The organism is Pelomonas cellulosilytica, assembly GCF_021353265.1.
GTDB lineage: Bacteria > Pseudomonadota > Gammaproteobacteria > Burkholderiales > Burkholderiaceae_C > Pelomonas > Pelomonas cellulosilytica.
Window position 1 is genome coordinate 169,872 of record NZ_JAJTWU010000006.1, and the last position, 57,172, is coordinate 227,043.

A 57,172-nucleotide genomic window follows, 5' to 3' on the forward strand; every position below is an offset into this window, starting at 1 on the left:
TCGCGTTCGGCCACCGGGCTGAGCATGCCTGCCGCGACCAGGGCGGCTGGCCCCGGCGCGTCCGGCCCCGTGGCCGGGTCGATGACGGTCACGCGGTGACCTGACCTGGCCAGTTGCCACGCCAGCAGCCGGCCGATGACGCCGGCGCCGGCAATCGCGACGTTGCGCATCACGCCTCGGCGATCGGGATGTAGAAGGCGCCGCCGGCCGCCTTGAACTCGGCGGACTTCTGCGCCATCCCCTCGGCCACCACGTCAGCGGCCTCCAGGCCGTTCCTCACGGCATAGTCGCGCACGTCCTGCGTGATCTTCATCGAACAGAACTTCGGCCCGCACATGGAGCAGAAATGCGCCTCTTTGGCCGAGTCCTTGGGCAGCGTCTCGTCGTGATAGTCCCGCGCGGTGTCGGGGTCGAGGCCCAATGCGAACTGGTCGTTCCAGCGGAACTCGAAGCGGGCCTTGCTCATCGCGTCGTCCCGCGCGCGGGCGCCCGGATGGCCCTTGGCGATGTCGGCCGCGTGGGCGGCGATCTTGTAGGCGATGAGCCCCTGCTTCACGTCGTCGCGGTCCGGCAGTCCCAGGTGCTCCTTCGGCGTCACGTAGCAGAGCATGGCGGTGCCCATCCAGCCGATCATGGCCGCGCCGATGGCCGAGGCGATGTGGTCATAGCCGGGCGCGATGTCGATGGTCAACGGACCGAGCGTGTAGAACGGCGCCTCGTGGCAGTGCTTCAACTGCTCGGCCATGTTGGCCTGGATCAGGTGCATGGGCACGTGGCCGGGGCCTTCGATCATCGTCTGAACGTCGTGCTTCCAGGCCACCTTCGTCAGCTCGCCCAGAGTGCGCAGCTCGGCGAACTGGGCCTCGTCGTTGGCGTCGGCGCCGCTGCCGGGGCGCAGGGCGTCGCCCAGCGAGAAGGTGACGTCGTAGGCCTTCATGATTTCGCAGATCTCTTCGAAGTGCGTGTACAGGAAGTTCTCGCGGTGATGCGTGATGCACCACTTGGCCAGTATGGAGCCGCCGCGCGACACGATGCCCGTGCGGCGCCTGGTCGTCATAGGGATGAACGGCAGCCGCAGGCCGGCGTGGATGGTGAAGTAGTCGACGCCCTGCTCCGCCTGCTCGATCAGCGTGTCGCGGAAGATGGCCCAGGTCAGGTCCTCGGCGACGCCGCCCACCTTCTCGAGCGCCTGGTAGATCGGCACGGTGCCGATGGGCACGGGCGAGTTGCGGACGATCCAGTCTCGCGTCGTGTGGATGTTGCGACCGGTCGAGAGGTCCATCACCGTGTCCGCCCCCCAGCGGATGCTCCACACCAGTTTCTCGACCTCCTCCTCGATGCTGGACGTGACGGCCGAGTTGCCGATGTTGGCGTTGACCTTGACGAGGAAGTTGCGGCCGATGATGGTCGGCTCCAGCTCCGTGTGGTTGATGTTGGCGGGAATGACGGCGCGACCGCGCGCCACCTCCTGGCGCACGAACTCGGGCGTGATGACGTCGGGGATGGCGGCGCCCAGCGCGTCGCCGCGCAGCCGGGCCTCGCGCTCGGCGTCGCCGAGGTAGGCCTGCATCCATTCGCGCCTGCCGTTCTCGCGCAGCGCGACGAACTCCATCTCCGGCGTGACGATGCCCCGGCGGGCGTAGTGCAGCTGGCTGATGTTGCCGCCCGCCAGCGCACGGCGCGGCGGGCGCTGCAGCGCGGCGGCCTCGGCACGAAGCCGGGCGATGCGCTCGCTGTCATCCCTGCCGCCGTCGTCCAACGCGACGCGGGTGCGGCCCGCGTAGGTCTCGCTGTCGGCGCGGTCGGCTATCCAGCTGGACCGCAGGGGCGGCAGGCCGCGACGCACGTCGATCGCCGCGGCGGGGTCGGTGTAAGGGCCGGAGGTGTCGTGCACGACGACGGCCTCGCCGTTGCTCAGCGCGATCTCGCGCATCGGTACGCGCACGTCGGGGCGGCTGCCGGTAACGTAGGTCTTGCGGGACGCTGGGAACGGCTCCCGCGTCAACGACAGGCGCTCATCGAGCGAGGCGTGGGATTCGAGGGCATTCACGGCGGCGGTCTCCTGGAGCGGTGGTCGGGTTGCTCCGTGGCCGCCTACGGATGCACGGGCGAGGTCAGCCCTCGCCAGCACGCCCTCATGGCATGCGCTCTCCTTACGCCGGTATTAGCCGGTTCAAGTTCACGGGTTCGGTCTTCAATGACCGTCTCAGCGTCGGGGCCTCGCTTGTCAGCCAGGCCCGGGCACCCCGGAGCGGGCGCGATTGTGCTTGCCATTGCCGCTGCTTGGCAAGCCCGGCCGGCCATCGCCTACAGTGCGCGCCGCGAGGGGCGGTTCCCCCCGCGGGATCACGGAAGCGCATGACGGTGATGACGGCAGTACGGCGGTGGATGCGATGGAGTGGCGCGGCAGCGCTGGCGGCGCTGGCGGGCTGCTCCAGCCACCGCCCCTGGATCAACCAGCCGCTACCGCCCGCCGCCGCGGTGTCACAGCAGGCGCGCGGCGCGGAACGGCACCGCCTGCCGCCCGCAGCGACGCAGCCGGTCACGATGGCGGTCACGTTGTCCGGCGGCGGGGCGCGGGCCGCGGCCTTTGGGCTGGGCGTGCTGCGCGAACTCAAGGCCACGACGCTGACGCTCGACGGTCAGACCTCGTCGTTGTTGGACCATGTCGCCCTGGTCAGCGGCGTGTCGGGCGGCAGCATCCTGGCGGCTCATTTCGCGGCCTTCGGCGATGCCACGCTGGACCGCTTCGAACCCGACTTCCTGATGGTGCCCTTCGAGAGCCGCCTCATCCGCGAGGCGCTGTGGCCGGAGCGCCTGTACAAGCTGACCTCGCCCTGGTATGGGCGCACGCAGATCCTCGCGCAGCGCTTCGACGAATTGTTCGAGGGTCGCACCTTCGCCGACGTGCTCAAGCGCCCCGGTGCACCCGAGCTGATGATCACGGCGACAGACCTGACCACCGGCGCGCCGTTCGACTTCACCGCCGAACAATTCCAGCTGATCTGCTCGGACCTCGGCGCCACGCCGCTGTCGTTCGCGGTGGCGGCGTCGTCGGCCGTGCCGCTGCTGCTGTCGCCCGTGACGGTGCGCAATCACGCCGACGCCTGCGAGCATGCATTGCCGGCGGCCACCCCGGCCGCGCAGGACTACCGCGCCCGCATGCTGCAAAACAGCGTCGAAAGCTACCGCAATGCCCGCGATCGGCCCTACATCCACCTCGTGGATGGCGGTGTGACGGACAACCTCGGCGTGCGGCTCATGCTGGACCGGCTGGTGGCCACGGGCTCGATGACCGCCAGCTTCGCCGATGCCAAGCCCGGCACCATCCGCCGACTCATCCTCGTGACGGTGAACTCCGAGCGCGGGCTGTCCGAGCGGGTGGACAACAGCGACCGCATTCCCACGACGACGCAGGTGCTGGAGTCGCTGATCTTCGGTGCCGGCTCTCGGGAGACCCAAATCACGCTGGCGATGCTCACCGACGACCAGCGACGCTGGCGCGAGGAGATCCAGCGCATGCGCGGCCAGCCGGGCAGCCCATTCGCGGCGGACGCAGAGATCCACACCATCAACGTCAGCCTGCACGACGTGCCGGACGACAAAATCCGCCATTCGCTGCTGCGCGTGCCGACGGCGTTCACGATCGAGGCGCATGACGTTGTCGAGCTGCAGCGCGCTGGCGCCGCGGCGCTGCGGGCGTCTCCGGCCTTCGTGCAGCTCAAGCAGTCGCTTGAGCGGCTCGGCGCCGGCCACTGAGGCCGGGCGAGCGGGTTCGCGGTCATGTCAGGATGCACCCCGAGGAGCCGGATCCATTGAGTCAGACCACCCCGATGCAGGCCGCCCGGCCCGCCAAGATTCATGACCGCCTGAGACTGCAGGTCGGCGCCATACTGGCCTTCTGCCTGGCGCTGCTGACCCTGGCGGCGCTGCCGGTGCTGCTGGCCATCGCGGTGTGGCTGCCGCCGGCGCTGTTGGGCGCCGCGGCAGTGCTGGCGCTGCCGGCGGCGTGGTGGGCGCGGCGTCGCCCACGGCGCGGCGTCTGGCCCTGGGTGAGAGTCACCTTGCTCACCTACGGCCTGGCCAGCGTGGCCACGGCGGCGCCGATCTACTACCTCGCGGTGGTCACCTGGCTGAAGCCGCCGATCCAGCCGCAGGTCGTGCTGAGCAACGGCGATCGCACGCTGACCTTCCAGGGCATGATGCATGTCGGCACCGACGCCTTCTTCCGCTCAATCGTCTTCGACGCCGGCAAGGCGCTGATGGAGGGCTCGGTCATCTATTACGAGGGCGTGCTGCCGGACGAGCGCGCGGACGCCTGGCTCAGCGAGTACCTCGGCACCGGCGAGGACCTGGCCCGCGCCTATGAGCAACTGGCCTCGACCTGCGGCCTGGTCTTCCAGGCCAGCTACTTCGAGCCGCTGGAGATCGACAGGCGGCTGCATCCCGAGCGGCATGTGGCTGCGGACGTGTCCTCGCAGGCGTTGCGTCAGGAGTTCGACCGGCTGCTGGCGACGGACATGAGCTTCGTCGAGGCGATGCAGGATCGCGAGGCGACGCGCAGTGTGCCGTCCATCGGCAACCAGCGGCTTGCCGCCTTCGTGGCCTGGCAGCGGCGCGGCGACGAGCGGCAGCAGGCCGTCGCCGGCACGGTCTGCCGGGGCCTGCTGACGCTGCTGCTGCGCCCGCGCAGCGCCAAGGCCCGCCCGCGCGACCCGTTCGACGCGGTGACCATTGACTTCCGCAACCGCCAGCTCGTACAGCGCCTGCTGGCCGACCCGCACGACAAGATCTTCCTGACCTATGGTTCAGACCACCTGCCGGGCGTCTATGCGCTGCTGAAGCAGGCCGACCCGCGCTGGCGCGTCGAGTCCGTCAAGTGGATGCGCAGCGTTGCCCCACCGGAGCACCTGAACGGCAAGCTGGACCTGGAGCCCTGAGCCGCCGGCCATCAAAAAGGGCCGGCTGCTCGCGCGGCCGGCCCGAAAGCGCTGAAGCGCTCGAGGGAAATCAGTCCTTGTCCGCCGGCATCGCGCCGGGCATGCCATGCAGCGGCAGCGCCGTGCCAGCACCCTGCGCTGCGGCAGGCCTGGCCGCCGGCTTCTTGTCGCGCACCAGATAGCTGTAGAGCACCGGCACGACGACCAGCGTCAGCAGCGTCGACGTGATGACGCCACCGATGATGGCGCGGCCCATTGGCGCCTGGATCTCGCCGCCGTCGTTCAGCGCGATGGCCATCGGCAGCATGCCGAACACCATGGCGGCCGTGGTCATGATGATGGGCCGCATGCGGATGAGGCCGGCCTCACGCAGCGCATCGGCCACCGTCGCACCGGCCTTGCGGGCGTGGTTGGCGAAATCCACCAGGAGAATCGCATTCTTCGTCACCAGGCCCATCAGCATGACGAGGCCGATCATCGAGAACACGTTCAACGTCGAGCGCCACAGCAGCAGCGCCAGCATGACGCCGATCAGCGCCAGCGGCAGGCTGGCCATGATGGCGATGGGCTGCAGGAAGCTGCCGAACTGGCTGGCCAGCACGATGTAGATGAAGATGACCGCCAGGCCCATGGCCGCCAGCAGGCCGTTGAAGGCCTCGGCCTGCTGCTTGCCGGCGCCGTCCACCTTGAAGCTGGTGCCGGGTGGCAGCTGTGTCGCCTTGATGAGCTTTTGCACCTCGGCATTCACATCGCCGCTGGGGCGCCCCTGCACACCGGCAAACACGGCTTCGCGGCGCTGCAGGTTCTCGCGGCGGATGACCTCCGGGTTGAACACCGGCTCGATGGTGGCGACCTGATCCAGCGTGATCGGTGCGCCATCCTTGGAGAAGGCCACGGGCAGCTTGCTCATCTGCTCGATGCGCTCACGCTGGTCGCGCGGCAGGCGCAGCAGCACCTCGACCTGGTTGCCGTCCGGCGTCGTCCAGTAAGTGGCGATCTCGCCGTTGACGTAGGCGCGCAGGGACGACGCGATCTGCGGCGCGGTCAGGCCCAGCTCGCGGATGGCCGAATCCTTCAGCCGCACGGCAAACGCCGGCAGGCCGGGCTTGACGGTCGTGTCGACGTCGACCGCGCCGGGAATCTTCTTGATCTTCTCGACGAGGTCCTTGGCGGTTTGCGTCAGCACTTCGGGATCGGTGCCGAGGATGGTGATCCAGATCGGCCGGTCGAAGCCGACGCTGACCTCGATGCCGGGGATCTTGGCGATGTCGGCCCGAATGGCGTCCTCGATCTCCTTCTGCGTGCGCTTGCGCTCGCTGCGGTCCACTAGCGATATGTTCAGCGACGCCTGGTTGCGGCCCGTGGCCAGACCCTCACCGGAGCTGCCCACGACCGTGGAGACGGTCTTGATCTCCGGATAGCCCTTCAGGATCTGCTCGACCTGGGCCACCTTTGCGCTGCCGCGCTCAATGCTGCTGGCCACCGGCATACGCAGGTTGACCTGTGTGAAGCTGTTGTCCGTCTGCGGCATGAACTCGCTGCCCACCATGGGCGCCAGCATCAGCGCCACGACGAAGCTGGCGAAGGCGCCCCACATGACGAGGCCGCGTGGCGTCAGCGTCGCAAAGCGCAGCCGGCGCGGGGACGTCGTGTCACGGCGCCCATGCGCGTCGAACGGGCGACCATAGGCCGGGATGGGCGGCACGAAGACGCGGTAGCGACGGCCCGAGAAGGCCCAGCCGATGAGGCGGGCGTAGCCGTTGTGCAAGCGGTCCATCGCCCAGTCGGTGCCGCGGATCAAATGGCCGACGACCGGCCAGTAGCGGATGCGCGCATTCGGCGGGTCATGCCAGACGGAGGACAGCATCGGGTCCAGCGTGAAGCTAACGAACAGGCTCACCAGCACCGCCACGGCGACCGTGATGCCGAACGGATAGAAGAACTTGCCGATGATGCCGCCCATGAAGGCCACCGGCACGAACACGGCGCAGATAGCGAAGGTCGTCGCCATGACGGCCAGGCCGATCTCATTGGTGCCGTCGGCCGCGGCCTGGTGGTGGTTCTTGCCCATGCCGACGTGACGCACGATGTTCTCGCGCACGACGATGGCGTCGTCGATGAGCAGGCCGATGCACAGGCTCAGCGCCATCATCGTCATGAAGTTCAGCGTGAAGCCGAAGGCATGCACAGCGATGAAGCTGGAGATGACGGCGATGGGCAGCGTCAGGCCCGTGATGATCGTGGAGCGCCAGCTGTGCAGGAACAGGAAGACGATGGCCACCGTCAGCAGCGCGCCTTCGATCAACGTGTGGCGAAGGCCGTCCAGCGAGCCCTTGACGAAGTCGCTGTTGGCATAGATCAGGCGCAGCTCCACGTCCTTGGGCAGCACCTGGCGCAGCTCCTCCATGGCCTCCTTGACGGCGTCGCCGGTGGCGACGATGTTGGCGTCCTGCTGCTTGAAGATGTTGAAGCTGACGGCGGGCTGGCCGTTGATGCGGGCGATGCTTTCCACCTCGCGTTCGCGCTCGACCAGCGTGCCCAGGTCGTTCAGCGTCAGCGCCAGGTTGCCGCGACGCGCGACGACCATCTGCCCGAAGGCCTTGGGGTCCTTCACGCGGCCTTCCACGCGCAGGATGGCGTCGGCCGTCTGGTCGGACAACAGGCCGACCGGCTGGTCGCTGTTGGCGTCGTTCAGCGCCTTCGCGATCTCGGCCGGCGTCACGCCGTAGGCGCGCAGCCGCATCGGGTCGAGGTCGATGCGCACCTCGCGGGTCGTCATGCCGCCCACGTCCACCTTGGCCACGCCCTCCACACGCGCCAGGCGTTTGGAGACAATGAGGTCGGCCATCATCGACAGCTCGCGCGGGCCGCGCGTGCCGCTCAGCAGCGCCATGACGACGACCGGCTGCGCGTTGTCGTTCTGGAAGCGCGACACCGACGGCGGCTTCACGTCCTTGGGGAAGGCGGCCTGCGCCGCGGCGACGCGGTCGCGCAGGTCCTGCATCGCGCGGCTCATGTCGGTGTTCAGGCCGAACTCGACGCTGGCCTGCACGCGGCCCTCGAAGCTGCGTGACTGGATGCGCTCGATGCCCGCGATGCTGTTGAGCGCCTCTTCCAGCGGCTTGGCCACTTCACGCTCGACGGCCTCGGGCGAGGCACCGGGGTAGCGGATGTCGATGCCGGCGCCGGGGAAGGCGATATCGGGCATTTGCTCGACGCCCAGGCGCGCATAGGAGAACAGGCCCAGCACGCACAGGGCCACCATGACCATCGTCGCGAAGACGGGGTTCTGGATGGAAACGCGGGTCATCCACATGGCGTGCCCCTCACTGCTGGACCGGCGCCGATGCGGCGCTGGCCACCCTGGCGGACTTGGCCGCCACCACCTGCGCCGGATCGCCCTCGCGCAGGTTGTCGAAGCGCGCGGCCAGCACCTGCGCCTCGGGTTTGAGCCCGCTGAGCACCTCTACGCGACCCTGGCTGGCGTCGCTGCGGCCGGTCGTCACGATGCGGCGCGCGAGGGCGCCGTTCTCGATCATCCAGACCTGCTCCTGGCCGGAGTTCCGGCTGATGGCGGCGATCGGCACGGTCAGGCGCTGCGTCTCATCCGGCAGCACAACCTTGGCGACGGCGTACTGGCCGGCACGGTAGAGCTCTTTGGGGTTGTCCAGCACCAGCGTGACGCCGATGGAGCGCGTCCCGGGCTCGGCGGCGGGCGCGATGCGCGAGATGTGCGCCTCGACGGGCTCATCCACGCCCTCCACCTTCACCTGCACCGGCATGCCGGGATGCAGGCGACTCACCTCATGCGTTCCCACCAGCCCGGCCAGCTCCAGCTTTGCGAGGTCGACGATGTTCAGGATCTGCTGCTCGGCGGCCAGCTTTTCGCCGGGTACCGCATATCGCTTGGCGACGATGCCATTGATGGGTGACACCAGCGCCGCCTGGCGCATCGTCACCTGCGTGGTGTCGAGCTGCGCCTGAGCGGCCCGCCAGTTGGCGCGTGCGGCTTCAAGGGCAGCGCGGGAGGTGTCCAGCGCCGTCTGCGCAATGAAGTTGTTGGCCGCCAGGCCTTCATTGGCCTTGTAGGTGCGTTCGGCCTGCTCCATCTGGGCGCGCAAGGCCTCCGCGCTGGCATGGCGCTCGGCGATGCGGTAGCGCAGCTCTTCGAGGTCCACCTGGCCCAGCGCCTGGCCGGCTTTCACACGGCTGCCTTCGCCGACGGCCAGCGTCAGCAGCGTGCCGTTGGACTTGGCACGGACGACCACTGTGCCTGGCGCCACCAGCGGGCCGCTGAACTCGATGGTGGCCGGCATGGCCGTGACAACGGGCTTGACGACCTCGCTGGCGACGAACTCCAGCGCCGGTTTGGCCTTCTCCTCACCGGGCTTCTTGGGGCCGTCACCCTTGCTGGCCATGACGGCCACGCCGGCGCCACCCACCAGCAGCACGACGGCCGCGATGCCACCCAACTTGACGGACTTGCGCATGACTCCCCCAGGACTCGTTCTGAAACTGACCGGCGCAGTCTAGAAATGCAAGGGGGCAGGATGCATCCTCAGAGTGACGAAACGCGGATTGCGGGGGCTGAGATGCACAGGCCCGAGATCAGGCCGGCGGGCCTCCACTGCGCGACGGGTTGACGGCGCGTGCCGCAGTCGTCAGCGACGCCGGCGCCGGAAGTACCGCGCGATGCCGCTGCGGAGGATGCTGATCCAGTTACCGAGGTCCAGTGGTGCGAGACAGGCCAGCAGATCGCCCTGGGCGTAGCCCGGGTTCCGCGCCAAGAAGAAGCGGATGTGCGGGTCCTGCAGCTCCCGCGGCGTGAAGGGCGTCTGCAGGCTGTTTAGCAGCTTGGTGCCGCCGGTGCGGAAGACGCCGTCGACCGCATCCCACAGTTGCGGCAGGACCACCCGCGCGAACCGGTCGCGCAGCCGCTCCATGGCCGCTGGCGTGGAGAGCTCGGGCCGGGGCCAATAGCTGCACAGGCCGCGTGCCAACACGAGGTAGGCCTGGTGCGTCGATGCGCCGAGGAACCAGTAGATCCGCTTGAACGGATGGCGCAGTCGCGCGCGCAGAAAGCAGATCAGGCCGACCCGTTGAAGCACGTTGCGGCCACGGATGTCTTCGCGCAGCAGCACGTCGCCCGTGTAGATCATGACGACATCCCGGCCTTCGAATGACACGACCCGCGTATCGATGCTCGCCGTGCCCACGAGCGTCTGCCGGCCCTTGTCGGTGTACACGAGAGCGACATGCGACTTGGCACGCAGCATCTCTTCGAAGAAGCCGCGAGAAGTCCTGGCGTAGGCGGCCGTGAAGGCCCAGATCTGATCCCAGCGCTGGGCCGAGAGCTGATGGACCGGCTGAATCGTCAAATGCAAGGCGGTGGCTTCCCAGGGACCGGCGCGACCTGCGCGCCCGGCTTGCGCAGCAGGCAGGTGTTACCGATGCCCGGGGATGGGCGCGACGGGCAGCGCCACATCGCCGCATTGCGCGCGGTGGCGCAGCGCATGGTCCATCAGCACCAGCGCCAGCATGGCCTCGGCAATGGGTGTGGCGCGGATGCCGACGCAGGGGTCGTGGCGGCCGAAGGTTTCCACGCTGGTCGGGTTGCCCGCGCGGTCGACGCTGGCCTTGGGGCTGCGGATCGAACTGGTGGGCTTGATGGCGATCTCGGCCACGATGTCCTGGCCGGTGGAGATGCCGCCCAGTACGCCGCCGGCGTTGTTGCTGGCAAAGCCCGTCGGCGTCAGTTCGTCGCCGTGCTCGCTGCCCTTCTGCGCCACGGCATCGAAGCCGGCACCGATCTCCACGCCCTTGACGGCGTTGATGCCCATCAGCGCATAGGCGATGTCGGCATCCAGCTTGTCGAACAGCGGCTCGCCAAGGCCCACCGGCACGTTCGTGGCTTCGACGCGGATGCGCGCGCCGACGGAGTCGCCTGACTTGCGCAAGGCGTCCATGTAGGCTTCGAGCGCGTCGATACTGCTGGCATTGGCCGCGAAGAAGGGGTTGGCGCCGACGTGTTGCCAACCCTCGAACGGGATTTCGACCTCGCCCAGCTGCGTCATGCAGCCGCGGAACTCGGTGCCGAACTTCTCGCGCAGCCACTTGCGGGCCACAGCACCGGCACCGACCATCGGCGCCGTCAGCCGCGCCGAGGAACGGCCGCCGCCGCGCGGATCACGCACGCCATACTTGCGCCAGTAGGTGTAGTCGGCGTGGCCCGGGCGGAAGGTGTCGAGGATGTTGCCGTAGTCCTTGCTGCGCTGATCCGTGTTCTCGATCAGCAGGCAGATCGGCGTGCCGGTCGTGACGCCCTCGTAGACGCCGGACAGGATGCGGACCGCGTCGGGCTCGTTGCGCTGCGTGACGTGGCGGCTGGTGCCCGGGCGGCGGCGGTCCAGCTCGGGCTGGATGTCGGCCTCGCTGAGGGTGAGGCCCGGGGGGCAGCCGTCGATGACGCAGCCGATGGCCGGGCCATGGCTTTCGCCGAAGTTAGTGACGCGGAAGAGTTCGCCGAAGGTGCTGCCGGACATGGGAGTAACCCAGGAAGAACCGCCGTTGCCCCCAGGGCGCGCGGCGATACATGGAACCAGGGCCGCAACCAGCAGGCAGCCGGCGCGGGCAGCACGGCAGTTTAGCGGGTGGCCTCGAGACGAAACACGGACACCGCATCCACCAGTCGCGAAGCCTGGCGCTGCAGGCTGGTTGCGGCGGCCGCCGTCTGCTCCACCAGCGCAGCGTTCTGCTGGGTGGCTTGGTCCATGTCCTGGACAGCCGCGCCCACCTGGTCGATGCCCAGGCGTTGCTGCTGGGCGGCGACGCTGATCTCCGACATCGCCGTCTCGACACGCTGGATAGCCCCGCGCAGATCGACCATGACGGTGCCAGCCTCCTGCACAAGACCGACGCCTTCACCCACCTGCGACACGCTGGCATTGATGAGCTGGCTGATCTGCTTGGCCGCTTCGGCGCTGCGCTGCGCCAGGCTTCGCACTTCGGCGGCCACCACGGCGAAGCCGCGGCCCTGCTCACCGGCGCGCGCCGCTTCCACCGCTGCATTGAGCGCCAGCAGGTTGGTTTGGAACGCCAGGCCGTTGATCATGCCGGTGATCTCGGCGATGCGGCTGGAGCCTTCGCGGATCTCGCCCATCTTGTCCACGGCACGCCGGACGGTCTCGCCGCCCTGCTGCGCGATGCGGCCCGCATCCAGCGCCAGGCGCTCAGCCTCGTGCGCGGAGTCGGCGCTCTGGTGCACGGTGGAGCCTAGCTCTTCCATGGCGGAAGCGGTCTCCTCCAGCGCGCTGGCCTGGCGCTCGGTGCGCTGGCTCAGGTCCAGATTGCCCTGGGCGATCTCGCTCGACGCGCACGCCACCTGGTCAGCGCCGTCGCGCACACCGGCGATGACCCGGCTCAGCTGCTCGCGCATCAACGCCAGATGGGCCACGAGGCTGCTGTCATCACCGGAGCGGCGCTCGACGTGCGCCATCAGGTCGCCGGCCGCAATGCGCGCGACGAACTGCTGCGCCTCCGCAGGCTCGGCACCCAGCGCGCGCGTGATGCGCCGCGTCACCCACCAGGCGGCCAGCCCGGCAAGCGCGAGGCTGATGACGACCATGCCGGTCAGCCAGCGGGCCTGGCCTGTGACGAGCGCCGCGCCTGCCTCGGCGCGATCCCGGGCGGAGGCTTCGCGCATCTCGCCCAGCTGCACCATGAGCTTGCGCACCTTGACGTGCAGCGGGTCTGTCGCCTTGTTGAGTTCGTCGAAGGCGGCCGCGTTGTCACCGGCGGATGCCGCCTTCTGCAACCGGGTCACCGACTCGGTGTATTGCTGCCAGAGGGTGTCGAATTCGGCGAGCAATTGCTCGTGCGCGGGCCCGACGGGGTGGGCGCGCTCGAAGCTCACGGCCTTCAGCACCTCGTCGGCGCTCTTGCGGTTGAGCTCCAGCGTCTCCGCACGCGACGCTTCGTCGGCTTTCAGGATGAACGGGTAGGAGCGGCGGAAATGCGTCGCGGCCTGCCAGGACGCGGTGCGCAACAGCGCCAGGGGCACCACTTCCTCCTTGTACATGTTCGTCTGCATGGTGCTCAGCTCACGCAACCTCGTGAGGCTGAACACGCCGATGCCGGCCATGAGTACCGCGGCAATGCCGAACGCCAGCATCAGTTGATGGGCGATCTTCCAAGGCCTCGCCGGCCCTGAGATGTTTGTCATTGGTCGCTCCTTAGCGCCTTCATGCGGCCTGCAAGAAGAAGCATCGATCCGCCCGTCCCAACCCGGCCGGCCATCGGCCAGCCGGTTGAGCATCACGTCACGAACGACGCCATCCCAGCCGCGGGCATGTTGCCCCGTTGAAATATCAGCGCTATTATATTGATATTTCAGCAGTCCCAACAACCACCGCCTCCGAAACGTCATATATGCACGCCTTGCCCGGCGACAGGGCTGCACCTCAAACGTGCAGCTGCCGTGCAGGTTTGAAAAGAATCGCATGCAAAGCCCCGTTCGACGGGCGCGCCCCACCGGTTAGCTGGTCGGTTACGCCGCCTTCGTGAACAACTTGACGCGCACCGTCTTGATGCGCGCGCCGGGCATGGCAACCGCGCAACACCCCATTCATCCCACAGATCCGCGCACCGCGCGGACCTGAGCAGCGCCCTCGCCCCGTCGCCGTACCTGGCGCGGGACGTCCACCCTTACCTGAACCCGAGGAACCACCCATGAGGACTCTCACCTCCTTCACGCGCCGCCCTGCGGCCACCGCCGCAGCGGCCCTGGCCGCCACCCTCATGCTGGCACTCCCGGCGGCCCAGGCTGCCGATGCCGGCGCACTCAGCTACAAGGTCTACGGCTTCGTCAATGCGGAGATCGAATCCGTCGAGGCCAAGGGTGGCACGACGCCTTATCGGCAACGCGGCCGTGTGACGGACGGCAACTCCCGCCTGGGCGTCTACAGCAGCTTCGCCGTCGATGCGGAGCTCAAGGCCGTGCTGCAGCTCGAAGCCAGCCTGAACAACTTCGACCAGGGCGGCATCGGCGACAACGGCTCCACGTCCACGCTGACCTCGCGCAACAGCTATGTCGGCCTGGAGCATGTCCGCTTCGGCCGCCTGCTTGTAGGCAACTACGACTCCGCGTACCGCAGCCTCGTCGGCTCGGGCGGCGCGCTCGGTGGCAACCTCGGCCTGAGTGTCCAGGGGCTGGACCTGTGGAACAACACGTCCGCCCAGGTCAGCGGCAACGCCTACAGCGTGTTCAGCCGTGGCGAGGCCCGCTACAAGAACTCGGTCCACTACTTCTCCCCGGTGTGGAACGGCCTGCAGGCGGCGGCCTCCTACGGCTTCGACGAGTCACGCAACGGCGGGCTGAATCGCGGCCGCTTCTCTCTAGCTGCCAAGTACAGCCTGGGCCCGCTGCAGATCGGCGTGGGTCTGGACCAGCAGCAAAGCACCGGCGTCGACATCGACAAGGGCTTGCAGGGCTGGGGCTTCCGCACGACCGGCCAGGACGGCGCCAACACGCGCTTTGCCAAGATCGTCGCGCTTTATGACCTGCCAACCGGCACGACGCTGGGCCTGGGCGTGGAACAGGCCCGCTACGGCTTCCAGCAGTTCGTGCCGCCGGGCCCGGGCAATATCTACCCGACGCTGAACACCGGCCGCATGAACCAGACCGGCACGATGGCGTCCATCGCCCAACGCGTTGGCGAGCGCACGACGCTGATGGCTTCGGTCGGCACGCTCGGCCGCCTGAGCAATGCCGCCGTGGGCGCGCCGGATGACTACCGCGCCTCGCAGGCCTCGGTCGGCGCCAAGTTGCGCCTGAACGACCTGCTGACCGTCTACGCCTACGGCACCCGCATCCGCAACCACTCGCAGCAAGGCGTGAACCTCGGCCAGGCCCCGCTGTACAGCGCGAACGCCGGCAGCGCCGACGCCTACCTGTCGCCCGGCGACAGCCCGCGCGCCTTCGGCGTGGGCCTGATCGCCAGCTTCTGATCGCCTCTGAAGTCGACCTTCACCTTTTCATTGAGACAAGACATGCATTCCCACAAGACCCTGGGCCAGCTCGCCGGGCTGAGCCTGGCCACGCTGAGCCTGGTACTCAGCGCCTGCGGCGGCGGCGGTGACAACCCCACCACGGCCGTCAGCTACGACACCGCCAAGCCTTTCCAGGTCGGCACCACGTCCTTCGATCCGGACCTGCCGGCGGAGCCCACGCTGCCCACCAGCGCGCAGGTTTGCGCAACGCTGGAAGCCAGCGACAAGTACGTCAAGCGTCCTGACGGTGCCTTGCCGCCGGAAGCCGACCCGTCCGTCAGCGGCAACCGCGTGGCCATCACGCCGGCCGTTGCGAACCCCGACCAGGCCCGCATCCAGGCCGCGCTGGACGCCTGCGGCGCCGGCGTGGACAGCGAGGTCGGCGCGGCAATCGCCAGTGCAGACGCCGCCGCGACGGCCGACCAGAAGGCCGCCGCCGTGGCTAACAAGAACATCTCCGGCGTCAGCGGCGAGGAGCTCGCCAAGCCCAAGTACAAGGCCAGCAAGTTCGCCGTGCGGCTGGTGGTCAGCAGCACCGGCGCGGGCAACGCCTTCATCTCCGGCCCGCTGACGCTGCCCTCCGGCGTCACTCTGTGGATCGACAAGGGCGTCACGCTGTTCGCCAGCCGCGACGTCATGCTCTACAACGGCGGTGCCACGACCTATTGCGGTAACACGCAAGTCGGCGCCAAGGCCGGCAGCTCGGGCAACTGCAAGCCGCTGATCGGCGGCAGCAACCTCGTGAACTCCGCGGTCATGGGCGATGGTGCCATCGACAGCCGCGCCTACGCCGAGATTGTCACGAGCAATCGGTTCTACCCGATGATGAAGGTCGACCTGACCTGCTCCAACACGTACGCGGCCTACGCGACGAGCACCTTTGCGGCCGACGGCACGCCCTGCGACAACGGCGGCACCGTGGTGGACTCGAAGTCCACCGTGCGCAACATGACCTGGTGGGATCTGGCCTACCTGGGCAACATGGTGGAGAACGGCACGACCGGCGCGGCGTCGCAGTCCAACTTCCGCATGATGGTCTTCAACTACGCGAAGAACCTGACGCTCTACCGCATCACGCTGAACAACAGCGCCAACTTCCATGTCGTGCCCTCGGGCATCGACGGGTTCACGGTCTGGGGCGTCAAGGTGCAGACGCCATCGCGCGCGGCCTTCGCCAACCCGGCCGGCAACGGCAACCCGCTCTACACCGGCGAAACCTTCAACGAAGACAACGTCAAGAACACCGACGCCTTCGACCCGGGCTCCGCCGGCGGCCTCGCCAGCAACAAGCTGACCACTGGCAGCACGACGACCTCCGCTGCCGCGATGTCGTTCGACGGCTACCTGAAGAACGTCGTGTTCGCGTACAACTTCATCTCCACCGGGGATGACGACATCGCGATCAAGGGCAGCCAGAACCCCAGCCCCAAGGGCTCTGGGCTGATCGGCGTGGACGGCGACCGCGATGCGCGCAGCGACCGCAAGTACGGCTTCATCATTGCGCACAACCACATCTACTGGGGCCACGGCATCTCGGTGGGCAGCGAGACCAATGCCGGCGTCGCCAACATCCACGTCTACGACAACAGCTTCGACGGGGCCGAGGAAGCGCTGCGCATCAAGTCCGACTACGCACGCGGCGGCGAGGTCTACAACGTGACCTACACGAACATCTGTGCACGCAACACGCTCAACGCGCTGCTGTTCACGCCGTACTACAGCACCAAGGCGTTGCCGAGTTCGGGCCCGCTGATCCCGAACTTCCACGACATCACGATCAACAACATGCTGATCGAAGGTTCGAGCAAGCTGCGCTTCGAAGGCTTCCAGGCCAACACCGGCGGCCTCAGCAACCCGGCCAATCCGCTGGTCATGGCGCTGAACAACGTCATCGCGGCCAAGCCCGACGCGATGAGCGTGACGGCGTCGGACGCCAAGCTGACCCTCAAGGGCACCAACCTGCCGCTGGTCTCCGATGCCGACCGCCGCATCGAGGTCACCGGCCAGGCCACGCAAGCCGTCGATGCCAGCAAGGTCATCGACTGCAGCAAGGCCTACGTGGACTTCCCAACGCTGACCAGCCCGGGCGGCACCAGCTGGTAAGCCCCGGCCCCTGGGGCAACTCCGCGGCCTGCGCCACGGGGCGACCCGGATAATTCCGCGATCTGGCGGCCCGCCTTCTTTCGGGGACGGGCCGCCTTCACTTTCGCCCATCAAAGTGACGATTCCACGCAAACCCGAGACCGCCGAGCCAGGTGCAGCCAGCGCTTCCCAGCGCGTCTACCTCGACCTGCGGCGGCGCATTCTCGAATTGGAGATGCCGCCCGGATCGCGCGTGGTGGAGCTGGAAATAGCCGCCCTGCACGGCGTGAGCCGCACGCCGGTGCACGAGGCGGTTCAGCGGCTGGCGGACGAAGGCCTGATCGACATCGTCCAGCGGGTGGGCACCTTCGTGTCGCGCATCCCGGTGGACGAGCTCGAGGAAGCGTTGCTCGTGCGCTCCGCGCTCGAAGTGGCCATCGTCGAGAAGGTGGTGGCGCGCATCGACAGCCACAAGCTGGCCTTGCTGGACGACGTGCTCGAACGCGAGCGCCGCTGCCTGCTGGCGGGCGACAGCCAGTCCTTCCATGAGGCCGACGACGCCTTCCACGCGACGCTGGCCGACATTGCCGGACTCCCCGGCGTGTGGCGCAACATCCTGCAGGTGAAGATGCAGATCGACCGCGTGAGGCGGCTGACGGCGCCGATCGAAGGCCGCATGGCCAGCACGCTGGAAGGGCACGCCGAAGTGCTGCAGGCGCTGAACCTAGGCGACGCGGAACTCGCCAAGCAGGCCATGCGCAGGCACCTAGACCGTCTGATGCCGGCCATCGGCATCACACGGGCCTTCAGGCCTGACTATTTCGTCAACCGCGCGCTGCCAGCGGCGGGCGTCGCCTGAACCCCGCCGCACGCAGCGCTGGCGGCCGGCATCACTACGACGCGGATGGCTGTTCCGCGCCCTCTTCCAGCGGCCAGTCACGGATGTAGGCCTTGAGCATGCGGTTCTCGAAGTCTTGGCTGTCCACCACGGCCTTGGCGACGTCGTAGAAGGAGATCACCCCCATCAGCGTGCGGCCGTTGAGCACCGGCATGTAGCGCGCGTGCCGGCCGAGCATCATGCGGCGCACTTCGTCGATCTCGGTCTCGGGCGTGCAGGTCAGCGGCGCGTCGTCCATGACGGTGCGGACGATGGTCGTGCCGACCGAGCCGCCATTCTTGACGACGGCCTGGATAACTTCGCGGAAGGTCAGCATGCCCACCAGGTCGCCATGCTCCATGACGACGAGCGAGCCAATGTCGCGCTCGGCCATCACGTCCAGCGACTCCTTCAGCGGCTCGTCGGGTGAGACCGTGAACAGTGTGCCGCCTTTGACACGCAGGATATCGACGACTTTCATGGGGGGCCTCCGTGGAACTGACGCCCAGGCAACATAGCACACAAAGCCCCGGCCACCACACGACGGAAACACCATACCGCGGCCCGGCACGCCGGCGCGCGACTTGAAGTCGCTGGGTGGTGCCGTGGCGCCGGTCAGTTGCGCCAGGCGATCCCGACCGCAGCCGAGTAGCCAGAGAGGTTCTGCGTCAGCGGGCTGTCAGCGGCCGGCCCGAGCAAGCGGCTGGCGCCCACCGAGCCATAGGCCAACCAATGCTTGGTGATGGGCCTGATGAAGCCGATACCTGCATGCACGTCGCGCAGCCCGGCGCCGGGCTCGTAGGCCGGCTTGCCGCTGGCCTCCACAGCGGATTCCGGCACGCCGAAGTAGCTGCGCAGGTTCTGCGCATTGCCAGCCGAGACGCCGAAGCCGGTGGTCCACTCCAGTGTGGGGCTGCGGTAGAAGCGCCAGCCGACGTCGGCCCCGAGCGTCATGCCGCCGCGCCGGCCGATGAGGTCCTGCGACAGCGAGCCGTTCAGCGTCAGGTCACGGGTCAGGCTGTAGCTGGCGTACAGCCGCGCCCGCAGCGTGCGCTTGACGTCCGGAAGACCGCGCGTCGTGCCAGCGTCGCCGCTCTTGCGGCCGCTGTCGACCCGCAGCGCGATGCCGGCGCGGACCTTCTCGTTGTCGACGAACTGCGTGCTTGCGCCGCCGGCCGACTCTTCCTGGCCGAACCCCAGTAGGCCGCCGGCACCCGAAGTGCTGATGCGCACGCGGCCGAAGCGCACGGCCCACAGCGGCTTGAGCTTGTTCTGCCGCGCGCCCGAGCCGTCGTACTCGGGCTGGGACACCACACCCACCCCCAGCAGGTACCGGACGGGGGGCGTCTCGGCCGCCGGCGGCTCCGCCTGAGCGGCAGCGGTACAGGCCAGGGCCAGGGTGGAAAGCAGGCGCGCGGGTCTCATGCAGTGAGCCTACCAGCGCCGGCGCGGCGGCCAACATCACCCCCGGCGCCGCCCCGGGCATGCCCGCGATGTCAGCTTCCCTTCAGCACACGGCCCAGTTCGCCCAGCATGTCGTCCACCATCTCGTTCAGCCCGAAGCGCGGCTCCCAACCCCAGTCCGCCTGGGCGGCGCGGTCGTCGATGCGCTGCGGCCAGCTCGCGGCGATGGCCTGGCGGAAGTCAGGCTGGCAGTCCATCGTGAACTGCGGCAGCCGGCGACGGATGCTGGCGGCGATCTCCTCGGGCGTGAAGCTGACGCCGGCCAGGTTGTAGCTACCGCGCTGCCGGATGGCACCGGCCGGCGCGTTCATCAGCTCGATCGTCGCGCGCAGCGCATCGGGCATGTACATCATCGGCAGCGCCTGCCCGGCTTCGAGGAAGCAGGTATAGCGGCCGTCCTTGATTGCGGCGTGGAAGATCTCGACGGCGTAGTCCGTCGTGCCGCCGCCAGGCGGCGTCTTCCAGCTGATGAGGCCGGGGTAGCGCAGGCTGCGCACGTCCACGCCGTGCTTGGCGTGGTACCAGGCGCACCAGCGCTCGCCAGCCAGCTTGGAGATGCCGTAGACCGTCGTCGGGTCCATGACGGTCGTCTGGGGCGTGTCGACGGCCGGCGTGTTCGGGCCGAAGGCGGCGATGGAACTGGGCCAGAACACCTTGTCCAGCTTCTCGTGCCGGGCCAGCTCCAGCACGTTGAGCAGGCCCTTCATGTTCAGGTCCCATGCCCACATCGGGTGCTTCTCGCCGTTGGCGGACAGCGCGGCGGCCAAGTGGTAGATCTGCGTGACCTTGTGGCGCTTGACGATGGTTGTCAGCGCGCCGGCATCGGTCACGTCCAGCATCTCGTGGGCAAGCGTCGGCACGCGGCCCTGGGGGCTGAGGTCGCTGGTGATGACGGCATCGCTGCCGTGCAGGCGGGCGAGTTCGGTGGCCAGCTCGGTGCCGATCTGACCGTTGGCGCCGATGATGAGAATCTTCATTGAATGATCCCCAGTTCGCGACCGGCCTGCGTGAAGGCAGCCACGGCCTTCTCGAGGTGCTCGCGCTCGTGCACCGCCGAAATCTGCACGCGGATGCGCGCCTGGCCCTTGGGCACGACAGGGAAGAAAAAGCCCACCGCGTAGATGCCCAGCTCCAGGATGCGCTGGCTGAGCTGCTGCGCCTTCACGGCGTCGTAGACCATGATGGGCACGATAGGGTGGGTGCCCGGCTTGATCTCGAAGCCGGCGGCCTGGATGGCTTCGCGGAAATACGCAGTGTTGGCCTCGAGCTTGTCGCGCAGGGCCGTCGAGCCTTCCAGCAGATCCAGCACCGCGATGGACGCGCCGGCGATGGCAGGCGCGAGCGTGTTGCTGAACAGGTAGGGCCGCGAGCGCTGGCGCAGCAGTTCCACGACCTCCTTGCGTGCGGCCGTGAAGCCGCCGGAAGCGCCGCCCAGCGCCTTGCCGAAGGTGCCCGTGACAATGTCGATCTTGCCGAACACGCCGCGGTGCTCGGCCGTGCCGCGGCCGGTCTTGCCCATGAAGCCGCTGGCATGGCATTCATCGATGCCCAGCAGTGCGTCGTAGCGGTCGCACAACGTGCGGATCTTGTCGAGCTGGGCGATGGTGCCGTCCATGCTGAAGACGCCGTCGGTAAACACCAGCGTGAAGCGGGCGCCCTTGGCCTTCGCTTCCTTCAGGCAGCGCTCCAGGTCGTCGAGGTTGTTGTGTTCGTAGCGCCAGCGCTGCGCCTTGCACAGGCGGATGCCATCGATGATGGACGCGTGGTTAAGCGCGTCGCTGATGATGGCGTCCTGCTCGCCCAGCAACGGCTCGAACAGGCCGCCGTTGGCGTCGAACGCGGCGGCATACAGGATCGCGTCCTCGCAACCGACGAAGCGGGCGATGCGCTGCTCCAGCTGCTTGTGCAGGTCCTGTGTGCCGCAGATGAAGCGCACCGACGACAGACCGAAGCCGTGCGTGCGCAGCGCCTCATGCGCCGCGTCGATGACGGCCGGGTGCGACGACAGGCCCAGGTAATTGTTGGCGCACAGGTTGATGACCTCACGGCCGTCGGTCGTCTGCACAACCGCGCCTTGGGGGCTCGTGATGATGCGCTCGGCCTTGAAGAGGCCGGCAGCGCGGATGCCGTCCAGCTCGGACTGCAAGTGTTGGTAGAAGGCTTGGCTCATGACCGCTCTCCTGGGGCACAATTCATTAAATTGAACTCGTTCGATATATCGAACTTTCGTGCAGTATCCGAAATACGTCCAGCCAGGTCAAGCATGAACATGGAGATCGAACCACCCCGCGTAGGCGCGGCCCTGCAGGCGCTGCGCGGCAGCCGTGGCCTGTCGCTGGATGACCTGTCCAAACGGGCGGGTGTCAGCAAGTCGATGTTGTCGCAGATCGAGCGCAACCAGGCCAACCCGACCGTCGCCGTGGTCTGGCGGCTGGCCAACGCGCTGGGTGTGGAGATGGGCGAGCTGCTCGGAACCGAGCGCTCGGTGACGCCTGCCATCGAGACGGTGCCGGCCCACGCCACGCCGGCGCTGGCCAGCCCGGACGGGCTGTGCAAGCTGCGCATCCTGGGGCCCATCGAGCTGGCGGGTCAGTTCGAGTGGTACGAACTTGCCGTGCAGCCGGGCGGCGTGCTGGACAGTCAGGCCCATGAGCGCGGGTCACGCGAGCACCTGAGCGTGCTGAGCGGCAGCCTGGAGGTCACGGCCCAGGGCGTGACGAGTCGCATCAAGGCCGGTGAGACGGCCCGTTATGCCGTGGATGGCCCGCACGCCATCCGCAACCCCGGAAAGTCCGCCGCGACGGCCTTGCTGGTCGTGTTGCACCCGTAGACTTCCACGGGTTCGATCACGGAGCCTGCTTCATGCTGCAACGCCGTTCCGCCCTGGTGGCCCTGGCTGCCCTCCCCTTTTCGGCCGGCGCGCAGGACAGACCCGTCCGGCTGCTTGTCGGCTTTCCGCCGGGCGGCGGCACCGATGCGATTGCTCGGCTGCTGGCCGACGCGCTGCAGGCCACGCTCGGCACGACGGTCATCGTCGACAACAAGCCCGGCGCGGGCGGCCAGATCGCCGCTCAGGCGCTCAAGATGGCGCCGCCCGACGGCACGACGTTCTTCGTCAGCCACGACCACACGATTTCGATCCTTCCGCTGGTGCTGAAGAACCCGGGTTTCGACCCGCACCGGGATTTCGTGCCCGTGGCCGGCTTCGCGACGTTTGCCAACGCCTTCGCGCTGTCGGCCGGCACGCCCGGCCGCAGCCTGCCGGAGTACCTGGACTGGGTGAAGAAGCAGGGAGGGCACGGCAACGTCGGCGTGCCGGCGCCAGCCTCCGTGCCGGAGTTCGTCGTCAAGCTGCTGGCAGAGCGCCACGGGCTGGCGCTGCAGGCCGTGCCCTACCGCGGCAGCGCGCCGATGGTGGCCGACATGCTGGGCAACCAGATCCCGGCCGGCATCGGCTCCGTGCCGGATCTGATCGTCAACCACCAGCACCAGAAGCTGCGCATCGTGGCCGTCATGGGCGCGCAACGCCAGGCCGTGCTACCGCAGGTGCCCACCTTCGCGGAGCTGGGACTGGCCGGCTTCGAGGATCTGCCGTACTACGGCCTGTTCGCGCCGGCCGGCACCCCGGCCGCGGTGCTGGAGCGCTTCTCGAACGCGCTGGCCGGCGTCGTTACCCAACCGGTCGTGAAGGCCCGCCTGACGGAACTGGGGTTGAGCGTCGGGCCGATGACATCGACCCAGCTCTCCGCGCGGGAGCGCGCCTATTCGGCCGCCTGGGCGCGCATCATCAAGGCCGGCGGCTTCCAGCCGCAGTGACCACGCCGAAGCCCGCCGCACGCGCCGGGCCGCCTGGGAGGAACCGCAATGAAGGACAAACTGGCCTCGGACGCCGACTACCACATGCGCCTGCTCGTCGACCGCGTGCCGACGATGCTGGCCTATTGGGACCGTGACCTGATCTGCCGGTTCGCGAACCGGGCGTATGAGGCCTGGTTCGGGGCCGACCCCGACCGGCTGTTCGGCACGCACATCCGCGACCTGCTGGGCCCCCAGCTGTACGAGATGAACCACCCCTACATGCTGAAGGCGCTGGCGGGGGAACGCCAGGTGTTCGAGCGCATCGTGCCGGGCCCGGGCGGCGTGGAGCGGCACAGCCTCGCCGAATACATCCCCGACAACGTCAACGGCGAGGTGCGCGGGTTCCTCGTTCAGGTGACCAACGTCACCGAGCTGAAGCAAACGCAGGCCGCGCTGGCGCGGGAAAGCGAATTGCGGACGCAACTGGAAGCGCATGCAGCCGAGTTGCACGGCCTGCTGCGCGAACGCACCGAGATGCTCAACGTACTGGCCCATGAGGTGCGCCAGCCGCTGAACAACGCATCGGCGGCGCTGCAGAGCGCGCAGGGCTGGCTGCGCAGCCACTCGGAGGCCTATGTGTCGGGCCGTGTCGAGCAGGCGCAGCAGGTGCTGGGCGAGGTGCTGTCCAGCATCGACAACACGCTGGCCGTCGCCGCGCTGCTGGCGCGGCCTGAGCCGGTCCCGCGCCACGACGTCGACATCGACGTGCTGATCTCGATCGCCATCGCCGATATGCCGGCGGCCGAGCGGCCGCGTATCCGGGTCGTGCGAGAGACGCCGGCGCAGACCGCGCTGATGGACATGAGCCTCATGCGGCTGGCGCTGCGCAACCTGCTGAACAACGCCTTGAAGTTCAGTCCGGCAGGCAGCGACGTGCTGCTGCGTGTGGTGGACACGGAAGACCCGCCGGTGCTGCAGATATCGGTGACCGACTTCGGCGGGGGCATCGAACCATCGCTGTTGCCGAGGCTGTTCAGCCGCGGCGCCACGGGCAGCCAGAGCAAGGGCGCCCATGGCCTGGGGCTGGGTCTCTACATCGTCGCGCGCATCATGGCGCTCCATGGCGGCACGGCGAAGCTGCTGAGCAACGGCCCGGGCGGCACCACCATCGAGCTGGCCTTGCCGCAGATCAACGCGATTGCCTAACCCACCTCTCACCGGCCACATGCGCGAAAAACGCACGCGTTGGCGCCTTCGCTCGTGGCGATGCCTCCAGCGCGCGGGCTGCCCGCCTAAAGTGACAGGGTGTAAGACAGAGGTGGATGGTCGACGTCGACGATGCCACGGCAACTCGCGCGGGAAGACCCATGACGAAACTGACGGTTAAACAGCAATTGATCCTGGCCTTCGGGGCCATGGCGGCCATGATGACGACGGGCACCGGGCTGGCGGTGTACGAGGTGGCCACGGCGAATGCCCGCTTCTCCAGCTACATCGCAGGCCCCTCCGAACGCGAAGACGAGGTCCTGGACCTGCAAATCGCTGCGGACCGGCGCGCCATCGCCGTGCGGGACATGGTGATCGCCGTGACGCCGGCGGATCGCGAGGCGTCCAAGTCGGCAGCCTTCAAGGGCCACGAGGAGGTCACGGCCCACCTGAAGGCCTTGAAGGCTCAGGTGGCCACGGCCGCCGATGCCACCGATGCAGACCGCTCGCTGGTGAGCCAGATCGAACAGGTCGAAGCCAAGTACGGCCCGGTAGCGCTGGCGATCGTGGAGCTCGCCTCGACCGGCAAGCATGACGAGGCCATCGACAAGATGAACGCCGACTGCCGTCCTCTGTTGAACGCGCTGCTGTCGGCCACGCGCGCCTACGTAAACCATGGCCGTGAACGCGCCCAGGGCGACATCGCGCAAGCCGCCTCGGGCCACATGGTGGAGCGTGCGGTGCTCATCGGCGGCTGCGCCCTGGCCGTGCTGGTGGCAGCCGTCATGGGCACCTTCATCACCCGCCACCTCATTGGAGCCTTGGGTGCCGAGCCGGCCGAATTGTCGGAAGCGGCGCGTCGCGTCGCCGAGGGTGATCTCGGCCCCGTCCGCGGCGCCGAGCACGCACCGGGCGGCAGCGTGCTGGCCTCGATGGCGCGCATGCAGTCCCAACTGGTGAATGTGATCACACGCGTGCGCACGTCGGCCGACAGCATCGCCACGGCCAGCTCGCAGATCGCCTCGGGCAATAACGAGTTGTCGGGCCGGACCGAGGAACAGGCCTCGTCACTGGAAGAAACCGCAGCGTCGATGGAAGAGCTCAGCTCCACCGTGCGCCAGAACGCCGACAACGCCCGTCAGGCCAACCAGTTGGCACAGAGCGCCAGCGCGGTGGCAGTGCGCGGCGGCGAGGTCGTCGGCGAGGTCGTCGAGACGATGAAGGGCATCAACGACAGCTCCCGCAGGATCGCGGACATCATCGGCGTCATCGACGGCATCGCCTTCCAGACCAACATCCTGGCGCTGAACGCGGCCGTCGAGGCAGCTCGCGCCGGTGAACAAGGCCGGGGTTTTGCGGTCGTCGCCGGCGAGGTGCGCAGCCTGGCCAGCCGATCCGCCGAAGCTGCCAAGGAAATCAAGAGCCTCATCAACGCCAGCGTCGAGCGGGTGGAACAGGGTTCGACGCTGGTGGACCGCGCCGGCGCGACGATGGGCGAGATCGTCCAGTCGATCAACCGATTGACCGACATCATGGGCGAGATCACGGCCGCGAGTGTTGAGCAGAGCGCCGGCATCGGCCAGGTCAGTAGCGCGGTCTCGCAGATGGACAAGGCCACGCAACAGAACGCCGCCCTTGTCGAGGAAAGCGCAGCGGCGGCCGAAAGCCTGCGGGAACAAGCCAGCCACCTGGTCGACACCGTGGCGGCGTTCAAGCTCGCGGCCCAGCACGCGGCAGCAGTGGCGGCTACCAGGCCCTCGACCGTCGAGTCGGTGGCCAAGGCCCCCCGCCCGGTGGCCCATGCGGCCGCCAAGCCACAGGTCGCCCGGAAGCCGGCCCCCAAGCCCGAGGCTTCGCCGCGGGTTGCAGCAGCCGCCACGGTGACGCCTACCGCAGCCGGCGGCGGCGAGTGGGAATCGTTCTGACGCTACGGGGCTGCGACTCAGGCTCAGGCCGCTTCTGACGCCAGCAACACCGCCAGCGTCAGGCGCGGCCAGTCCCCCTGCGACCACAGGTTGGCCAGCAGGCCTTCGCGCCGGGCGAGGAAGGCGCTGAGTAGCGGCTCCGCCGAGATGCGCTCCGGCGCGCACAGCAACACCAGGCGCTGGGCACCGTCTTCCTCCAGCAGGCCGATCCAGTCCATCGCCAGCAACTGGTCGAGCACCGGGCTGAGCTGCAGCGGGTCCACGCGCAGCGCCCGGGCCAGTGCGAGGTGAGACAGCCCGCTGCGACCTGACTCCCGCACCCGCCACAACTCGCGCAGGACCTCCAGCGCCAGCGCCATCGGCTGGCCCGGCGTGTCGGGGCGCAGGTGCAGTCGGCCGGTCAGGCTGGGTGTGTTGGCGGCCAGGATCGCGCCCAGCAGCACGATGACCCAGCCCAGATAGACCCAGATCAGAAACACCGGCACGGTGGCGAAGGCGCCGTACAGCGTCGAGTACGTCGGCACCTGCTTGACGTACCACGCGAGCAGCGACTTCGCGAGCGTGAAGCCCAGCGACACGAAGACGCCGCCCAGCAGCGCGTGGCGCCAGCGCACATGCGTGTTGGGCACGTAGTGGAACAGGCCCGCCATCGCCAGGCCCAGTAGCACGATGTCAGCGCCGCCCAGCAGCGCGGCCAGATCACCGGGCATCTTCGTGAACAGGCCCTGGCCGACGCTGACGGCATAGCTCGTCAGCGTCAGGCTGCCGCCCAGCAGCAGTGGCCCGAGCGTCAGCGCCGCCCAGTAGACGAGCACCCGCTGGGCCATCGGACGAGGGCGCTTGACGCGCCAGATGGCGTTGAGTGTGCGGTCGATCGTCAGCATCAGCGCCAGCGCCGTGATGCCCAGCGCCACGAGGCCGACTGCCCCCAGCCTGTTGGCCTTGGCGGCAAACTGCGTCAGCGACGCCAGCACGGGTTTGGCGATGTTGGGCGGGATCAGGCTCTTCAGGAAGTACTGCTCCAGCGCGGACTGGAAGCTGGAGAACATCGGGAAGGCCGTGAAGATGGCCAGCATGACCGTCAGCAGCGGCACCAGTGAAATGAGCGTCGTGAACGTGAGGCTGCCGGCCGTCAGGCCCAGGCGTTCCTCACGGAAACGCTGGCGGAACGTGTGCAGCGTCTGCAGCCATGGCCAGGCCATCAGTTCAGCGATGACGTTGCCGGCGAAGGCAATCGGGTTGCGCGTCAGGGGCGCGTCGGGGTCGGCGGCGGGCAAGGGAGCATCGGACATGGCTTCTATGATGCCGCAGTGATGCCCGACGCCCTGCAAAGAACCTCACCCAGCGCCGCCGAGCGCCTGTCCCGCAACCTGGCCGTGACGAGCGTGACGGCCCTGGCGCTGCTGTGCCTGGCTTGGGAGCTGTGGCTGGCGCCGACCGGCCAGGGCACGCTGGCGCTGAAGGTGCTTCCGCTGCTGCCGGCGCCGCTGGGGTTGTGGCGCTACCGGCTCTATACCTATCGCTGGGTGGCGCTGTTCGTGTGGCTCTACGTATTGGAAGGGCTGGTACGAGCCACCAGCGAAGGCGGCCTCGGGCAATGGCTGGCCGCCACCGAGGTGGCGTTAGGGCTGGTCGTCTTCACAGCCTGCACGGCGCAGATCCGCCAGCGGCTGGCCGCGGCCAAGGTGGCATGACGTCCTTCCTGCCCGCCCTGCGCGACCGGTTGGGCGAGGCGGGCTTGCTCACCGGTGGCGATCTATCGGCCTACGAGCGTGACTGGCGCAAGCGCTATCCCGGCCGCGCGCTGGCCGTCGCGCGGCCCGTGTCGACCGACGAGGTCGCCGCCATCATGCGGCTGTGCCACGAGCATCGCGTGCCCATAGTTCCCCAGGGCGGCAACACCGGCCTGGTCGGCGGATCGACGCCCGACGACAGCGGCCGGCAACTCGTACTGAGCCTGACGCGCATGAAGCGCCTGCGCGAGATCGACGCAGCCAACGCCAGCCTCACCGCCGAGGCCGGCTGCGTGCTGGCCGACGTGCAGGCCGCGGCTGCGGCCGCCGGGCTGTTGTTTCCGCTGAGCCTCGCCGCCGAGGGCAGCTGCACGCTGGGCGGCAACCTGGCGACGAACGCCGGCGGCACGCAGGTGCTGCGTTATGGCAATGCCCGCGAGCTGTGCCTGGGGCTCGAGGTGGTGACCGCGCAGGGCGACGTCTGGCACGGCCTGTCCGGCCTGCGCAAGGACAACACCGGCTATGACCTGCGCGACCTATTCATCGGCAGCGAAGGGACGCTGGGCATCATCACGGCCGCGACGATGAAGCTGCATCCACAGCCGCGCGAGCGGCTTACCGCGCTGGCGGCGTGCCCATCGATCGATGAGGCCGTCGCGCTGCTGGGCCTGGCCCGCTCGCGCGCCGGCGATGCGCTGACCGGCTTCGAAGTCATGAGCCGCGCCGCGCTCGCACTGGTGGCCCGCGAGCTGCCGCAGCTGCGCCAGCCCCTGCCCGCGTCGCCGTGGACGGTGCTGCTGGAACTGTCGGATGCCGAGGGTGCAGCGCATGCCCAGGCCGTCTTCGAAGGCCTGCTGGAGGCCGCCGCCGAGCGCGGACTCGTGCAGGACGCCGTCATCGCGCAGAACCTGCAGCAGGCCCAGGACTTCTGGCATCTGCGCGAGTCCATCCCGCTGGCGCAGGCGCAGGCCGGCCTCAACATCAAGCACGACATCTCGCTGCCGGTCTCCAGCATCCCGCCGTTCGTGGCCCAAATGGACGCGGTGCTGTCGGCCTACATGCCGGGCATCGAGGTCATCAACTTCGGCCACCTGGGCGACGGCAACCTGCACTACAACGTGCAGGCGCCGGCCGGCGTGGCGCACGCCGACTTTCTCGCCACGCACGAGGCGGCGATCAACGAGCAGGTCTATGACGCCGTGCAGCGACTCGGCGGCTCTATCTCGGCCGAGCATGGCATCGGCCGCCTCAAGCGCGACGAGCTGGTTCGGCGCAAAGACCCGGTCGGGTTGACGTTGATGCGCTCGATCAAGCGGGCGCTGGACCCGCTGGACCTGCTCAACCCGGGACGGCTCCTGTAGAGCGGCGGCGGCCGAACGGCCACAGCACCAGGCGGAACACGAGTCGCACCAGAAGCAGCGCCAGCACGGCTTCGACCACCGTCATCAGGAAGGCGCCGACCATCGTGAAGCGCGGCACGCGGCGGCGGAACTTGGCCAGCGCCCGGTCGCGGGCGATCTCGATGCTGTCGTAGAAGGTGGGGACGACCAGCAGCGTCAGCAGCGTCGACGTGATCGTGCCGCCGATGATGGCCACGGCCATCGGCCGGTAGAACTCGCCGCCCTCCCCCACGCCGATGGCCACCGGCAGCATGCCGGCAATCAGCGCGAAGGTCGTCATCAGGATGGGGCGGAAGCGCTTGCGGCCGGCGTGCATCAGCGCCTCCTCGCGGTCCACACCGGTGGCCTCCTCCTGGCGCGTAGCGTCCAGCAGCAAGATGGCGTTCTTGGCCACGAGGCCCATCAGCATGATGACGCCGATGAGGCTCATCAGGTTCAGCGTCCCGTTCGTGACGATGAGGGCGACCACCACGCCGATGAGGCTCAGCGGCAGCGACAGCATGACGGCCAGCGGTGCCGTGAAGCTGTTGAACTGGATGACCAGCACGAAGTACATCAGCGCGATGCCGGACAGCAGTGCGGTGATCATGGCCGTGAAGACAACCTGCTGGTCGCGCGCCGAGCCGGTCAGCTCGATGCCGAAACCAGGCGGGAAGTCGATGGCCTTGGCCAGCTTCTGCGCTTCCGCCGTGACCTCACCGGACGAGCGGCCCTGTGCGTTGGCGCTGACGGTGATCGTCCTCTTGCCGTCGCCGTGCTGGATCTGGCTGGGGCCCTTGCCCATCGTGACGGTGGCGATCTGGTCCAGCGGCACCATGCGGTTGCTGCCCGACACGGCGATCGGCAGGCGCTCGATGTTGGCGGCATCCACCCGATCGGCCGGATGCAGGCGGATGGCCACGTCGCGCGTCTCGCCCGTCGGGTCGACCCAATCCCCGGCCTCGACGCCGGCAAACGCCACGCGCAGCGACTGCGCCGCGTCGTTGACGGAAATGCCCATCTGGTTGGCCAGGCCACGGTCCAACTCGATCTGCAACTCGTCCTGCGGGTCCTGCTCGGAGTAGCCGATGTCCACGGCGCCCTTGATGCCCTTCATCGCCTGTACGAAGTCCTGCGTGATCTGCTGGAGCTTGCGCGTGTCGGTGCCGTAGAAGCGGATCTGCACCGGCTTTTGGGCGCCGTTGTTGAGGTCGTCGAGCACCACGTACTCGGCGCCGACCAGCCGCGACACCTTGTCGCGCAACTCGGTGGCCACCTGCGCGGCCGAGCGCTGGCGATCGGTGCTCTTGCCGATGTCCACATAGATGCGTCCGCCGGCGGCGTTCGGGTACGCCATCGTGGCCTTCGTCTCGGGGATCGTCGAGGCCAGCGCGGCTGCGGCGTCGAGCTTGAGCTTGGAGTACTCCAGGCTGCTGGACGCGGGCGAGCGCACTTCGATGGCGAGGAATCCGGCATCGGCGCGCGGCAGGAAGTCCGACCCGCCCATTGTCACCTGCAGGCCGATCGCGCCGAAAAAGCTCGCCACGGCGAACGCGGCCATCCAGCGGCGGTGATGCAGCGCCCACGCGATGACGTGGCCGTAGCCGTTGGCAACACCGTCGAACCAGTGGTTGAAGCGCTGCAGCAGCTTGCCGAAGCCCTTCTTGGGCTGCTCGTGATAACCCGGCGGATCACCCCAGTAGGCCGACAGCATTGGGTCGAGCGTGAAGCTGATGAGCAGCGACACGATGACGGAGGCCACCACGGTCAGCGCGAAGGGCTTGAACCACTGGCCCGGACCCTGGCCCATGAAGGCCACCGGCACGAAGACGGCGACGATGGCGAACGTTGTGGCCGCGACGGCCAGGCCGATCTCGGCCGTGCCCTCGCGCGCAGCCGTCACGCGGTCGGCGCCGCGCTCCATGTGCCGCACGATGTTCTCTCGCACGACGATCGCGTCGTCGATGAGCACGCCGATGGCCAGCGACAGGCCCAGCAGGCTCATGAAGTTCAGCGAGAAGCCCATGACCCACACGGCGATGAACGCGGCCAGCACCGATGTCGGCAGCGACAGCGCGGTGATCAGCGTGGAGCGCCAGCTGTTGAGGAAGGCGTAGACGACGAAGATCGTCAGGCCGGCGCCGAAGACAAGCGCATGCGTGACGTTGTGCAGGCTGTTCTCGGCATCCTTGCCACCGTCCTGCGTGATCTCCAGTGTCGTGCCCTCAGGCAGTTCCTTGCGGATTTCATCGACCAGCTTGCGAGCTTCCACGGCGACGCTCACGGTGGACGCATCGCGCGAGCGCGTGATGGAGATGCCGACGTTTGGCTGACCGTTGCGCAGCGAGTAGCCGGTCATCTCGGCAAAGCCGTCCTTGACCTCGGCGATCTGCCCAAGGCGCACGACGTTGTTGCCGTTGCGCTTGATGATCATCTGCTCGAATTCGCTCGGCGACGCAAGGCGCCCAAGCAGGCGGATGCTCTGGTCTTCCAGCGTGCCGCGCACCTTGCCGACCGGCGCCGTCGTGTTCTGCGCGCGTACAGCCTGCAGCACCTCCGTGACGGACACACCGAACTCGCGCAGCTTCTCGGCGCGCAGCAGGATGGACAGCTCGCGCAACAGCGAGCCGTTGACGGTGACCGTGGACACGCCGGTGATGCCGCGGAAGCGCTCGGCCAGCTTGTCTTCCGCCAGGCGGCTGATCTGCGCATGCGACAGCGTCTTGCTCGACAACGACAGCTGCAGGATGGGCTGCGCACCCGGGTCCACGCGCGTGATGATGGGCTCGCGGATCTCGGTCGGCAGCTTGTAGCGCACCGACGCGATGGCATTGCGCACCTCGTCGGCAGCTTCGATCATGTTCTTCGAGAAGTCGAAGATCAGCACGATGGTGGCGCTGCCCTCACGCGATGTAGAGGTGGAGCGGTCCACGCCGGAGATGCTCTGCAGCGCCTTCTCGATGCGATTGACGACCTCGCGTTCCGCCGTCTCTGGCGAAGCGCCCGGATACGGGATGTTGATGACCAGCACAGGCGGCTCGACGTCCGGCATCTGGTTGACGCGCAGCTTGGACAGGGCCAGCAGGCCCATGAGCATCAGGCCGATGACCAGCACGACGGTCGCCACCGGCCGGCTGATGCTGAAGTTGGAGAGGAACATCGCGACCTCCTACTTACTTCGCCGCCGTCACGGCGGATGCGGCGCCAGACCCGGCCTTCACGCGCTGGATGGGCGCGCCGTCGGTGAGATTGCCGGTCGGGTTGCGCAGCACGTCCTCGCCCTGCGCCAGGCCCGACAGGATGACCACCTCGCCACGGCGCTCGTCACGATCGCCGAGCGTGACGCTGACCTTCTTCAACTGATTGCCGGCCAGCTTCCAAACGTAAGCGACGTCACCCTGGCGCTGGATGGAGCCTTCAGCCAGCACCAGCGCCTTGCGCTCGGTGTTCTCGACCCGGCCTTCGGCATAGAGGCCGGAGACCTGCGGTGCCTTGCTGCGGTCGTCGAACTCGGCGATGAGTTCGACCTGGCGGGTTGTCGCGTTGGCCGCGGCATCAATACGCGCCAGCTTGCCGCGGAAATCGGCGTCGCCGAAGCCGTTGACGCGGAACGACACAGGCTGGCCCAGCTTCAGCTCGCTCAACCGATCCGCCGACACTTGACCTTCGAAGCGCATGGAGGCCGGGTCGATGACTTTGATCAGCTCACGGCCGACCTGGACCGTGTCGCCGACGGAGATCTTGCGCTCGCTGACGACGCCATCGAACGGGGCCCGCACCTCGGTGCGAGAGACCTGCTGGCGCGCCGTGACGAGGCGGGCCTTGGCCGCGGCCAGTTCGCTCTGCGCGGCGTTTCGGCGCACCTCGGCGTCCTCCAGGCCTTGCATGGAGATCATGCCCTGCTGGTTCAACGTGCGCTGGCGGGCCAGCACGCGCTCGGTCTGCTCGAAGCTCTGCTGCGCGGCGCGCAGCGCTTCCTCGGCGGATGTGAGGCTGTCGCGGATGGCGGTGGGGTCGAGGCGGATGATGAGGTCGCCGGTGCGGACCCGCTCGCCGTTGTCCTTGGCCACCTGCAGCACGACGGCCGCGACTTCGGCGCGCAGGTCCGCGCGCCGTGCGGGCTGGATGGCGCCGGTGATGACCGGAGCGCCAATCAGACCGCTCTGGCCGACCTGGCGCAGATCCTCGGGCGCCAGCAGCAGCGGCGCAGCAGGCTTGGCCGCGGCCTGGGCTTCGTCGGGCTTGCCGCCCTTGCAGGCGGCAAGAGCCAGGGCGAGGGTCAGGACAGCGAGGATCGGCGTGGCACGCGTCATGGAGAAGCCTTCTTCAGAGGACAGGGGTCGGACGACACAAACCCGACAGCTTAACGGTCCGACACATGTGCGCCAGAGGTCATGCAACGTGAAAGTGCCCAAACCGGCCTTCGCGGGCGACGCTGCTCCTCGGTACGACGCTGATTCAGGCGGCCAGCCTCAGGCCGCCGCCATGCCCCTCAAACAGCCTGCCAGTCCAGCGGCCAGCCACCCTGCTGCCAGCGCTGAAGCCACAGTAGGCCGATCAGCGTCTTGGCATCGGTCAGCTCGCCCCGCGCCGCGGCAGCATCGAGTTCTTCCGCCGTATGGCTGACGAGTTCGACGAACTCGCCCTCATCGAGCTGCTGCGCGCCCTGGGTCAGGCCCCGCGCAAAGTAGATATGGATGCCTTCGTCGGAATAGGCAATGGCGTTGTGCAGCACGCCGGCATAGGCCCATTCAGCCGCGCTGTAACCCGTCTCTTCAAGCAGTTCACGCTGGCCGCAGACGAGCGGGCTTTCACCGGCATCGAGCTTGCCGGCAGGGAACTCCAGCATCACGCGACCCATCGGATAGCGGTACTGGCGCTCCATCAGCAGACGGCCATCATCCAGCAGCGGGACGATCATCACGGCGCCGGGGTGGCGGATGTACTCACGATGGGCGGTGCGTCCGTCGGGCAGCACAACGCTGTCACGGCGCACATCCAGGAAGTGGCCCTGGTAGACCTGCGTGCTGTCGAGCAGGCGTTCGACGAGATGATCGTCAGCCTCGGCCACGGCGCAGATACCTCCAGACGAATCCTGGGAATCCCAGCGTGACGAACAGACAGGCGCCCGCGGCGTAGAACTCCCAGCCCTGCGCCTGGCGCTGGCCGATGCGAGCCTCCAGAATGGAGCCGGCGGCGAAGGTAAGCACCGCCATCAGCAGCAGTTCCAACAAGCGCCACCAGGCGGACTTCGGAGCCCGGCGGGGGCCGACGAGCAGCAGGCGCTCGTTGAAGTAAGGCAGGTTGGCCGCGGCGGTGGCCACGGCCAGAACCAGCCAGACAGCGACAGACTGGTCCATGCCCGCTGCAACCTCAGGTGGTCAGCGCCTGGCGGATCGCGACCTTGCACAGCTCCAGCAGGCCGCCGGGCATCAGACCCAGAACCAGCACGGCGGCGCCATTGAGCGTCATGACGAAGCGCACGTCACCGGGCGCTGCTAGCGGCGCCGTGTCCGTGGGGGCGTCGAACCACATCACCTTGACGACGCGCAGGTAGTAGAACGCGCCGATCAGCGAGATCACGACGGCGAAGCCGGACAGGTAGAGGTAGAACGGCGTGTCCGCGGCCACCAGCGCCTGCAGCACGGCGAGCTTCGCGTAGAAGCCCACGGTGGGTGGCACACCAGCCAGCGAGAACATGAACATCGTCATGACGAGCGCGAACCAGGGGCTGCGCTTGGACAGGCCGGCGAGGTCCTTGATTTCTTCGGCTTCGTGCCCCTGGCGCGACAGCAGGATGACCATGCCGAAAGTGCCCAGCGTCGTCATCACGTAGGTGACGGCATAGAACATCGCCGAGCTGATCGCGTTGTAGCTCCAGTTGGCGCTGCCGTTGACGTAGGCGGCCGTCATGCCGAGCAGCATGAAGCCCATGTTCGCGATCGTCGAATAGGCCAGCATGCGCTTGAGGTTGCTCTGCGCGATGGCGGCCAGGTTACCCACCAGCAAGGACAGCACGGACAGCACGACCAGCATCTGCTGCCAGTCGGCGGCCAGCGCGCTCATGCCTTCCACCAGCAGGCGGACGGTGATGGCGAAGGCGGCCAGCTTGGGGGCGCCGCCGATCATCAGCGTGACGGCGGTCGGCGCGCCCTGGTAGACGTCGGGCACCCACATGTGGAAGGGGGCAGCGCCGAGCTTGAAAGCCAGGCCCGCGACGACGAAGACGACGCCGAAGACGAGAACCGCCTTGTTCGGGATGCCTTGCGAGATCACCTTGAAGACCTCGGGGATGCTCAGCGAGCCGGTGGCGCCGTACATCATCGACAGGCCGTACAGCAGGAAGCCGCTAGCCAGCGCACCGAGCACGAAATACTTCATCGCCGCCTCGGTGGACACGGCGTGGTCACGCCTCAGGGCCACCAGCGCGTACAGCGACAGGCTCATCAGTTCCAGGCCGAGGTAGATGACCAGGAAGTTGTTGGCCGACAGCATCACCGAGATGCCGAGCAGCGCGAACAGGCTCAGGATGAAGAGTTCGCCCTTCAGCATCTCGCGCACGCCGGCGTACGGCCGCGCATAGACGAGGGTGATCAGCGTGGCCACGCAGGCAAAGCCGGCGAGCAGATGGCCCATCGGGTCGGCAACGACCATGCCCTGCATGGCGTAGGTCGTCAGGCCGGCATCGAAGTACGCGAAGTGCATGCCACCCACGACGGCGAGCGTCAGCTGCGTGAGCCAGTAGGTCGGGCGGCGCTGCTCGTCGGTGACCCACAGGTCCACCAGGGCCACCAGGCAGCCCATCGCCAGCAGCAGGATTTCGGGATAGATCGCGAGCCAGTTCATGTTGGTCATTGTTTTGCCTCAGCTCGCCATCAAACCGGGATCTTGCTCTGCGCGACGTGCTGGAGCAGTTCGACGACGGACTGATGCATCACGTCGGTGAAGGGCTTGGGATAGACACCCATGTAGAGCGTTGCGATGGCCAGCACCGCGAGCATGAGGAACTCGCGCTTGTTGATGTCGGTCAGGTCACGCACATGGTCGTTGGCCACCGCGCCGAAGTAGACGCGCTTGATCATCCACAGTGTGTAGGCCGCGCCGAAGATGAGTGCCGTCGCGGCGATGCCGCCCAGCCAGAAGTTGGCCTTCACGGTGCCGAGGATGACCATCCACTCGCCGACGAAACCCGCCGTCGCCGGCAAGCCGCAGTTGGCCATACCGAAGAAGACGGCGAACGCAGCGAAGGTGGGCATCGTATTGACCACGCCGCCATAGGACGCGATCTCCCGCGAATGCACGCGGTCGTAGAGCACGCCGATGCACAGGAACATGGCGCCCGACACGAAGCCGTGCGAGATCATCTGCACGATGCCGCCGGACATGCCCAGCTCGTTGAAGATGAAGAAGCCCAGCGTCACGAAACCCATGTGGGCGATGGACGAGTAGGCCACCAGCTTCTTCATGTCCTTCTGCACCAGCGCGACGAGGCCGATGTAGACGACGGCGATCAGCGACATCGCGATGATGAGCCACGACCACTCACGTGCGGCGTCCGGCGCGATCGGCAGCGAGAAGCGCAGGAAGCCGTAGCAGCCCAGCTTCAGCATGATGGCCGCCAGCACGACGGAGCCGCCGGTGGGCGCCTCGACGTGGGCGTCAGGCAGCCAGGTGTGCACCGGCCACATCGGCACCTTGACCGAGAAGGCGGCCAGGAAGGCGAAGAACAGCCAGGTCTGCGCACCGCCGGTCAGCGGCAGCTTGTGCCATGCCTGGATGTCGAAACCACCCGACTTCGTGTAGAGGTACAGCAGCGCGATCAGCATCAGCAGCGAGCCGGCCAGCGTGTACAGGAAGAACTTGAAAGCTGCGTAGACGCGGTTCGGGCCACCCCAGACGCCGATGATGATGTACATCGGGATCAGCGTGGCCTCGAAGAACACGTAGAACAGCATGCCGTCCAGCGCACTGAACACGCCCACCATCAGACCCGACAGGATCAGGAACGCGCCCAGGTACTGGTTGACGCGCGTCTCGATGACCTCCCAGGCTGCGATGACGACGATGATGGTGATGAAGGCCGTCAGCGGAACGAACCACATCGAGATGCCATCCACGCCGAGGTGGTAGTGGATGTTGAAGCGCTCGATCCAGGCCTGCTTCTCGACGAACTGCATCGCAGCGGTCGTTGTGTCGAAGCCCGTGATGAGCGGGAGCGTGACGAGAAAACTCGCCACGGCCGCCGCCAGCGCCATCCAGCGCACGGCATTGGCCTGTTCGTTGCGCCCGACCGCCAGCAGCAGTGCGCCGCAGACGATGGGCAGAAAAATAGCAAGACTCAGCAACATTCTTGTTCTCCGCCTCGTCAGAACCCGAACAGGGCGTTGAACTGGGGCTTGATATACGGCCAGAGCTGCCAGGTCATCAACCCGGTCACGCCGAGGATCATGACCAGCGCGTACCAGTAGAGGTAACCGGTCTGGAAGCGCCGCACGAGGCCGGCGATGCCACCGACGGTACGGGCCGAGCCGTTGATGATCAGGCCGTCGATCAGGCCGGCATCGCCGCCCTTCCACAGGCCGACACCGATGGCACGGGCCAGGCGGGCGAGGATGTTCTCGTTGATCCAGTCCATGAAGTACTTGTTCTCCAGGACGATGATCAGCGGACGCAGCACCTTGGCCAGCGTGGCCGGAATGCTCGGCGCGACCATGTAGAACACGTAGGCAGTCGCGACACCGGACAGGGCCAGCCAGAACGGCAGCGACGTGAAGGCACCCAGCGCCATCTTGAGCGCTTCGTTGCCCTGCATCACCTCGGCACCGTGCATGAACTCCTCGCGCAGCTCGCCCATCGCATGATGGATGTGGCCGTTGACGAAGATGGCGTCCTTGAAGAAGTCCCCGTACAGCATGGGCGCGATGGTCAGCAGGCCGACGACGACCGACGGGATCGCCAGCAGCACCAGCGGAATCCAAACCACGGCCGGCGACTCATGCGGCGTGTGCGCGTGGCCATGGCCGTCGTCATGGTGATCGTGCTCGCCCGGGAACGGCTTGTGATGGAAGTGCTCCTTGCCATGGAAGACGAGGAAGAACATCCGGAACGAGTAGAACGCGGTGACGAACACGCCGACGATGACAGCGAAGTACGCGAAGCCGGCACCGGGCAGGTGGCTGGCATGCACCGCCTCGATGATCGAATCCTTGGAATAGAAGCCCGAGAACAGCGGCGTGCCGATGAGGGCCAGCGACCCCAGCAGCGACGTGAGCCACGTGATCTTCATGTACTTCCACAGGCCGCCCATGTTGCGGATGTCCTGGTCGTGGTGCATGCCGATGATGACGGAGCCCGCGCCGAGGAACAGCAGCGCCTTGAAGAACGCGTGCGTCATCAGGTGGAAGACGGCGACCGAGTAGGCCGACGCGCCCAGCGCCACGGTCATGTAGCCCAGCTGCGACAGCGTGGAATACGCGACGACGCGCTTGATGTCGTTCTGGATGATGCCCAGGAAGCCCATGAACAGCGCCGTGATCGCGCCGATCACCATGACGAAGTTCAGCGCCGTGTCGGACAGCTCGAACAGCGGCGACATGCGTGCCACCATGAAGATGCCGGCCGTCACCATCGTGGCCGCGTGGATCAGCGCGGAGATGGGGGTCGGGCCTTCCATCGAGTCCGGTAGCCAGACGTGCAGCGGGAACTGCGCCGACTTGCCCATCGCACCGATGAACAGACAGATGCAGGCCACGGTCAACAGCGCCCAGTCAGTGCCCGGGAAGCTGAGCTTGGCGAGCTCATCGGCCTTGGCGAAAGTCTCGGCGTAATTCAGGGAACCGCCGAACGCCACCAGCAGGCCGATGCCCAGGATGAAGCCGAAGTCGCCGACCCGGTTCACGAGGAAGGCCTTCATGTTGGCGAACACGGCCGACGGCTTGGTGTACCAGAAGCCGATCAGCAGGTACGACACCAGGCCCACCGCCTCCCAGCCGAAGAACAGCTGGAGCATGTTGTTGCTCATGACCAGCATCAGCATGCTGAACGTGAACAGCGAGATATACGAGAAGAAGCGCTGGTAGCCCGGGTCCTCCTCCATGTAGCCGATGGTGTAGATGTGCACCATCAGCGACACGAAGGTCACGACCACCATCATCATGGCCGTCAGGCCGTCGATGAGGAAGCCGATCTCCATCTTCAGCGAGCCGAGCGTCATCCACTCGTAGACGGTCCCGCTGAAACGGGCGCCATCGACGGCGACGCTGTAGAGCGTCATGGCCGAGATGATGAAGGCGACGAGGACGCCAAGGATCGTGGCCGTGTGGGCGCCGCGGCGGCCGACGATCTTGCCGAAGAAGCCGGCGACGATGGCGCCCGCCAACGGCGCCAGCGGCACGGCGAGCAGCAGGTTCTGGTTGAGTTGTGCAGACATCTTGTGCGTGTCCTCAGCCCTTGAGAGCGTCGAGCTCTTCGACGTTGATGCTGGCCCGGTTGCGGAACAGCACGACAAGGATGGCCAAGCCGATGGCCGACTCGGCCGCCGCGACGGTCAGGATGAAGAACACGAAGACCTGACCGTCCATGTTGCCCAGGTAGTGGGAGAACGCGACGAAGTTGAGGTTGACTGCCAGCAGCATCAGCTCAATGGCCATCAGCAGAACGATCAGGTTCTTGCGGTTCAGGAAGATGCCGATGACCGACAGCGCGAACAGCATCGCGCCCAGCGTCAGGAAATGGCCCAGGGTCAATCCAGCGGCGCCGATCATGCCTGGCCTCCTTCGGTGGGTGCGGCAGCTTGTGCAGGGGCGGCGACGGTGGGCGCCATCTTGACGATCTTCAGGCGCTGCGCCTTCGTGACCTTGACTTGCTCGGACGGGTCCATGGCGCGCGAATCCTTGCGTCGGCGCAGTGTCAGCGCGATGGCGGCAACGATGGCGACCAGCAGGAGGACGGCGGCGATCTGCAGCGGATACAGGTAGCTCGTGTAGATCTCGATGCCAAGCAGCTTGGTGTTGCCCTGCTCCACCTGGGCAGCGGTCAGCGCCGGTGCGTCGGACAGCTGGAAGCCGCCCATCAGGACGATGCCCATCTCGAAGGCGATCAGCGCGCCGATGACGGCCGCCACCGGCAGGTGCTTCCAGAAGCCCTCACGCAGGCTGTCCGTGTTCAGGTCGAGCATCATGACGACGAACAGGAACAGCACCATGACGGCGCCGATGTATACGAGCACCAGCGCAATCGCGAGGAACTCGGCCTTCAGCAGCATCCAGATGCAGGACGCCGTGAAGAACGACAGGATCAGGAACAGCGCCGCATGCACGGTGCTGCGAGCCGTGATGACACGGAACGACGACACCAGCAGGATGCCGGAGAAGACGTAGAAGAGGATGGTCGTGATGTCCATACGTATCCAGGCCAGCTGAGCTGGACCGCGGCGGCCGACAGGCCGGCCGGCGATCAGCGGTACTTGGCGTCCGCCTCCTTTTGCGCCGCGATTTGGGGCTCGTACTTGTCACCGACCGCCAGAAGCATGTCCTTGGTGAAGTACAGGTCGCCGCGCTTCTCGCCGTGATATTCGAAGATGCTCGTCTCCACGATGGAGTCGACCGGGCAGCTTTCCTCGCAGAAGCCGCAGAAGATGCACTTGGTCAGGTCGATGTCGTAGCGCGTCGTGCGGCGGCTGCCGTCGGCTCGCACGTCGCTCTCGATGGTGATGGCCATCGCCGGGCAGACGGCCTCGCACAGCTTGCAGGCGATGCAGCGCTCTTCACCGTTCTCGTAGCGGCGCAGCGCATGCAGGCCACGGAAGCGCGGGCTCAGCGGCGTCTTTTCCTCGGGGAACTGCACCGTGATGTTGCGCGACAGGAAATGCCGACCCGTCAGGGCCATGCCCTTGAACAGCTCGGTGAGCAGGAAGCTCTTGGCGAAATCTTTGATGGACATCTGATTACTGACTCCGCAGAGCCGCCTCAAGGAGGCAGTCGCCCCCTCGGGGGGCAGAGAACGAAGTGAACGTGGGGTTCGTCATGTCACTTCCAGATGTTGAACGGCGTCTGCATCCAGAGTCCGACCACGACCAGCCAGACCAGCGTCACGGGAATGAAGATCTTCCAGCCCAGACGCATGATCTGGTCGTAGCGGAAGCGCGGGAACGTGGCGCGCACCCACAGGAACATCGTGACGACGACGAAGGTCTTGGCGAACAGCCAGAACCAGTTCCAGAACGCCATCGAGCTCTGGATCCAGCTAGGCGTATCCATGCCCAACAGGTGCCAGGAGATCGGCGCGCTCCAGCCGCCCAGGAACATGACGACGGCCAGCGCCGACACCAGGATCATGTTGGCGTACTCAGCCAGGAAGAACATCGCGAACGACATGCCCGAGTACTCGATCATGTGGCCGGCAACGATTTCCGACTCGCCTTCCACCACGTCGAATGGGTGGCGGTTCGTCTCCGCCAGGCCGGAGATGAAGTAGACGATGAAGATCGGCAGCAGCGGCAGCCAGTTCCAGGACAGGAAGTTCAGGCCCATGCCCGCGAACATGCCCTTCTCCTGCACCTGCACGACGGCGGTCATGTTCAGGCTGCCGGTGACCATCAGCACGACGACCAGCGCAAAGCCCATGGCGATCTCGTACGACACCATCTGCGCCGACGCACGCAGTGCGCCCAGGAAGGCGTACTTCGAGTTGGACGCCCAGCCGGCGATGATGACGCCGTAGACCTCCAGCGACGTGATCGCCATCAGGAACAGCAGGCCGGCGTTGACGTTGGCCACGGCGGCATCTGGGCCGAAGGGCACGACGGCCCAAGCAGCCAGCGCCGGCATGATGGTCATGACGGGGCCAAGGAAGAACAGGCCTTTGTTCGCGGCCGCAGGCTTGATGATCTCCTTGAAGATCAGCTTCACCGCGTCGGCGATGGGCGTCAGCAGGCCGTAGGGACCAACGCGGTTCGGCCCCGGGCGGATCTGCGACCAGCCGATGGCCTTGCGCTCCCACAGCGTGAGGTAGGCAACGCAGCCCAGCAGCGGCAGGATCACTGCGACGATCTTCAGCAGGCTCCACACCAGAGGCCACAAGGCCCCCAGCAGCGAGGCGCCGTTTTGGTAGAGGGTGTCGATCATTCTTGTCAGCTCCCTCAGACCTTGCTGATGCTCAGCGTGCCGAAGGCCGCGCCGAGGGTGGCGGTTTGGGGCAGGCCGGCAGGCACGCGGGCCACGCCGTCCGGCAGACCCGCTTCCAGGCGTGCCGGCAGTTGGGCAGCGCCGCCGTCCTGGACGATGCGAACCTGGTCGCCTTCGATCAGTCCGAGCTGTTGCCACAGGCTGGTGGGCAGGCCGACCGTGGCGGCCTCACGACCGTCGGTCGTCAGCTGCAGCGACGTGGAATTGCGCACCAGTGCATCAGTCGCGTAGATGGGCAGGTTGGCAAAGCGCTCGACCCCCTCACCCTTGGTGCCGGCTTGCACCGTGGCCGACGCGGCGTTGTTGAAGCGGGCTGTCAGGTCACCGCCCAGCGCCTGCTCTCGCACCTGCTCGGAGCTGTCCTGGTCGAAGCCCGGCAGGCCCAACAGGTTGCCCAGCACGCGCAGCACCTTCCAGCCCGGGCGCGTCTCGGCCTGCGGCCTGACGACACCAACGAAGCTTTGCAGGCGGCCCTCGGCGTTGACGAACGAGCCGGAGGCCTCGGTGAACGGTGCGATAGGCAGCAGCACGTCGGCGTATTCGAGCCCGGTCTTGAACGGGCTCAACACGACGACCATCTCGGCCGCGTCCAGTGCCTTGGCGGCAGCGGCGGCGTTGGCGGAATCGAGCACCGGATCGGTGTTGAGAAGCAGCACGGCCTTCAGCGAAGAACCGGTCAGCATCTGCGCGGCATTCAGGCCGTCGACCTGCGGCTGGGCCTTCACCAACTGCGCACCCACGGTGTTGGCCGCAGCGGTCAGGTAGCCGACGGTGGCTCCGGTCTGCTGGCCGATCCATTGCGCGAGCGCCAGCAGGCTGCCCGCCTGCGGATGTTCGGCAGCGGCATTGCCGAGAAGGATGGCCTTGGCACTGCCGGACTGCAGGCTCGCGGCGATGGCCTTGGCCGTGTCGGTTGCCGTACCAGCCAACGGTGCGCCCGCGCCGAGGGCGGCCGCCACGTCGGCCAGCGCTTGCACCCAGCCCGACGGCGCGATGGATTGCGAGGTCGCCAGCGGCAACAGCCAGTCGTCGTTGCCAGTGCCGATGCGGCTCACCGCGGCACCGCGGCGCGCGGCGTGGCGCAGGCGGGCGGCGAACAGCGGGTGATCCTTGCGCAGGTTGGAGCCGACGACCAGCGCGCGGTCCAGTTCGGACAGCTTGGCGATGGACGTACCCAGCCAGCGCGCCTGGCCGGCGGGAGCGGCGTTGCCGAAGTCGCTGTGGCGCAGGCGATGGTCGATGTTGTCGCTGCCCAGGCCACGCACGACCTGTGCGAGCAGGTGCAGTTCCTCCACGGTGCTGTGGGCCGAGCCCAGGGCGCCGATGGACTTGGCACCGTGATCCGCCTTGATGGACTTCAGGCCGTTGGCGACGTATTCCAGCGCGGTGGTCCAGTCGACCTGCTTCCACGCGCCGCCCTGCTTGATCATCGGCGCGGTCAGTCGGGCGTCGCTGTTCAGCGCTTCGTAGCTGAAGCGGTCACGGTCGGCGATCCAGCATTCGTTGACGTCGTCGTTCTCCAGCGGAACGACGCGCATGACTTGGTGGTTCTTGACCTGAACGATCAGGTTGGCGCCCGTGGAATCATGCGGGCTGACGCTCTTGCGGCGCGACAGCTCCCACGTGCGGGCGCTGTAGCGGAACGGCTTGCTCGTGAGCGCGCCGACCGGGCAAATGTCGATCATGTTGCCCGACAGCTCGGAGTCCACCGTGCGGCCGACGAAGGTCTGGATCTCGCTGTGCTCGCCGCGGTGGGCCATGCCCAGCTCCATGACGCCGGCTATCTCCTGACCGAAGCGGACGCATCGCGTGCAGTGGATGCAGCGGCTCATCTCTTCCATGGAGATCAGCGGGCCAACGTTCTTGTGGAAGACGACGCGCTTCTCTTCGGTATAGCGGCTCTTGCTGCCGCCGTAGCCGACAGCCAGGTCCTGTAGCTGGCACTCGCCGCCCTGGTCACAGATGGGGCAATCCAGCGGGTGGTTGATCAGCAGGAATTCCATGACGCCCTGCTGCGCCTTGATCGCCTTGTCGCTTTTGGTACGGACGATCATGCCTTGCGTGACCGGCGTCGCGCAGGCGGGCATGGGCTTGGGCGCCTTCTCCACGTCCACCAGGCACATGCGGCAGTTGGCCGCGATGCTCAGCTTCTTGTGATAGCAGAAATGCGGGATGTAGGTGCCGGCCTTCTCGGCAGCATGCATGACCATGCTGCCTTCCTGGACCGAGACCTTCTGACCGTCGAGTTCGATTTCAACCATGATGGTGTTTCCCTAGGCAGCTCAGGTCGGAGCCACCAGGGGCTTCTTGTGTTCAATCAGGTGCACGAACTCGTGCTTGAAGTGCTTGATCATGGCGCGCACGGGCATCGCGGCAGCGTCGCCCAGCGCGCAGATCGTGCGGCCCTGGATGTTGTCAGCCACGGAGTTCAGCAGGTCGAGATCCTCTGCCCTGCCCTCGCCGTGGTAGATGCGTTCCAGCACACGGTGCATCCAGCCCGTGCCTTCGCGGCAGGGCGTGCACTGGCCACAGGATTCGTGCGCGTAGAAGTACGACAGACGCAGCAGGCTCTGCACCATGCACCGCGAGTCGTCGATGACGATGACGGCGCCCGAGCCGAGCATGGAGCCTGCCTTGGCGATGGAGTCATAGTCCATCGTGCAGTTCATCATGACCTCGGCCGGCAGCACAGGAGCCGACGAACCGCCGGGGATGACGGCCTTGAGCTTGCGGCCCTTACGCACGCCGCCCGCCATTTCGAGCAGCACCGAGAACGGCGTACCCAACGGGATTTCGAAGTTGCCGGGCTTCTCGACGTCGCCCGACACGGAGAACAGCTTGGTGCCGCCGTTGTTGGGCTTGCCGATCTCGAGGTAGGCCTGGCCGCCGTTGCGGATGATCCAGGGCACCGCGGCAAACGTCTCGGTGTTGTTGATGGTGGTCGGCTTGCCGTACAGGCCGAAGCTAGCCGGGAACGGCGGCTTGAAGCGCGGCTGGCCCTTCTTGCCTTCCAGCGATTCCAACAGCGCAGTTTCCTCGCCGCAGATGTAGGCGCCGAAGCCGTGGTGGGCGTGCAGCTGGAAGCTGTAACTGCTGCCCATGATGTTGTTGCCGAGATAGCCGGCAGCACGGGCTTCTTCCAGGGCGGCTTCGAAGCGCTCGTAGACCTCGAAGATCTCGCCGTGGATGTAGTTGTAGCCGACGGTAATGCCCATCGCGTAGGCGGCGATGGCCATGCCTTCGATCACCTGATGCGGGTTGAACATCAGGATGTCGCGGTCCTTGCAGGTGCCAGGCTCGCCTTCGTCAGAGTTACAGACGAGGTACTTCTGGCCCGGGAACTGGCGGGGCATGAAGCTCCACTTCAGTCCGGTCGGGAAACCTGCGCCGCCGCGTCCGCGCAGGGCCGAGGTCTTCACTTCGGCGATGACCTGGTCAGGCGTCAAACCTTCGCCGCCGTCTTTACCGAGGATCTTGCGCAGCGCTGCGTAGCCACCACGGGCTTCGTAGTCCTTGATCGACCAGTTCTTACCGTTCAGGTCCGCATAGATCTGCGGGCTGATGTGGCGGCCGTGGAAGCAGGTCTCGTTGCCGGTGCTTTGGAATTTGGAGAGGTCCAGCATGTCGTCCTCAGGCCTTGGCGGCTTCAGCGCGCAGCACGTCAACCAGCTCGTCGAGGCGATCAGCCGTCATGAAGCTGCACATCTGGCGGTCGTTGACCAGCATCACCGGCGAGTCGGCACAGGCGCCCAGGCACTCGCTCTTCTGCACGGTGAACAGGCCGTCGGCCGTCGTGCCGCCCTGCTCGATGCCGAGCTTGCTGCACAGATGGTCCAGCGCCTTCTGGCCGTCGCGCAGTTGGCAGGGCAGGTTCGCGCAGACATTCAGCTTGAACTTGCCAACCGGCTTCTGGTTGTACATGTTGTAGAAGGTCGTCACCTCGTACACGGCGATGGGCGCCATGCCGAGGTGCGCCGCGATCGCGTCTTCCGCGGCGCGGGGCACATAGCCCTCTTCCTGCTGCACGATGGCCAGGCAGGCCATGACGGCAGACTGGCGCAGCTCGTACGGGTACTTGGCGACCTCGCGATCGAAGCGGGCGCGGGTCGCGTCGCTGAGCGTGTAGCTCGAAGCGGTGGTGTTGGAAGTCGTCATCGTCGTCACAGCTTCAACGGTCGATCTCGCCGAACACGATGTCCATCGTGCCGATGATGGCCACGGCGTCAGCAATCATGTGGCCCTTGCCCATTTCGTCGAGCGCCGCGAGATGGGCAAAGCCAGGCGCGCGGATCTTCAGGCGATACGGCTTGTTGGCACCGTCGCTGACCAGGTAGATGCCGAACTCGCCCTTCGGGTGCTCGACGGCTGCGTAGGCCTCGCCTTCCGGCACATGGAAGCCTTCGGTGAAGAGCTTGAAGTGGTGGATCAGCTCTTCCATGTTGGACTTCATGTCCACACGGGCCGGCGGCGCCACCTTGTGGTTGTCGGTGATGACCGGGCCGGGGTTGGCCTTGAGCCACTGCACGCACTGCTGCACGATGCGGTTGGACTGGCGCATCTCTTCGACGCGCACACAGTAGCGGTCATAGGTGTCGCCGTTGGTGCCGACGGGGATGTCGAAATCCATCTTGTCGTAGACGTCGTACGGCTGCTTCTTGCGCAGGTCCCAGGCAATTCCCGAGCCGCGCAGCATCGCACCAGTGAAGCCCATGTTGAGCGCGCGCTCGGGCGACACTACACCGATGCCGACGGTGCGCTGCTTCCAGATACGGTTGTCGGTCAGCAACGTCTCGTAGTCGTCGACGTTCTTCGGGAAGCGGCGGCAGAAGTCCTCGATGAAGTCCAGCAGCGAACCCTGGCGGTTCTCGTTGAGCTGGGCAATGGTCTTCGCGTTCTTGATCTTGCTGACCTGGTACTGCGGCATGCTGTCCGGCAGGTCGCGGTAGACACCGCCCGGACGGAAGTAGGCCGCGTGCATGCGCGCACCCGACACCGCCTCGTACATGTCGAAGATGTCCTCACGCTCGCGGAAGCAGTAGATGAGGATGTTCATCGCACCGCAGTCCAGCCCGTGCGCGCCGAGCCACAGCAGGTGGTTCAGGATGCGGGTCAGCTCGGCGAACATCACGCGGATGTACTGCGCACGGATCGGCACCTCGATACCCAGCATCTTCTCAATGGCCAGGCAGTAAGCGTGCTCGTTGGCCATCATCGACACGTAGTCGAGACGATCCATGTAGGGCAGCGACTGGATGAAGGTCTTCTGCTCGGCCAGCTTCTCCGTCGCACGGTGCAGCAGGCCGATGTGCGGGTCGGCACGCTGGATGACTTCGCCGTCCAGCTCCAGCACCAGACGCAGAACGCCGTGGGCGGCCGGGTGCTGAGGCCCGAAGTTCAGCGTGTAGTTCTTGATTTCAGCCATAACTTACAGACCGCCGTACTTGTCTTCACGAATGATGCGCGGCGTGATCTCGCGCGGCTCGATGGTCACCGGCTGGTAGACCACGCGCTTCTGCTCGGCGTCGTAGCGCATCTCGACGTGACCCGACACCGGGAAGTCCTTGCGCATCGGGTGGCCGATGAAACCGTAGTCCGTCAGGATGCGGCGCAGGTCGTTGTGGCCGTCGAAGATGACGCCGTACATGTCGAACGCCTCGCGCTCGAACCAGTTGGCCGAGTTCCATACCGGCGTGACCGAGGCCACGCAGGGGAAGTCATCATCGGTCGCGAAGACCTTCAGGCGCAGGCGCCAGTTCTTGCTGACCGACATCAGATGGCTGACGACGGCATAACGGGGGCCTTCATACAGGCCATCGCCGTAGCTGCTGTAGTCGACGCCGCAGAGGTCGAGCAACTGTTCGAACTTCAGCTCGGCATGATCACGCAACGTCGTCGCCACGCCGAAGTAGTCGGCGGCGCGGACCGTCAGCGTCAGTTCGCCGAGGGCGTTCTTGAGCGAGACGACGCGCTCGCCAAGGATGGCACCCAATTGCTGGGCCAGGGTATCGAGGTTCAGGCTCATTCCGGGGCTCAGCGGGCGATGGTGTTTTCGCGGCGGATCTTCGCCTGCAGCTGCAGGATGCCGTACAGCAGCGCCTCGGCCGTCGGCGGGCAGCCGGGCACGTAGACGTCCACCGGCACGATGCGATCGCAGCCGCGTACGACGGAGTAGCTGTAGTGGTAGTAGCCGCCGCCGTTGGCGCACGAGCCCATCGACAGCACCCAGCGCGGCTCGGCCATCTGGTCGTACACCTTGCGCAGCGCCGGCGCCATCTTGTTGCACAGCGTGCCGGCCACGATCATCAGATCGGACTGACGCGGGCTCGGACGGAACAGCATGCCAAAACGGTCGATGTCATAGCGCGCGGCACCCGCGTGCATCATCTCGACGGCGCAGCAGGCCAGACCGAAGGTCATCGGCCACAACGAACCCGTCTTGGACCAGTTGATGAGCTTGTCGACCGACGTGGTGACGAAGCCCTCTTTCAAGACGCCATCAATTGCCATTTGGAATTCCCAGCTTGTGTCGGCGAACGCTCATTCCCAATCCAGGGCGCCCTTTTTCCATTCGTAGGCAAAGCCGACGACCAGAATGCCGAGGAAGATCATCATCGCCCAGAAGCCAGTCGCCCCGATTTCCTTGAGCGCAACAGCCCACGGAAACAGGAAGGCGATTTCCAGGTCGAACAGGATGAAGAGGATGGCGACGAGGTAGTAGCGCACGTCGAATTTCATGCGCGCGTCTTCAAACGCCTCGAAGCCACATTCGTAGGGGGAATTCTTGGCCGCGTCAGGCCGATTCGGGCCGAGCAGCGCGCCGAGCAACTGGGGAGCGATCCCGACTGCTGCGCCGACCAAGATGAAGAGGATGACGGGCAGATACTGTTCGAGATTCATCGTTGAAGTCCCCAGAGCCGGGCTAACAGAAAGTCAACGCGATCTGCAAAAAGCAGACCACAAAAGCAAACAGGCGCGCCACCAGCGAATCGAATGATGTCGCTCGCGGATCGCGCCCGCCTGGAACCTTGCTCCGATCAACCGGCTTCAGGCCGGGCTTTCGAAGCGACAGGCCGCTTCATTGTCTGGTGCCGTCGGCGAGACTCGAACTCGCACAGCTTTCGCCACTACCCCCTCAAGATAGCGTGTCTACCAATTTCACCACGACGGCTGGTATTCAAATCGTCTGACGACCAAGGAGGGTTTGCCTTGTCAGACAGCCTCGCATTCTATACCGAAAACCAGGGGCGCCCTGGCGTCGAAGCGAGGTTTTTACTCGGGCATCATTCCGACGCGGCCGATGCAGCAACCGGAGCCGGCGCGAGGACCGCGCCGGGGATGGCCGCGGCACCCGACGCCGCCGCGGAGGCAGCCGTCGCAGCGATCGGCGCACGGTCCAGCGCAGTGTCGCCGGCCGAGACCGCCGAGCGGCCATTGGCCAGGAAAGCCAGGCCCAGCGTGCAGCCGAAGAACAGCGTCGCGGCCACGGCAGTGCTGCGCGACAGGAAGTTGGCGCTGCCCGTAGCACCGAACAGGCTGCCCGAGGCCCCGCTGCCGAAGGAGGCGCCCATGTCGGCGCCCTTGCCGTGCTGCACCAGCACCAGACCGATGATCGCGAGAGCCGACAGCAACTGGACGATCAACACCAGATTCGCAAAGAACTGCATTCCAAACACTCCATCAAAACACTTGTGACGCCCCGCCCTGCGGCGCGGGCGCCGGAAAAAATTCTTAGTGAGCGGCGGCCAGGCAGATGGCGGCGAAATCAGCCACCTTCAACGACGCGCCACCGATCAGGCCACCATCGATGTCCGCCTGAGCGAACAGCTGCGCGGCGTTGTCGCCCTTGACACTGCCGCCATACAGGATGCGCATGGCTGCTGCGCGATCCGTCGCAGCCTGCAACTGGGCACGCAGCACCGCGTGCACCGCCTGCGCCTGTTCGGGCGTGGCCGTCAGGCCGGTGCCGATCGCCCAGACGGGCTCGTACGCCACCACCATCTCGCCACAGCAATGCCCCAGCGTGTGGATGACGGCGGCGAGCTGGCGCTTCACCACGGCTTCGGTCTGGCCGGCCTCGCGCTCGGCGCGCGTCTCGCCGACACAGACGATCGGCGTGACGCCATGGGCCAGCGCCGCCTTCGCCTTGTCGGCGACGAGCTGATCGCTCTCCGCGTGGTACGCGCGGCGCTCCGAGTGACCCACGATGGCATAGCGGCAACCGACGTCCGCCAGCATCGCGCTCGAAACCTCGCCGGTGTAGGCGCCCTGCTCGTGCGACGAGCAGTCCTGCGCGCCGTACACGAGGGACGACCCCATCAGCGCGAGCGCTGTCTCGGTGATGTAGGGAAACGGCACGCAGACCGCTACATCGGCGTTCCACGGCCCGGCCTCTTTAAGACCCGCGAGCAGCTGCGCATTGGCCGCGCGGCTGCCATGCATCTTCCAGTTGCCCACGACGAGTTTTCTTCTCATGTCAACTCCTCCGTCACCAGGTCAGCACGATCTTGCCGATGTGCCGGTTCGACTCCATCAAAGCGTGGGCCTCGGGCGCCTGGGCGGCTGCCAGTTCGCGGTAGATGACCGGCTTGATGTGCCCCGCGTCGATCAGCGGCCACACGGCACCCCGCAGTGAACGCGCAACGCCGGACTTGAACGCCGTGGAGCGCGGTCGCAGCGTCGAGCCAGTGATGGTCAGGCGCTTGCGCAGCACCAGGCCGGCATCGATCTCGGCCTTGACCCCGCCCTGCACGGCGATGACGGCCAGGCGGCCATCCTCCGCCAGTGCCTGCACGCCGCGGCCGATGTAGTCACCCGCCACCATGTCGAGGATCACGTCGACACCTCGACCCGAGGTCGCCGCACGGGCCTCGGCAACGAAGTCCTGTTCGCGATAGTTGATGGCCAGCTCCGCGCCGAGCGCCTCGCAGGCCTCGGCCTTGTCGGCCGCGCCGACCGTGACGAACACGCGGGCACCCAGCGCTTTGGCCATCTGGATGGCCGTCACGCCGATGCCGCTGGAGCCACCGTGGACAAGCAACGTTTCGCCCGCCTTCAGCGCCGCGCGCTCGAACACATTGGCCCAGACAGTGAAGCAGGTCTCCGGCAACGTGGCCGCCTGCGTCAGCGTCCAGCCACGCGGGACCGGCAGGCATTGCCCGACCGGCGCCACGCACAGCTCCGCATAGCCGCCGCCGTTGACCAGCGCACAGACGCTGTCGCCCAGCGCCAGGCCGTGCGCAGCCAGCGCCTCCGCGTCGCCGTCGACGATCTGGCCAGCAACCTCCAGGCCAGGCAGGTCACTCGCCCCCGGCGGCGGCGGGTAGGCGCCCTTGCGCTGCAGCACGTCCGGCCGATTGATGCCAGAGGCCGCCACGCGGATTAGGCACTCGCCCGAGCCCGCGACCGGGTCCGGCCGCTCGACCAGCTCCAACACCTCGGGCCCGCCAGGGCGGGCGATCGCGATGGCCTTCATCGCCGGATGACTTACTCGGCGGCGGGAGGCGCGGCTTCCTCGACCGGCGCGGCCTCACGCGGCTCACGCTCGGGGCGATCGATCAGCGCCTTCATGGACAGCTTGATGCGACCCTTCTCGTCGGTCTCCAGCACCTTGACCTTGACGACCTGACCTTCCTGCAGGAAGTCAGTCACCTTCTCGACGCGCTGGTGTGCGATCTGGCTGATGTGCAGCAGACCGTCCTTGCCAGGCAGCAGGTTCACGAGCGCACCGAAGTCCAGGATCTTGACGATCGGGCCTTCGTAGACCTTGCCCACTTCGACTTCGGCCGTGATCTCGGCGATGCGCTTCTTGGCCATCTCGGCCTTCTCGGCGTCGGCCGAGGCGATGGTGATGGTGCCGTCTTCGCCGATGTCGATGGTCGTGCCGGTCTCTTCGGTCAGCGCGCGGATGGTTGCGCCGCCCTTGCCGATGACGTCACGGATCTTCTCCGGGTTGATCTTCATCGTGTACAGACGCGGCGCGAACTGCGACACCTCGGTGTTGGCCGTGCCCATGGCCTCGACCATCTTGGACAGGATGTGCAGACGGGCTTCCTTGGCCTGGGCCAGCGCGACCTGCATGATTTCCTTGGTGATGCCCTGGATCTTGATGTCCATCTGCAGGGCGGTGATGCCGGTCGTCGTGCCGGCCACCTTGAAGTCCATGTCGCCCAGGTGATCTTCGTCACCCAGGATGTCGGTCAGCACGGCGAAGCGGTTGGCGTCCTTGATCAGGCCCATGGCGATGCCGGCCACATGGGCCTTCATCGGCACGCCGGCGTCCATCAGTGCCAGGCAGCCGCCGCAGACGGAAGCCATCGACGACGAACCGTTGGACTCGGTGATTTCGGAGACGACGCGCAGCGAGTACGGGAAGTCTTCCTTGCTCGGCAGCGCGGCGATCAGGGCACGCTTGGCCAGGCGGCCGTGGCCGATTTCGCGGCGCTTCGGCGAGCCCACACGGCCCGTCTCGCCGGTGGCGAAGGGGGGCATGTTGTAGTGCATCATGAAGCGGTCTTCGAACTCGCCATCCAGCGCGTCGATACGCTGCGCATCACGGTCCGTGCCGAGCGTGGCGACGACCAGGGCCTGCGTCTCGCCACGCGTGAACAGCGCCGAGCCGTGCGTGCGCGGCAGGATGCCGTTGCGGATCTCGATGGGGCGCACGGTGCGGGTGTCGCGACCATCGATGCGCGGCTCGCCGGCCAGGATCTGGCTGCGGACGATGCGGGCTTCGATCTCGAACAGCAGGCCTTCGACCTCGACCTTGTCGAACGACACGCCTTCGGTGGTCAGCGCGGCGAAGACGTTGGCCGCGGCCGTGCGGCAGGCTTGCGTGCGGGCCTGCTTGGAGCGGATCTGGTAGGCCTCGCGCAGCGGGCCTTCGGCCAGGGCGTTGACCTTGGCGATGAAGGCTTCGTCCTTGGCAGGTGCAGTCCAGTTCCAGGCCGGCTTGCCGGCTTCCTTGACCAGCTCGTTGATCGCGGCGATGGCGACATTGCCCTGCTCATGGCCGAAGACCACGGCACCCAGCATGACTTCTTCCGACAGGCCCGAAGCCTCGGACTCGACCATCAGCACGGCAGCTTGCGTACCGGCGACCACCAGATCCATCTGGCTGTTGGCCAGTTCGGACTTGCTGGGGTTCAGCACGTAGTCACCGTTGACGTAGCCCACGCGGGCAGCGCCGATGGGGCCGTTGAAGGGGATACCGGACACGGCCAGCGCGGCGGACGTGCCGATCATGGCGGCGATGTCGGCCTGCACCTCGGGGTTCAGGCTCACGACGTGGATGACGACCTGGACTTCGTTGAAGAAGCCTTCGGGGAACAGCGGGCGGATCGGGCGGTCGATCAGGCGGCTGGTCAGCGTCTCGTGCTCGCTCGGGCGGCCTTCACGCTTGAAGAAGCTGCCGGGGATCTTGCCGGCGGCATAGGTCTTCTCGAGGTAGTCGACGGTCAGCGGGAAGAAGTCCTGGCCGGCCTTGGCCTCGGTCTTGGCGACCACGGTGGCCAGCACGACGGTGCCTTCGATGTTGACGAGGACGGCGCCGGTGGACTGGCGGGCGATCTCGCCCGTTTCCAGCACGACTTGGTGGCGGCCCCATTGGAAGGACTTGGTGACCTTGTTGAACATGGACATGCTCATTTCTCCTGTTTATGTTGGGCGCTAGTCATCAAACTTGGGCGCCCGGTGAAACCGGAAACGAGGCTGGGTTTGGTCCAGATGCCATTCCAGGGCGACTCTCAAACGGAGCCGTCTTGGAATGATCCGCGACCACGTCAGCTTGGTTCCGGCAAAAAGACGAAGAGCCTGTACTGGGCTTGATGGACCAGACAGGCTCCTCGACGGATTCGCTAGATTACTTGCGCAGGCCCAGCTTCTGGATCAGCGCGACATAACGGTCGGCGTCAACGCGCTTCAGGTAGGCCAGCAGGCTCTTGCGCGTGTTGACCATCTTCAGCAGGCCGCGGCGGCCGTGATGGTCCTTGGCATGCAGCTTGAAGTGGGGGGTCAGCTCGTTGATGCGGGCGGTCAGCAGAGCGACTTGGACTTCGGGGCTACCGGTGTCATTGGCGCTGCGGGCATTGGCCTTGACGATTTCGGCCTTGTTCAGATCGGCGACGGACATTTGTTTTCCTGGGTTTCGGAAGTCCGGCCGGGCGAGACGCAACTGCTGGCGCCGCCTCAGACGGTTTCCGGGGTTGACTTGCGGACACGGGGGAAACCACCCCGAGCCGTGCTGACGTTTCACGCACAAGGCGCAAAACCTGCGGATTGTAGCCCAAGGCGGCCGGGCGCCCAAGCTGCGGCAGGTCAGGCGCGCGAACATGGCGCCAACGATGCGGGCTTCAAGGGCGCCGACCACCCCGCCCTGCAAATGCGTGACTTCATGGGCCCAGCCCCGCCATACCTCTTGAACCACCTTCGCGCCGCCCAATCTCCGCTGCATCGGGTGCTGCTCCCGACCGGTTCAGCAGCGCAAACCAACGGAGTTCCACGATGTTCTATCTGACCCATCCCCGCCATGCGGCGCGCGTGCTGCGCTCCTTCGACGTCGACACCGCCCGCACGCCGGCGCTGGATGTCAGCGAGGACGAGCAGGCCTACCACGTCACGGCCGACCTGCCCGGCGTCGCCAAGGAGGCCGTCAAGGTCCGCGTCGATGGCCGCCGCGTGAGCATCGAGACGACCCCCGACGAGGCCGCACCGGCCGATGGCTCGCGCCTGGTCTACCGCGAACGCCGCGCCGCCCGCTACGCCCGCAGCTTCGCGCTACCGGCCGACGTCGACCAGGGCCGCTCCGAAGCCCGCTTCGACAACGGCGTGCTGACGCTGAAACTGGCCAAGCGTGTCGCCGAGAACGGCGGCTTCCTGACCGTCAACTAAGCGGCTCCGAGCTCCCACCGCGGACGGACTTCGAAGCCGCCGTCGCGCCGGGTCGCAGCCGAGCCGCGCTGTACCCGCAGCGCGGCGGCCATCGCGATCATGGCGCCGTTGTCGGTGCATAGCGACAGCTCGGGGTAGTGCACGCGCACGCCACGCTTGGCGCAGACCGCATTCAGCTGCTCGCGCAGCTTCGCATTCGCGCCGACGCCACCGGCGACGACGAGGCGCTTCAAGCCCGTGGCCTTCAGCGCCAACAACGACTTCTTGACAAGCACTTCCACGATGGCAGCCTGTGTCGATGCCGCCAGGTCCGCCTTCGTCTGCTCGCACGGCGAGTCACCGATCTTCTTCACCTGCGTCAGCACGGCCGTCTTCAGGCCGGCGAAGCTGAAGTCCGGCTTGCCGCTGTGCAGCAGCGGCCTCGGCAGGTCGAACGCTTCCGGGTTGCCGAACTCGGCCATGCGCGCCAGGTGCGGGCCGCCCGGATACGGCAGGCCCAGCAGCTTGGCACTTTTGTCGAAAGCCTCCCCGGCCGCGTCGTCGATGGTCTCGCCGAGGATCTCGTAGGCGCCCACGTCGTCCACCCGCATCAGCTGCGTGTGGCCACCGCTGACGAGCAGCGCAACGAACGGGAACTCGGGCGGGTCGGCGCTGAGGAACGGCGACAGCAGATGCCCTTCCAGATGATGGATGGGCAGCGCCGGCACGTCCAGCGCCGCGGCCAACGATACGGCCACGCCCGCACCCACGAGCAATGCGCCCGCGAGCCCGGGGCCTTGCGTGTAGGCAACAAGGTCCACGTCTGCCAGCGTGCAGCCGGCCTGCGCCAGCACCTCGCGCGCCAGCGGCAGCACGCGCCGTACGTGGTCGCGCGAAGCCAGCTCGGGCACGACGCCGCCGTAGGCCTGGTGCATCGCGATCTGGCTGTGCAGCGCCTGGGCGACGAGCCGCGGCGCGGCGCGGCCGCTGACCTCGACGAGCGCGACGCCCGTCTCGTCGCAGGACGACTCGAAGCCCAAGATACGGGTGACGCTCACTTGCCCTCTTTGGCGTGGTTGATCGAGTACTTGGGGATCTCGACCGTCACGTCCTGCTGGCCGAGGATGGCCTGGCAGGACAGCCGCGAGTCGGGTTCCAGGCCCCAGGCGCGGTCCAGCATGTCTTCCTCGCCCTCCTCCATCTCGGACAGCGAGCGCCCGCCCTGGCGCACGATGACGTGGCAGGTCGTGCAGGCACAGACCTGGTCGCAGGCGTGCTCGATGTGGATGTCGTGGTCCAGCAGCGCCTCGCAGATCGACGTGCCGGGCGGCGCTGTGACGGTCGCGCCCTGCGGGCAGTACTCGGCGTGCGGCAGGATGGTGATGACGGGCATGGTGACGGGTCTCAGAGCTGGCTGACATCGCGGCCCGTGAGGGCGCGGGCGATGGAGCGGTTCATGCGTTCGGCGGCAAAGGCTTCGGTGGCTTCAGCCAGGGCTTTCGTGGCGGCTTCGATCGCATCGGCGTCTTCAGCCATGGCGGCCAGCGCGGTCAGGCGCACTTCGAGCGACTCGCGCTCCGGCGCGGAAAGCAGGTCGCCATCTGCGGCAAGTGCGCTGCGCGTCGCCAGCACCATGCGCTCAGCCTCCACACGGGCCTCGCGCAGCTTGCGCG

At 66.9% G+C, this 57,172-nt stretch carries 50 protein-coding genes, 1 tRNA gene and 1 riboswitch (2 of these 52 only partly in view); of the genes, 12 read left to right on the forward strand and 39 right to left on the reverse strand.

What is annotated here, in order from left to right; genetic code table 11:
- Both LXT13_RS16165 and thiC read right to left on the reverse strand, forming a co-directional pair.
- Positions 1-170, reverse strand: partial view of an FAD-dependent oxidoreductase gene (locus LXT13_RS16165; protein ID WP_233372994.1) — the start only. The gene continues 832 nt to the left of window position 1, outside the view; the window shows 170 of its 1,002 coding nt (coding positions 1-170); its start codon is at positions 168-170; its stop codon lies off the left edge, out of view.
- On the reverse strand, positions 170-2,050 hold the full coding sequence (gene thiC / locus LXT13_RS16170; protein WP_349254840.1) for a phosphomethylpyrimidine synthase ThiC: 1,881 nt from the start codon (positions 2,048-2,050) through the stop codon (positions 170-172). Before thiC ends, LXT13_RS16165 begins: the two co-directional genes overlap by 1 nt.
- Positions 2,051-2,133: 83 nt before the next feature.
- Positions 2,134-2,259, reverse strand: a riboswitch (TPP riboswitch).
- Between the two features lie 99 nt (positions 2,260-2,358).
- Between thiC and LXT13_RS16175 the strand changes: the two genes are divergently transcribed.
- Positions 2,359-3,759, forward strand: coding sequence for a patatin-like phospholipase family protein (locus tag LXT13_RS16175; protein WP_233372995.1), 1,401 nt, complete (start codon positions 2,359-2,361; stop codon positions 3,757-3,759).
- Between the two features lie 56 nt (positions 3,760-3,815).
- Entirely contained in the window at positions 3,816-4,940 is a 1,125-nt protein-coding gene (locus LXT13_RS16180) for a hypothetical protein (protein ID WP_233372996.1), read from the forward strand.
- A gap of 70 nt (positions 4,941-5,010) precedes the next feature.
- Here LXT13_RS16180 and LXT13_RS16185 read toward each other — a convergent pair whose 3' ends face one another.
- The 5 genes from LXT13_RS16185 to LXT13_RS16205 form a co-directional block, all read right to left on the reverse strand.
- A complete protein-coding gene (locus LXT13_RS16185) occupies positions 5,011-8,256 on the reverse strand; it encodes an efflux RND transporter permease subunit (RefSeq protein WP_233372997.1) in 3,246 nt (1,081 codons plus the stop codon).
- 10 nt (positions 8,257-8,266) lie between these two features.
- Positions 8,267-9,430, reverse strand: coding sequence for an efflux RND transporter periplasmic adaptor subunit (locus LXT13_RS16190; RefSeq protein WP_233372998.1), 1,164 nt, complete (start codon positions 9,428-9,430; stop codon positions 8,267-8,269).
- 171 nt (positions 9,431-9,601) lie between these two features.
- Positions 9,602-10,324 (reverse strand): hypothetical protein, encoded by a 723-nt coding sequence (locus LXT13_RS16195; protein WP_233372999.1) that lies wholly within the window; start codon positions 10,322-10,324, stop codon positions 9,602-9,604.
- 60 nt (positions 10,325-10,384) lie between these two features.
- Positions 10,385-11,482, reverse strand: coding sequence for a chorismate synthase (aroC, locus tag LXT13_RS16200; RefSeq protein WP_233373000.1), 1,098 nt, complete (start codon positions 11,480-11,482; stop codon positions 10,385-10,387).
- A 101-nt stretch (positions 11,483-11,583) separates the two neighbouring features.
- Positions 11,584-13,470: a methyl-accepting chemotaxis protein gene (locus LXT13_RS16205; protein ID WP_233373001.1), complete on the reverse strand. Its 1,887-nt coding sequence runs from the start codon at positions 13,468-13,470 to the stop codon at positions 11,584-11,586.
- A 197-nt stretch (positions 13,471-13,667) separates the two neighbouring features.
- On the opposite strand from LXT13_RS16205, the gene LXT13_RS16210 reads away from it, so the two are divergent.
- From LXT13_RS16210 to LXT13_RS16220, 3 genes are all read left to right on the forward strand, one after another.
- Positions 13,668-14,945 (forward strand): porin, encoded by a 1,278-nt coding sequence (locus tag LXT13_RS16210; RefSeq protein WP_233373002.1) that lies wholly within the window; start codon positions 13,668-13,670, stop codon positions 14,943-14,945.
- Positions 14,946-14,987: 42 nt separating this feature from the next.
- Entirely contained in the window at positions 14,988-17,090 is a 2,103-nt protein-coding gene (locus LXT13_RS16215) for a glycoside hydrolase family 28 protein (RefSeq protein WP_233373003.1), read from the forward strand.
- Positions 17,091-17,205: 115 nt separating this feature from the next.
- On the forward strand, positions 17,206-17,928 hold the full coding sequence (locus LXT13_RS16220; protein WP_233373004.1) for a GntR family transcriptional regulator: 723 nt from the start codon (positions 17,206-17,208) through the stop codon (positions 17,926-17,928).
- A 34-nt stretch (positions 17,929-17,962) separates the two neighbouring features.
- On the opposite strand, the gene LXT13_RS16225 is transcribed toward LXT13_RS16220, so the two are convergent.
- From LXT13_RS16225 to kbl, 4 genes are all read right to left on the reverse strand, one after another.
- Positions 17,963-18,427, reverse strand: a complete 465-nt coding sequence (locus tag LXT13_RS16225) for a CBS domain-containing protein (protein ID WP_233373005.1) — start codon at positions 18,425-18,427, stop codon at positions 17,963-17,965.
- A 134-nt stretch (positions 18,428-18,561) separates the two neighbouring features.
- Positions 18,562-19,371 (reverse strand): MipA/OmpV family protein, encoded by an 810-nt coding sequence (locus tag LXT13_RS16230; RefSeq protein ID WP_233373006.1) that lies wholly within the window; start codon positions 19,369-19,371, stop codon positions 18,562-18,564.
- A 71-nt stretch (positions 19,372-19,442) separates the two neighbouring features.
- The gene (locus LXT13_RS16235; protein WP_233373007.1) at positions 19,443-20,387 is read right to left on the reverse strand and encodes an NAD-dependent epimerase/dehydratase family protein; all 945 of its coding nucleotides are present in this window, start codon (positions 20,385-20,387) and stop codon (positions 19,443-19,445) included.
- On the reverse strand, positions 20,384-21,580 hold the full coding sequence (gene kbl / locus LXT13_RS16240) for a glycine C-acetyltransferase (RefSeq protein WP_233373008.1): 1,197 nt from the start codon (positions 21,578-21,580) through the stop codon (positions 20,384-20,386). Before kbl ends, LXT13_RS16235 begins: the two co-directional genes overlap by 4 nt.
- A gap of 99 nt (positions 21,581-21,679) precedes the next feature.
- Here kbl and LXT13_RS16245 point away from each other — a divergent pair, with 99 nt between their 5' ends.
- From LXT13_RS16245 to LXT13_RS28690, 4 genes are all read left to right on the forward strand, one after another.
- Positions 21,680-22,240 (forward strand): helix-turn-helix domain-containing protein, encoded by a 561-nt coding sequence (locus tag LXT13_RS16245; RefSeq protein WP_349254841.1) that lies wholly within the window; start codon positions 21,680-21,682, stop codon positions 22,238-22,240.
- 32 nt (positions 22,241-22,272) lie between these two features.
- On the forward strand, positions 22,273-23,226 hold the full coding sequence (locus LXT13_RS16250) for a Bug family tripartite tricarboxylate transporter substrate binding protein (protein ID WP_233373010.1): 954 nt from the start codon (positions 22,273-22,275) through the stop codon (positions 23,224-23,226).
- A gap of 48 nt (positions 23,227-23,274) precedes the next feature.
- Positions 23,275-24,414, forward strand: coding sequence for a sensor histidine kinase (locus LXT13_RS16255; protein ID WP_233373011.1), 1,140 nt, complete (start codon positions 23,275-23,277; stop codon positions 24,412-24,414).
- A 161-nt stretch (positions 24,415-24,575) separates the two neighbouring features.
- Entirely contained in the window at positions 24,576-26,339 is a 1,764-nt protein-coding gene (locus LXT13_RS28690) for a methyl-accepting chemotaxis protein (RefSeq protein WP_304622819.1), read from the forward strand.
- Positions 26,340-26,362: 23 nt separating this feature from the next.
- On the opposite strand, the gene LXT13_RS16270 is transcribed toward LXT13_RS28690, so the two are convergent.
- Positions 26,363-27,541: a YihY family inner membrane protein gene (locus tag LXT13_RS16270; protein ID WP_233373216.1), complete on the reverse strand. Its 1,179-nt coding sequence runs from the start codon at positions 27,539-27,541 to the stop codon at positions 26,363-26,365.
- A 111-nt stretch (positions 27,542-27,652) separates the two neighbouring features.
- Here LXT13_RS16270 and LXT13_RS16275 point away from each other — a divergent pair, with 111 nt between their 5' ends.
- On the forward strand, positions 27,653-28,033 hold the full coding sequence (locus LXT13_RS16275; RefSeq protein ID WP_233373012.1) for a DUF2069 domain-containing protein: 381 nt from the start codon (positions 27,653-27,655) through the stop codon (positions 28,031-28,033).
- A complete protein-coding gene (locus LXT13_RS16280; protein ID WP_233373013.1) occupies positions 28,030-29,433 on the forward strand; it encodes an FAD-binding oxidoreductase in 1,404 nt (467 codons plus the stop codon). Before LXT13_RS16275 ends, LXT13_RS16280 begins: the two co-directional genes overlap by 4 nt.
- On the opposite strand, the gene LXT13_RS16285 is transcribed toward LXT13_RS16280, so the two are convergent.
- The 24 genes from LXT13_RS16285 to rpsO form a co-directional block, all read right to left on the reverse strand.
- Entirely contained in the window at positions 29,411-32,611 is a 3,201-nt protein-coding gene (locus tag LXT13_RS16285) for an efflux RND transporter permease subunit (protein ID WP_233373014.1), read from the reverse strand. The two genes, LXT13_RS16280 and LXT13_RS16285, sit on opposite strands and share 23 nt — an antisense overlap.
- Positions 32,612-32,624: 13 nt before the next feature.
- Entirely contained in the window at positions 32,625-33,764 is a 1,140-nt protein-coding gene (locus LXT13_RS16290; protein ID WP_233373015.1) for an efflux RND transporter periplasmic adaptor subunit, read from the reverse strand.
- Positions 33,765-33,943: 179 nt separating this feature from the next.
- Positions 33,944-34,531 (reverse strand): NUDIX domain-containing protein, encoded by a 588-nt coding sequence (locus tag LXT13_RS16295; protein ID WP_419964683.1) that lies wholly within the window; start codon positions 34,529-34,531, stop codon positions 33,944-33,946.
- Positions 34,509-34,811, reverse strand: a complete 303-nt coding sequence (locus LXT13_RS16300; RefSeq protein ID WP_233373017.1) for a DUF2818 family protein — start codon at positions 34,809-34,811, stop codon at positions 34,509-34,511. The genes LXT13_RS16295 and LXT13_RS16300 overlap by 23 nt, the downstream gene beginning before the upstream one ends.
- Positions 34,812-34,824: 13 nt before the next feature.
- Positions 34,825-36,306 carry an NADH-quinone oxidoreductase subunit NuoN gene (gene nuoN / locus LXT13_RS16305; RefSeq protein ID WP_233373018.1) on the reverse strand — a complete coding sequence of 494 codons (1,482 nt, stop codon included), beginning with the start codon at positions 36,304-36,306 and terminating at the stop codon, positions 34,825-34,827.
- A gap of 20 nt (positions 36,307-36,326) precedes the next feature.
- The gene (locus LXT13_RS16310; RefSeq protein WP_233373019.1) at positions 36,327-37,799 is read right to left on the reverse strand and encodes an NADH-quinone oxidoreductase subunit M; all 1,473 of its coding nucleotides are present in this window, start codon (positions 37,797-37,799) and stop codon (positions 36,327-36,329) included.
- 17 nt (positions 37,800-37,816) lie between these two features.
- The gene (nuoL, locus tag LXT13_RS16315; RefSeq protein ID WP_233373020.1) at positions 37,817-39,880 is read right to left on the reverse strand and encodes an NADH-quinone oxidoreductase subunit L; all 2,064 of its coding nucleotides are present in this window, start codon (positions 39,878-39,880) and stop codon (positions 37,817-37,819) included.
- 13 nt (positions 39,881-39,893) lie between these two features.
- Positions 39,894-40,214 carry an NADH-quinone oxidoreductase subunit NuoK gene (nuoK, locus tag LXT13_RS16320; protein ID WP_233373021.1) on the reverse strand — a complete coding sequence of 107 codons (321 nt, stop codon included), beginning with the start codon at positions 40,212-40,214 and terminating at the stop codon, positions 39,894-39,896.
- Positions 40,211-40,852: an NADH-quinone oxidoreductase subunit J gene (locus tag LXT13_RS16325; RefSeq protein WP_233373022.1), complete on the reverse strand. Its 642-nt coding sequence runs from the start codon at positions 40,850-40,852 to the stop codon at positions 40,211-40,213. Before LXT13_RS16325 ends, nuoK begins: the two co-directional genes overlap by 4 nt.
- 53 nt (positions 40,853-40,905) lie before the next feature.
- Positions 40,906-41,391, reverse strand: a complete 486-nt coding sequence (gene nuoI, locus LXT13_RS16330; RefSeq protein ID WP_233373023.1) for an NADH-quinone oxidoreductase subunit NuoI — start codon at positions 41,389-41,391, stop codon at positions 40,906-40,908.
- Between the two features lie 86 nt (positions 41,392-41,477).
- Positions 41,478-42,575: an NADH-quinone oxidoreductase subunit NuoH gene (gene nuoH, locus LXT13_RS16335; protein ID WP_233373024.1), complete on the reverse strand. Its 1,098-nt coding sequence runs from the start codon at positions 42,573-42,575 to the stop codon at positions 41,478-41,480.
- A gap of 14 nt (positions 42,576-42,589) precedes the next feature.
- Positions 42,590-44,896 (reverse strand): NADH-quinone oxidoreductase subunit NuoG, encoded by a 2,307-nt coding sequence (gene nuoG, locus LXT13_RS16340; RefSeq protein ID WP_233373025.1) that lies wholly within the window; start codon positions 44,894-44,896, stop codon positions 42,590-42,592.
- A gap of 21 nt (positions 44,897-44,917) precedes the next feature.
- A complete protein-coding gene (nuoF, locus tag LXT13_RS16345; RefSeq protein ID WP_233373026.1) occupies positions 44,918-46,258 on the reverse strand; it encodes an NADH-quinone oxidoreductase subunit NuoF in 1,341 nt (446 codons plus the stop codon).
- Between the two features lie 7 nt (positions 46,259-46,265).
- Positions 46,266-46,790 carry an NADH-quinone oxidoreductase subunit NuoE family protein gene (locus tag LXT13_RS16350; RefSeq protein WP_233373027.1) on the reverse strand — a complete coding sequence of 175 codons (525 nt, stop codon included), beginning with the start codon at positions 46,788-46,790 and terminating at the stop codon, positions 46,266-46,268.
- A gap of 13 nt (positions 46,791-46,803) precedes the next feature.
- Complete coding sequence (locus LXT13_RS16355; protein ID WP_233373028.1) at positions 46,804-48,057, reverse strand: NADH-quinone oxidoreductase subunit D; 1,254 nt, start codon at positions 48,055-48,057, stop codon at positions 46,804-46,806.
- Between the two features lie 3 nt (positions 48,058-48,060).
- Entirely contained in the window at positions 48,061-48,657 is a 597-nt protein-coding gene (locus LXT13_RS16360; RefSeq protein WP_233373029.1) for an NADH-quinone oxidoreductase subunit C, read from the reverse strand.
- Positions 48,658-48,665: 8 nt separating this feature from the next.
- Positions 48,666-49,142: a NuoB/complex I 20 kDa subunit family protein gene (locus LXT13_RS16365; protein WP_233373030.1), complete on the reverse strand. Its 477-nt coding sequence runs from the start codon at positions 49,140-49,142 to the stop codon at positions 48,666-48,668.
- A 30-nt stretch (positions 49,143-49,172) separates the two neighbouring features.
- A complete protein-coding gene (locus LXT13_RS16370) occupies positions 49,173-49,532 on the reverse strand; it encodes an NADH-quinone oxidoreductase subunit A (RefSeq protein WP_233373031.1) in 360 nt (119 codons plus the stop codon).
- A 186-nt stretch (positions 49,533-49,718) separates the two neighbouring features.
- Positions 49,719-49,803 (reverse strand) — tRNA-Leu (locus tag LXT13_RS16375).
- Positions 49,804-49,915: 112 nt separating this feature from the next.
- Positions 49,916-50,299: a preprotein translocase subunit SecG gene (gene secG / locus LXT13_RS16380; RefSeq protein WP_233373032.1), complete on the reverse strand. Its 384-nt coding sequence runs from the start codon at positions 50,297-50,299 to the stop codon at positions 49,916-49,918.
- 64 nt (positions 50,300-50,363) lie between these two features.
- Positions 50,364-51,107 (reverse strand): triose-phosphate isomerase, encoded by a 744-nt coding sequence (tpiA, locus tag LXT13_RS16385; protein ID WP_233373033.1) that lies wholly within the window; start codon positions 51,105-51,107, stop codon positions 50,364-50,366.
- 13 nt (positions 51,108-51,120) lie between these two features.
- Positions 51,121-52,107 (reverse strand): NAD(P)H-quinone oxidoreductase, encoded by a 987-nt coding sequence (locus tag LXT13_RS16390; RefSeq protein ID WP_233373034.1) that lies wholly within the window; start codon positions 52,105-52,107, stop codon positions 51,121-51,123.
- An 11-nt stretch (positions 52,108-52,118) separates the two neighbouring features.
- The gene (gene pnp, locus LXT13_RS16395; RefSeq protein WP_233373035.1) at positions 52,119-54,272 is read right to left on the reverse strand and encodes a polyribonucleotide nucleotidyltransferase; all 2,154 of its coding nucleotides are present in this window, start codon (positions 54,270-54,272) and stop codon (positions 52,119-52,121) included.
- A 220-nt stretch (positions 54,273-54,492) separates the two neighbouring features.
- Positions 54,493-54,762 (reverse strand): 30S ribosomal protein S15, encoded by a 270-nt coding sequence (gene rpsO / locus LXT13_RS16400; protein ID WP_233373036.1) that lies wholly within the window; start codon positions 54,760-54,762, stop codon positions 54,493-54,495.
- A 371-nt stretch (positions 54,763-55,133) separates the two neighbouring features.
- Here rpsO and LXT13_RS16405 point away from each other — a divergent pair, with 371 nt between their 5' ends.
- Complete coding sequence (locus LXT13_RS16405) at positions 55,134-55,520, forward strand: Hsp20/alpha crystallin family protein (protein WP_233373037.1); 387 nt, start codon at positions 55,134-55,136, stop codon at positions 55,518-55,520.
- Here the strand turns inward: LXT13_RS16405 and tsaD are convergent.
- The 3 genes in view from tsaD to hscA are tightly spaced (at most 11 nt apart) and all read right to left on the reverse strand, a layout consistent with a single transcriptional unit that may run on beyond the window.
- Positions 55,517-56,557 carry a tRNA (adenosine(37)-N6)-threonylcarbamoyltransferase complex transferase subunit TsaD gene (gene tsaD, locus LXT13_RS16410; protein WP_233373038.1) on the reverse strand — a complete coding sequence of 347 codons (1,041 nt, stop codon included), beginning with the start codon at positions 56,555-56,557 and terminating at the stop codon, positions 55,517-55,519. The genes LXT13_RS16405 and tsaD overlap by 4 nt on opposite strands.
- Positions 56,554-56,892 (reverse strand): ISC system 2Fe-2S type ferredoxin, encoded by a 339-nt coding sequence (gene fdx / locus LXT13_RS16415; protein ID WP_233373039.1) that lies wholly within the window; start codon positions 56,890-56,892, stop codon positions 56,554-56,556. Before fdx ends, tsaD begins: the two co-directional genes overlap by 4 nt.
- A gap of 11 nt (positions 56,893-56,903) precedes the next feature.
- On the reverse strand, positions 56,904-57,172 hold the final stretch of the coding sequence (hscA, locus tag LXT13_RS16420; protein ID WP_233373040.1) for a Fe-S protein assembly chaperone HscA. The gene runs 1,576 nt beyond the window's last position; 269 of the gene's 1,845 nt are visible here — the last part of the coding sequence; the start codon falls outside the window, past its right edge; it ends in the stop codon at positions 56,904-56,906.

What these genes read in the sequence shown, in the direction of transcription:
- LXT13_RS16405 (WP_233373037.1), top strand. Translation starts at nt 55,134, where the DNA reads ATGTTCTATCTGACCCATCCCCGCCATGCGGCGCGCGTGCTGCGCTCC.
- LXT13_RS16190 (WP_233372998.1), bottom strand. Translation starts at nt 9,430, where the DNA reads ATGCGCAAGTCCGTCAAGTTGGGTGGCATCGCGGCCGTCGTGCTGCTG.
- nuoG (WP_233373025.1), bottom strand. Translation starts at nt 44,896, where the DNA reads ATGGTTGAAATCGAACTCGACGGTCAGAAGGTCTCGGTCCAGGAAGGC.
- aroC (WP_233373000.1), bottom strand. Translation starts at nt 11,482, where the DNA reads ATGTCCGGCAGCACCTTCGGCGAACTCTTCCGCGTCACTAACTTCGGC.
- LXT13_RS16215 (WP_233373003.1), top strand. Translation starts at nt 14,988, where the DNA reads ATGCATTCCCACAAGACCCTGGGCCAGCTCGCCGGGCTGAGCCTGGCC.
- nuoH (WP_233373024.1), bottom strand. Translation starts at nt 42,575, where the DNA reads ATGATCGACACCCTCTACCAAAACGGCGCCTCGCTGCTGGGGGCCTTG.
- LXT13_RS16285 (WP_233373014.1), bottom strand. Translation starts at nt 32,611, where the DNA reads ATGTTCCTCTCCAACTTCAGCATCAGCCGGCCGGTGGCGACCGTCGTG.
- pnp (WP_233373035.1), bottom strand. Translation starts at nt 54,272, where the DNA reads ATGTCCATGTTCAACAAGGTCACCAAGTCCTTCCAATGGGGCCGCCAC.
- LXT13_RS16175 (WP_233372995.1), top strand. Translation starts at nt 2,359, where the DNA reads ATGACGGTGATGACGGCAGTACGGCGGTGGATGCGATGGAGTGGCGCG.
- LXT13_RS16255 (WP_233373011.1), top strand. Translation starts at nt 23,275, where the DNA reads ATGAAGGACAAACTGGCCTCGGACGCCGACTACCACATGCGCCTGCTC.
- LXT13_RS16185 (WP_233372997.1), bottom strand. Translation starts at nt 8,256, where the DNA reads ATGTGGATGACCCGCGTTTCCATCCAGAACCCCGTCTTCGCGACGATG.
- LXT13_RS16270 (WP_233373216.1), bottom strand. Translation starts at nt 27,541, where the DNA reads ATGGCCTGGCCATGGCTGCAGACGCTGCACACGTTCCGCCAGCGTTTC.
- rpsO (WP_233373036.1), bottom strand. Translation starts at nt 54,762, where the DNA reads ATGTCCGTCGCCGATCTGAACAAGGCCGAAATCGTCAAGGCCAATGCC.
- nuoL (WP_233373020.1), bottom strand. Translation starts at nt 39,880, where the DNA reads ATGTCTGCACAACTCAACCAGAACCTGCTGCTCGCCGTGCCGCTGGCG.
- LXT13_RS16245 (WP_349254841.1), top strand. Translation starts at nt 21,680, where the DNA reads ATGGAGATCGAACCACCCCGCGTAGGCGCGGCCCTGCAGGCGCTGCGC.
- fdx (WP_233373039.1), bottom strand. Translation starts at nt 56,892, where the DNA reads ATGCCCGTCATCACCATCCTGCCGCACGCCGAGTACTGCCCGCAGGGC.
- LXT13_RS16230 (WP_233373006.1), bottom strand. Translation starts at nt 19,371, where the DNA reads ATGAGACCCGCGCGCCTGCTTTCCACCCTGGCCCTGGCCTGTACCGCT.
- LXT13_RS16390 (WP_233373034.1), bottom strand. Translation starts at nt 52,107, where the DNA reads ATGAAGGCCATCGCGATCGCCCGCCCTGGCGGGCCCGAGGTGTTGGAG.
- LXT13_RS16310 (WP_233373019.1), bottom strand. Translation starts at nt 37,799, where the DNA reads ATGTTGCTGAGTCTTGCTATTTTTCTGCCCATCGTCTGCGGCGCACTG.
- LXT13_RS16210 (WP_233373002.1), top strand. Translation starts at nt 13,668, where the DNA reads ATGAGGACTCTCACCTCCTTCACGCGCCGCCCTGCGGCCACCGCCGCA.
- LXT13_RS16360 (WP_233373029.1), bottom strand. Translation starts at nt 48,657, where the DNA reads ATGAGCCTGAACCTCGATACCCTGGCCCAGCAATTGGGTGCCATCCTT.
- nuoN (WP_233373018.1), bottom strand. Translation starts at nt 36,306, where the DNA reads ATGACCAACATGAACTGGCTCGCGATCTATCCCGAAATCCTGCTGCTG.
- LXT13_RS16250 (WP_233373010.1), top strand. Translation starts at nt 22,273, where the DNA reads ATGCTGCAACGCCGTTCCGCCCTGGTGGCCCTGGCTGCCCTCCCCTTT.
- LXT13_RS28690 (WP_304622819.1), top strand. Translation starts at nt 24,576, where the DNA reads ATGACGAAACTGACGGTTAAACAGCAATTGATCCTGGCCTTCGGGGCC.
- LXT13_RS16225 (WP_233373005.1), bottom strand. Translation starts at nt 18,427, where the DNA reads ATGAAAGTCGTCGATATCCTGCGTGTCAAAGGCGGCACACTGTTCACG.
- LXT13_RS16275 (WP_233373012.1), top strand. Translation starts at nt 27,653, where the DNA reads ATGCCCGACGCCCTGCAAAGAACCTCACCCAGCGCCGCCGAGCGCCTG.
- nuoI (WP_233373023.1), bottom strand. Translation starts at nt 41,391, where the DNA reads ATGTCCATCAAAGATTTCGCCAAGAGCTTCCTGCTCACCGAGCTGTTC.
- LXT13_RS16365 (WP_233373030.1), bottom strand. Translation starts at nt 49,142, where the DNA reads ATGGCAATTGATGGCGTCTTGAAAGAGGGCTTCGTCACCACGTCGGTC.
- LXT13_RS16325 (WP_233373022.1), bottom strand. Translation starts at nt 40,852, where the DNA reads ATGGACATCACGACCATCCTCTTCTACGTCTTCTCCGGCATCCTGCTG.
- tpiA (WP_233373033.1), bottom strand. Translation starts at nt 51,107, where the DNA reads ATGAGAAGAAAACTCGTCGTGGGCAACTGGAAGATGCATGGCAGCCGC.
- kbl (WP_233373008.1), bottom strand. Translation starts at nt 21,580, where the DNA reads ATGAGCCAAGCCTTCTACCAACACTTGCAGTCCGAGCTGGACGGCATC.
- LXT13_RS16355 (WP_233373028.1), bottom strand. Translation starts at nt 48,057, where the DNA reads ATGGCTGAAATCAAGAACTACACGCTGAACTTCGGGCCTCAGCACCCG.
- LXT13_RS16280 (WP_233373013.1), top strand. Translation starts at nt 28,030, where the DNA reads ATGACGTCCTTCCTGCCCGCCCTGCGCGACCGGTTGGGCGAGGCGGGC.
- LXT13_RS16350 (WP_233373027.1), bottom strand. Translation starts at nt 46,790, where the DNA reads ATGACGACTTCCAACACCACCGCTTCGAGCTACACGCTCAGCGACGCG.
- LXT13_RS16300 (WP_233373017.1), bottom strand. Translation starts at nt 34,811, where the DNA reads ATGGACCAGTCTGTCGCTGTCTGGCTGGTTCTGGCCGTGGCCACCGCC.
- nuoK (WP_233373021.1), bottom strand. Translation starts at nt 40,214, where the DNA reads ATGATCGGCGCCGCTGGATTGACCCTGGGCCATTTCCTGACGCTGGGC.
- nuoF (WP_233373026.1), bottom strand. Translation starts at nt 46,258, where the DNA reads ATGCTGGACCTCTCCAAATTCCAAAGCACCGGCAACGAGACCTGCTTC.
- LXT13_RS16290 (WP_233373015.1), bottom strand. Translation starts at nt 33,764, where the DNA reads ATGACGCGTGCCACGCCGATCCTCGCTGTCCTGACCCTCGCCCTGGCT.
- LXT13_RS16370 (WP_233373031.1), bottom strand. Translation starts at nt 49,532, where the DNA reads ATGAATCTCGAACAGTATCTGCCCGTCATCCTCTTCATCTTGGTCGGC.
- secG (WP_233373032.1), bottom strand. Translation starts at nt 50,299, where the DNA reads ATGCAGTTCTTTGCGAATCTGGTGTTGATCGTCCAGTTGCTGTCGGCT.
- LXT13_RS16235 (WP_233373007.1), bottom strand. Translation starts at nt 20,387, where the DNA reads ATGAAGATTCTCATCATCGGCGCCAACGGTCAGATCGGCACCGAGCTG.